40 protein-coding genes are annotated in these 46,103 nt (G+C 28.4%); 27 read left to right on the top strand and 13 right to left on the bottom strand.

All coding sequences use genetic code 11. The features are described from left to right. Window positions 1-299: 299 nt before the first annotated feature. From GPX08_RS12145 to GPX08_RS12125, 5 genes are all read right to left on the bottom strand, one after another. Window positions 300-491, bottom strand: a complete 192-nt coding sequence (locus GPX08_RS12145) for a carboxymuconolactone decarboxylase (protein WP_156627070.1) — start codon at window positions 489-491, stop codon at window positions 300-302. 112 nt (window positions 492-603) lie between these two features. Next, the gene (locus tag GPX08_RS12140; protein WP_156627069.1) at window positions 604-1,062 is read right to left on the bottom strand and encodes a hypothetical protein; all 459 of its coding nucleotides are present in this window, start codon (window positions 1,060-1,062) and stop codon (window positions 604-606) included. Further along, entirely contained in the window at window positions 1,049-1,501 is a 453-nt protein-coding gene (locus tag GPX08_RS12135) for a hypothetical protein (RefSeq protein WP_156627068.1), read from the bottom strand. Before GPX08_RS12135 ends, GPX08_RS12140 begins: the two co-directional genes overlap by 14 nt. Before the next feature lie 81 nt (window positions 1,502-1,582). Continuing rightward, the gene (locus GPX08_RS12130) at window positions 1,583-1,888 is read right to left on the bottom strand and encodes a hypothetical protein (RefSeq protein WP_156627067.1); all 306 of its coding nucleotides are present in this window, start codon (window positions 1,886-1,888) and stop codon (window positions 1,583-1,585) included. A 191-nt stretch (window positions 1,889-2,079) separates the two neighbouring features. Continuing rightward, a complete protein-coding gene (locus GPX08_RS12125; protein ID WP_156627066.1) occupies window positions 2,080-3,384 on the bottom strand; it encodes an alkaline phosphatase family protein in 1,305 nt (434 codons plus the stop codon). A 415-nt stretch (window positions 3,385-3,799) separates the two neighbouring features. Between GPX08_RS12125 and GPX08_RS12120 the strand changes: the two genes are divergently transcribed. The 4 genes from GPX08_RS12120 to GPX08_RS12105 all read left to right on the top strand — a co-directional run bounded on the left by GPX08_RS12120 (window position 3,800) and on the right by GPX08_RS12105 (window position 7,053). Continuing rightward, window positions 3,800-4,474, top strand: a complete 675-nt coding sequence (locus tag GPX08_RS12120; protein WP_156627065.1) for a response regulator — start codon at window positions 3,800-3,802, stop codon at window positions 4,472-4,474. Next, complete coding sequence (locus GPX08_RS12115) at window positions 4,461-5,852, top strand: HAMP domain-containing protein (protein WP_156627064.1); 1,392 nt, start codon at window positions 4,461-4,463, stop codon at window positions 5,850-5,852. The genes GPX08_RS12120 and GPX08_RS12115 overlap by 14 nt, the downstream gene beginning before the upstream one ends. A gap of 90 nt (window positions 5,853-5,942) precedes the next feature. Then, the gene (locus GPX08_RS12110) at window positions 5,943-6,233 is read left to right on the top strand and encodes a hypothetical protein (protein ID WP_156627063.1); all 291 of its coding nucleotides are present in this window, start codon (window positions 5,943-5,945) and stop codon (window positions 6,231-6,233) included. 355 nt (window positions 6,234-6,588) lie between these two features. After that, a complete protein-coding gene (locus GPX08_RS12105; protein ID WP_156627062.1) occupies window positions 6,589-7,053 on the top strand; it encodes a helix-turn-helix domain-containing protein in 465 nt (154 codons plus the stop codon). Window positions 7,054-7,348: 295 nt separating this feature from the next. On the opposite strand, the gene GPX08_RS12100 is transcribed toward GPX08_RS12105, so the two are convergent. After that, a complete protein-coding gene (locus GPX08_RS12100) occupies window positions 7,349-7,513 on the bottom strand; it encodes a hypothetical protein (protein ID WP_156627061.1) in 165 nt (54 codons plus the stop codon). Between the two features lie 519 nt (window positions 7,514-8,032). Then, a complete protein-coding gene (locus GPX08_RS12095; RefSeq protein ID WP_156627060.1) occupies window positions 8,033-8,248 on the bottom strand; it encodes a hypothetical protein in 216 nt (71 codons plus the stop codon). 167 nt (window positions 8,249-8,415) lie between these two features. On the opposite strand from GPX08_RS12095, the gene GPX08_RS12090 reads away from it, so the two are divergent. The 7 genes from GPX08_RS12090 (at window position 8,416) to GPX08_RS12060 (ending at window position 17,822) form a co-directional block, all read left to right on the top strand. After that, window positions 8,416-9,174 (top strand): Cof-type HAD-IIB family hydrolase, encoded by a 759-nt coding sequence (locus GPX08_RS12090; protein ID WP_156627059.1) that lies wholly within the window; start codon window positions 8,416-8,418, stop codon window positions 9,172-9,174. A gap of 336 nt (window positions 9,175-9,510) precedes the next feature. Further along, the gene (locus GPX08_RS12085; protein WP_156627058.1) at window positions 9,511-10,464 is read left to right on the top strand and encodes a mannose-6-phosphate isomerase; all 954 of its coding nucleotides are present in this window, start codon (window positions 9,511-9,513) and stop codon (window positions 10,462-10,464) included. A 229-nt stretch (window positions 10,465-10,693) separates the two neighbouring features. Beyond that, window positions 10,694-11,599, top strand: coding sequence for an ROK family protein (locus GPX08_RS12080; protein ID WP_156627057.1), 906 nt, complete (start codon window positions 10,694-10,696; stop codon window positions 11,597-11,599). An 866-nt stretch (window positions 11,600-12,465) separates the two neighbouring features. Continuing rightward, window positions 12,466-13,854 carry a family 1 glycosylhydrolase gene (locus tag GPX08_RS12075; RefSeq protein ID WP_156627056.1) on the top strand — a complete coding sequence of 463 codons (1,389 nt, stop codon included), beginning with the start codon at window positions 12,466-12,468 and terminating at the stop codon, window positions 13,852-13,854. A 120-nt stretch (window positions 13,855-13,974) separates the two neighbouring features. Next, a complete protein-coding gene (locus GPX08_RS12070; protein ID WP_156627055.1) occupies window positions 13,975-14,880 on the top strand; it encodes a gfo/Idh/MocA family oxidoreductase in 906 nt (301 codons plus the stop codon). A 226-nt stretch (window positions 14,881-15,106) separates the two neighbouring features. Further along, window positions 15,107-16,240 (top strand): betaine/proline/choline family ABC transporter ATP-binding protein, encoded by a 1,134-nt coding sequence (locus tag GPX08_RS12065; protein ID WP_156627054.1) that lies wholly within the window; start codon window positions 15,107-15,109, stop codon window positions 16,238-16,240. Further along, window positions 16,233-17,822 carry an ABC transporter permease subunit gene (locus GPX08_RS12060; RefSeq protein ID WP_156627053.1) on the top strand — a complete coding sequence of 530 codons (1,590 nt, stop codon included), beginning with the start codon at window positions 16,233-16,235 and terminating at the stop codon, window positions 17,820-17,822. Before GPX08_RS12065 ends, GPX08_RS12060 begins: the two co-directional genes overlap by 8 nt. Window positions 17,823-18,045: 223 nt before the next feature. Here GPX08_RS12060 and GPX08_RS12055 read toward each other — a convergent pair whose 3' ends face one another. After that, entirely contained in the window at window positions 18,046-20,109 is a 2,064-nt protein-coding gene (locus GPX08_RS12055) for a S8 family serine peptidase (RefSeq protein WP_156627052.1), read from the bottom strand. A gap of 625 nt (window positions 20,110-20,734) precedes the next feature. Between GPX08_RS12055 and GPX08_RS12050 the strand changes: the two genes are divergently transcribed. The 3 genes from GPX08_RS12050 (at window position 20,735) to GPX08_RS12040 (ending at window position 22,909) form a co-directional block, all read left to right on the top strand. Further along, window positions 20,735-21,298 (top strand): AAA family ATPase, encoded by a 564-nt coding sequence (locus GPX08_RS12050; RefSeq protein ID WP_156627051.1) that lies wholly within the window; start codon window positions 20,735-20,737, stop codon window positions 21,296-21,298. Between the two features lie 399 nt (window positions 21,299-21,697). Then, a complete protein-coding gene (locus tag GPX08_RS12045; protein ID WP_156627050.1) occupies window positions 21,698-22,114 on the top strand; it encodes a hypothetical protein in 417 nt (138 codons plus the stop codon). Between the two features lie 153 nt (window positions 22,115-22,267). Further along, window positions 22,268-22,909 (top strand): histidine phosphatase family protein, encoded by a 642-nt coding sequence (locus GPX08_RS12040; protein WP_156627049.1) that lies wholly within the window; start codon window positions 22,268-22,270, stop codon window positions 22,907-22,909. A gap of 87 nt (window positions 22,910-22,996) precedes the next feature. Here GPX08_RS12040 and GPX08_RS12035 read toward each other — a convergent pair whose 3' ends face one another. Continuing rightward, entirely contained in the window at window positions 22,997-24,004 is a 1,008-nt protein-coding gene (locus tag GPX08_RS12035; protein ID WP_156627048.1) for a helix-turn-helix domain-containing protein, read from the bottom strand. A gap of 270 nt (window positions 24,005-24,274) precedes the next feature. Between GPX08_RS12035 and GPX08_RS12030 the strand changes: the two genes are divergently transcribed. The 9 genes from GPX08_RS12030 to GPX08_RS11990 all read left to right on the top strand — a co-directional run bounded on the left by GPX08_RS12030 (window position 24,275) and on the right by GPX08_RS11990 (window position 38,548). Next, window positions 24,275-25,228, top strand: a complete 954-nt coding sequence (locus GPX08_RS12030; RefSeq protein WP_156627047.1) for an ABC transporter substrate-binding protein — start codon at window positions 24,275-24,277, stop codon at window positions 25,226-25,228. Next, window positions 25,212-26,213, top strand: a complete 1,002-nt coding sequence (locus GPX08_RS12025) for an iron chelate uptake ABC transporter family permease subunit (protein ID WP_156627046.1) — start codon at window positions 25,212-25,214, stop codon at window positions 26,211-26,213. The genes GPX08_RS12030 and GPX08_RS12025 overlap by 17 nt, the downstream gene beginning before the upstream one ends. Next, complete coding sequence (locus GPX08_RS12020; protein ID WP_156627045.1) at window positions 26,214-27,218, top strand: iron chelate uptake ABC transporter family permease subunit; 1,005 nt, start codon at window positions 26,214-26,216, stop codon at window positions 27,216-27,218. Window positions 27,219-27,472: 254 nt separating this feature from the next. After that, a complete protein-coding gene (locus tag GPX08_RS12015; protein WP_156627044.1) occupies window positions 27,473-28,297 on the top strand; it encodes an ATP-binding cassette domain-containing protein in 825 nt (274 codons plus the stop codon). 193 nt (window positions 28,298-28,490) lie between these two features. Further along, a complete protein-coding gene (locus GPX08_RS12010) occupies window positions 28,491-29,768 on the top strand; it encodes an MFS transporter (protein ID WP_156627043.1) in 1,278 nt (425 codons plus the stop codon). Window positions 29,769-30,174: 406 nt separating this feature from the next. After that, window positions 30,175-31,770 (top strand): peptide chain release factor 3, encoded by a 1,596-nt coding sequence (locus tag GPX08_RS12005; protein ID WP_156627042.1) that lies wholly within the window; start codon window positions 30,175-30,177, stop codon window positions 31,768-31,770. Between the two features lie 578 nt (window positions 31,771-32,348). Then, the gene (locus GPX08_RS12000) at window positions 32,349-35,348 is read left to right on the top strand and encodes a hypothetical protein (protein WP_156627041.1); all 3,000 of its coding nucleotides are present in this window, start codon (window positions 32,349-32,351) and stop codon (window positions 35,346-35,348) included. Window positions 35,349-35,559: 211 nt separating this feature from the next. After that, window positions 35,560-37,266 carry a hypothetical protein gene (locus tag GPX08_RS11995; protein WP_156627040.1) on the top strand — a complete coding sequence of 569 codons (1,707 nt, stop codon included), beginning with the start codon at window positions 35,560-35,562 and terminating at the stop codon, window positions 37,264-37,266. A gap of 100 nt (window positions 37,267-37,366) precedes the next feature. Then, entirely contained in the window at window positions 37,367-38,548 is a 1,182-nt protein-coding gene (locus GPX08_RS11990) for an aminotransferase class I/II-fold pyridoxal phosphate-dependent enzyme (RefSeq protein WP_156627039.1), read from the top strand. 23 nt (window positions 38,549-38,571) lie between these two features. Here GPX08_RS11990 and GPX08_RS11985 read toward each other — a convergent pair whose 3' ends face one another. After that, window positions 38,572-39,816 carry a hypothetical protein gene (locus tag GPX08_RS11985; RefSeq protein ID WP_156627038.1) on the bottom strand — a complete coding sequence of 415 codons (1,245 nt, stop codon included), beginning with the start codon at window positions 39,814-39,816 and terminating at the stop codon, window positions 38,572-38,574. A gap of 148 nt (window positions 39,817-39,964) precedes the next feature. On the opposite strand from GPX08_RS11985, the gene GPX08_RS11980 reads away from it, so the two are divergent. Further along, window positions 39,965-41,146, top strand: coding sequence for an aminotransferase class V-fold PLP-dependent enzyme (locus GPX08_RS11980; protein WP_156627037.1), 1,182 nt, complete (start codon window positions 39,965-39,967; stop codon window positions 41,144-41,146). A gap of 250 nt (window positions 41,147-41,396) precedes the next feature. Then, window positions 41,397-42,713, top strand: a complete 1,317-nt coding sequence (locus GPX08_RS11975; RefSeq protein ID WP_156627036.1) for a nucleotide sugar dehydrogenase — start codon at window positions 41,397-41,399, stop codon at window positions 42,711-42,713. Window positions 42,714-42,743: 30 nt separating this feature from the next. Here the strand turns inward: GPX08_RS11975 and GPX08_RS11970 are convergent, their stop codons facing one another. Continuing rightward, entirely contained in the window at window positions 42,744-43,256 is a 513-nt protein-coding gene (locus GPX08_RS11970; RefSeq protein WP_156627035.1) for a transferase, read from the bottom strand. Between the two features lie 212 nt (window positions 43,257-43,468). After that, window positions 43,469-44,314, bottom strand: coding sequence for a Cof-type HAD-IIB family hydrolase (locus tag GPX08_RS11965; protein ID WP_156627034.1), 846 nt, complete (start codon window positions 44,312-44,314; stop codon window positions 43,469-43,471). A gap of 263 nt (window positions 44,315-44,577) precedes the next feature. On the opposite strand from GPX08_RS11965, the gene GPX08_RS11960 reads away from it, so the two are divergent. After that, window positions 44,578-45,135, top strand: a complete 558-nt coding sequence (locus tag GPX08_RS11960) for a sigma-70 family RNA polymerase sigma factor (protein WP_156627071.1) — start codon at window positions 44,578-44,580, stop codon at window positions 45,133-45,135. Between the two features lie 188 nt (window positions 45,136-45,323). On the opposite strand, the gene GPX08_RS11955 is transcribed toward GPX08_RS11960, so the two are convergent. Beyond that, window positions 45,324-45,893: a sigma-70 family RNA polymerase sigma factor gene (locus tag GPX08_RS11955; protein ID WP_156627033.1), complete on the bottom strand. Its 570-nt coding sequence runs from the start codon at window positions 45,891-45,893 to the stop codon at window positions 45,324-45,326. Window positions 45,894-45,931: 38 nt separating this feature from the next. On the opposite strand from GPX08_RS11955, the gene GPX08_RS11950 reads away from it, so the two are divergent. Next, the coding region (locus GPX08_RS11950) for a hypothetical protein (protein ID WP_156626467.1) at window positions 45,932-46,103 on the top strand (172 nt) is incomplete at its 3' end.

Below are 46,103 nucleotides of genomic sequence, written 5' to 3'. Positions count from 1 at the left end.
ACCTTTATTTAACCTGCAAAAATCAATTTTATTGCAGGCTTGTTTGTCATGCAATAAAATATTCAAACTTATATAATTTTCAAAGAGCGAGCAATTCTATGAAAAATCAAGCTATTTTTTCATATCAGCTTAACAGATTCTTACGATTAACAATTAACAATTTGAAATTATCAATTAATGTGGAAATTCAGTAGAATGAATTTCTTGTTTTTAGAATTACTCTAATACATTTATTAACTTTATATTTAAATTAATAATTATAAAATTACGTATTTACTTTTAAGTAATAAGATATAATTTTAAATTGAATTATTATTTTTATTATCTAATTTATTTAAAATAGCATCTACTTTTTTATCTAGCTCATTATGCTTATTTATAAAATTTCTAATAATTCTTATGAACTTATAAATTAAGAATATAACAGCTATTAATAAAGCAATATTTAAAGTAGTAGCAATAATCGTAGCTATACTGATATCAAGTATCATTTGAATCACTCCTTATCTGATAACGTATTTTGAATTGATATTATAAATAAATTACAATATATTTATACAAATCAGTATTATTTAATTTTCCTAGAATATTTTTATTAGTTGTTTAATCAAAATTATTTTCAGGCTTATATTTTGAAATAAATTCATTAATATATTTTGCATACTCGCCATTAATTACTTTATAATTAGAATCTATATTATTTTTTTCACCTAAATTAAAAATCACCTTATCTTCAGCAAACCAAACATCTGCATCTAAATAGCCTACACCTTGCTTAGAGTCACTTATTAAAATACTAGCATCAGGTAATTTACTAATAATAGCGGGTTCTTCAATAGAATTAGCATTTATTAAAGCAAATAATATTGCTCTATAGTCTTCCTTATTGGAAATAGGATAACTTATTAGTCTATCACCATATTTATTAGTGTAAGTACCTATAGCTATTTTATAATCAGGTTTTCTACTCTCATTAAAAAGATAGCAACTTAAGCCTAGCAATAACAATATTACTACTGACATTATAATTATTATAAAACTTGAAGATTTAAGCTTTTTCATAAAACCTCCATTTTAGACTACCTGCGATAACATATGTAGTCATAGGTTCATTAAGTATAGATCTTTCATTTTCTTCATTTGGATTAAAGGATTCATTATCAGCCCAGATAATTAAGGTATCATCTCTACCTTTTACTAGATCATTACGGAAATCTAAATAACAATCAAAAATATCACAAAAATAATGATCTTGCCATCCTGCAATATGAAAATTTTTCACATGAGAGAAACTTAACTCCAGTACTTTATTAACACATTGACTTTGGAAAAACATATGAAGTTCTTTTTCTTCAGGTGTGCCACATCTCATAGAACCATTATTATCTACAGAGGCACCACTACTATAATTTAATGATACTAAGCAAGAATCATGAAAGCCACAATAGTCCTTCATTAAAATATCAATATCTCTTTTATCTATAATTCTATGCCATTCCATATATTAACCACCTAACTAATGATATATTTAACTTGCTTCATTTTAAAATTATGAAAAACTAGTGAAGTATAAAAATGATGCTTATTTATTAATGCGTATATATTTACACCAATTTTGAGATATAAGAAGAAGCGTTAATGCTACTATTAATCCAATAAATCCTCCTATAAATAAAGAAGTAGTTCTAGAATCTATTACATTAACTAACCATCTAGATATAATGTCAGCGAAAAATACAGAAATAACTGATATAGTAACTATAAATCTGTCTTTTTCTTTTTTAAATGTACTTTTGCAATTAGTACATTGTATTTTGCCATTTGCTCTATTCATAGATTTAATTATATTAGTAAAGGTAAATTTAGAATTACATTCTGAACACCTCATAAAATACCTCCCTATAAATGAACTTAATGCATGACATAAAATAAATACAACTATCAAATATTTTTAATATCAAAGTTTAAAAGAGTTTAGTTGCATAATTATTTATTTTATGTAGCTTTATATAGTTTATGGGTAGAGCGACTTGGAGCCAGTGACTGAGCTATAGCATAAACTATATAAAGTTTACATTACTATAATTCCAGAATTCTATCCTCAGGGGTTCCATCTACAGACCCAAGGTTAAGATCTAATAGTTTTGCAAGAGTAGGACCATGATTTATAAGCTTGCCACCATCAATCTCAATTCCTTTTTTTATTCCACAGCCATAGGCCATAAAGAAGGTAGTATAATTTTCCTTACTTGTATGATAGCCATGAGTAGCTTTAGTTCTATGAGACACATTGCCCACCTCATTTTCAGGAACTTTTTCAACAAAGTCTCCCAAGGCTTCATCTATAAAGTAATAGCCAAGAGAACCTTCTACCATAAAGCTACAATTAGAATCTGCTCCTTCTTTAGCAGCTTCATCACCATTTAAAACAAATTCTATAGGTGAATCTTTAGATTTTAGTACATTATCTAAGATTTCTTTAACCTTATTATAAGTTTCAGTATCATTTCTATCTTTTAAATAAACATAAGAAGAGCCATCACAAGTTTTTGCTACTGCTTTATAATTAGTGATTTTACCCTTTGAATTTACTGATAAAAGATTATTTTCTCTAAAGAGTGAGTTTAATCTAATCATATAATCGCCATCTAAAGCACTATGATCTCCTAGTGTAACTATAGTACTTTCTTCAAATATATTTGCTTCTTTTAAAGTGTTTATTATTTCTCCAAGTCTTTCATTATGCCTCAATAAAGCCTCATTAGCTTCTGTGCTGTCATAACCATGATAATGTCTGTTAGTATCAACATCAGTATAATGAATAAGTAATAAATTAGGCTTATACTTAGATATAGTATATTTAGATGATTCATGAACAAAGTTATCTAGTTCTGGTTGAGCTAAGCCTTTTCTTAAATGTCCAAATCTCTTATTTAAATCAAGTTGGTATGACACACTGCCAGATAAGGCAGACATAACTAATTGATTTTGCCAAGGTTTTGGAGCAAAGATTTCAGTTAAGTTATATTTTATATTACTTCTTCCAGATACAGGCCATAATAGTGCAGCTGTAGTTAGTCCCTTTTCAGAAGCTAAATCATAGATGGTTTTACCTTTAATATATTTTCTATACCAATACCAATTAGGATTTATATCAGAAAATTTATTTAGAGTATTATTAATTATTCCATGATTTTTAGGGTATAATCCAGTCATTATTGTTGCGTGAGCTGGATAAGTTAAGGTAGGATAAACACTTTCTACATTAGTAATTAAACTACCATTATCTATAAGATATTTAAAGTTACTTAATTTCTTTAATTTTGAAACATCCTCTGAAGACACAGCATCAAAGGAAATAATTATTAAATATTTAGTCTTCAATTTATTTCGCCATCCTTATAAAATTTGGTCCGTATGTTAATTATACCTAAATGTTAATTGAAATAGAATATCATTAATGTAATAATGATGTTAAATTAAGTTAATTTAATTTACTTTATAAGCACAAATACAACCATTAATAATACAAATAATAACTTTTCACTTGGAAATAATCATTATGTAAGTGAAGATCCAATAAATTTTAGCATGACGACTTTAGCATTGAGATTTCCATTTGAATAAGAGAAAATATTAAAAATAATTAATTTCAGTAATATTATGATATATTAGGTTTAAGAATATAGTATTAATTTTGATACCCCATTAAGATAGAATGGTAACTAATAATTTTATAAATAGTAATAATTTAAAAGAAGAATTTAATTATAAACTAATGAAAATCTATGGAGGAAATATGGGAAGATTACTAATAGTAGAAGATGAAAAGCAAATAAGCAAGGTAATGAAAATATATTTAGAAAAAGAAGGTCATAATGTAGAATTAGCAAGTGACGGTAAAATAGCAGAGGAACTAATAGAAAATAATACATATGATTTGGTACTTCTTGATATAATGATGCCTTATAAGGATGGATGGTATCTTTTAAAGAAGATTAAGTCCTTAAATAAAATGACTCAAGTTATAATTACTAGTGCTAGAGGAGAAGAAGAGGATAGAATTTTTGGCCTTGAGCTTGGGGCAGATGATTATATGGTAAAGCCTATTAGTATGAGGGAACTTGTACTAAGAGTTTCTTTGAGATTGAAAAGTACACTAAAAGAAATTGAAAGTGAAATTAATATAGGAAAGTTAAAAATTGATGAGGATAATAGAAGAGTATTTGAAAAAGGTGAAGAAGTAATATTAACCCCTAAGGAATATGAACTGATGATATTTCTTGTTAGGAATAAGAATAGAGTTTTCTCAAGAGATGAGTTGATTTTAAAGGTATGGGGATATGACTTCTATGGAGATACAAGAACTGTTGACACTCATATAAAGAAGCTTAGAGAAAAGATAGAGTTCTTTAGAGGTAATCTAAAAACTATATGGAGGGTAGGCTATAGCCTTACAGTTGAAGATGAATAAGATTAGTAAAAGAATTATAAAATACATGGCTCTTGTAAATTTATTTGTAATCTTAGTAGGATTTACTTTAACATCATTTATATTACCTAAAATATACATAAACAGTGAGTATTCAGACTTAGAAATTGCAAGTGAGTATGTTTTAGAGGCTGCTAAGAATGATACTATGATTGATTTAACTGATATATATGCAGTGTTAGTTAATGATGGGTCAGTTAAGAATATGTGTAGGACAATGAGCAGGGGACAAGGTTCAGGTGGAAATAATTCAGGTAATGGAATGGGACATATGAACCAAAAGGGGATGATGAATCATAGTAAAAATATAGATTTTACAAGCATTAAAAATAAGGACATTTTTAAAGATAGTGATGGTAATACCTACATTGGTATAAAAAAAGCTTCAGATTATGGAGACATAGTAGTGTACAAGGATTATGAAGAAATTAGATCATTAATTAAAAGTGTTAATTTAATAATTGTAGCTATATTTATTTTTTCACTAGTATTATCAATTATTATTGCCTTTTATTTAGGAGAAAAATTTACAAAGCCAATAATTGCTTTGCAAAAAAGAGCAGATAATATATCTAAGGGGATTTATGAAAATACAGTAGAGGTTACTACTAATGATGAAATTGAGGAATTAAATAATAGTATTAATAAAATGTCAGAAGAACTTAAAATAAAAGATACTATGCAAAGAGAGTTTATTAGTAATGTAAGCCATGATTTAAAAACTCCTTTAAGTGTTATTAGAGCAAATAGTGAAGTAATAAAAGATGGTTTAGTAGAAGGGGAAGAGGTAATAGATTACGCTACTAATATTATTGAAGAAGTAGATATTTTATCAAGTTTAGTAGGAGAAATATTAGCTTTAAGTAAAATTAGAGAAAATAAGAGTATTATTAATCTTGCTGATACAAACCTAATAGATTTTATTAATGAAAGCTATTATAAATTAAAAAATATAGTAAGTATAAATAAAAATTTAGTGCTTAAAAATGAATTAGATGATAGTAATTATTATTTTAAAATAGATAACAATTATTTATACAGAGTTTTGAGTAATTTTATTTCTAATGCTATGAAACATTCTAAAAGTACTAGAGATGAGATAACTTTAGGAGTTAAGAATATAGATAATGGAATAGAGATTTATGTTAGAGATTATGGCAGGGGTATAGATGAAGAATCCTTAAAAAATATATGGGATAGATATTACAAGGGAGATAAGAGTGGGGGAATGGGCCTTGGATTAGCAATTTCTAAAGAAATAATTATGGCACATGGATTTTTATACGGAGTTAGAAGTAAGTTAGGTGATGGTAGTGAATTTTATTTTATTGTTCCAAATGAATTAATTAAAAAAATATAACTTTTCACAAATCTATCACAAATTCATCATTAGATTATTAAAAGTAATAGTTAGTATATAGATATAAGTTATTTAGGAGGTATAGTAACTATGAAAAAATTGTTTTTATCAATTGCAATAATTTCTGCAATTACTGTTGGAGTTGGGGCGGTAGTTGCTTCGGCAGAAACAAATGAAGGAAATTTAAGTTATGGAAAATCTGCTGTTAATGAAATTGAAGATAATGCAGAAAATGATTCTTGGGGAAATCCTAATTGTGAATATTATAATGAAAAGTATGATGGGGAAAATGGAAGATACGGAAAAGGAAATAACTCAAGAATGGGTAGAGGCAGATGTGATGGCTCTGGATCTGGATATGGTATGATGAATAGAAAATAATTAGTTTAAGATGTAAATTAAAGACCTTATTTTGATATTTCTGATAAGGAAGTAGATATAAGGTGAAAATATAATTAAGAATGTAATAATTCTTTAAGATTGAATAAAATATATTTATGGTGCAAATGCACATTTAAGATTTAAAAAGATACTATTTCGAGGTTTTATAGCGAAATAGTATCTTTTTTATATGCAAGTAATTTATATTGGATAAGTTAAAGCGAATGCCGTATTATTTAGAAGTTGTAAGTTCCTTGTATGTAAAAAAAACGTGCAAATTTGATAACTATAATTGGTAGACCTTATCCTTCTTAACTAATATAATAAGGCTATAAATTGATAAGGAGGCAAATCAATGAATTTAGGGAATAGTTTATTTCATGCAAGAAAAAAGAGTGGACTTTCGCAAGAAGATGTGGCGGAGAAACTTGGGGTTAGCAGACAGACTGTCTCAAAATGGGAAACAGATGAAACGGTTCCAGATATTCGTCAGTCGAAAAAAATGGCAGTGTTATACAATATGTCGTTAGATGAATTGATTGATTTTGACATTGATATAAAAGAAATTCAGGAGACTATCGACAAAACAAGTGAAAAAACAGAAGAAAAAATTGACTGGACAAATGCGTGGGGGAAAAAGTATCCTATTCTGCTTAAATATCAAAATACAGTGAATATTCCTATCTACGCTCGTAAATTAAATGAAATGTTAGACGAAATAAAGAAGGAATATAAATTTAATGAACAAGATGCAATGTTGATTCTTAAAGATATTTTGTACAATGTTTGGAAAAATCGTAAGATCAAATCAAATCACTAAATTCCAGTTTATAGAGTAAATTTTAAATATTAAACTTGTAGAAATACCGTGTTATTCAAAAGAATATACGGTATTTTTAGTACGCAATTCAAAAATACTATATGTAAGATTACTCGAAGCTTTCCAGATTATAAAAAAATAAATACAGAAATTCAACTCGTTAAATTTCCTCCTTCAATCCCAATAGATTTTTAGATTTATATTTTACTAGTAGACTTTATATATTATGTGAATGACGACTTGGAGCTTGCGACGGAGTCAAAGCATAATATATAAAGTCTACAGTTATATTAAATTAATAAAGTTGATTAGTTTTGCTATCCTTTAATACTTTATCCTTTTTAGAGTAGCTATTAAATGATGTAGCTATATTACTTGAATTAAGAGATGAAGGAACATTTTTACCCTTCATTGGTATAGTACCATCAGTTCTTCTTTTCTTATCATTACTTTTAGCCATTAAAAAAACCTCCTTAAAGTCTAAATAGACTTAAATATTATTTTAGTGAAGAAATTTAACATATATAATTTCTTCCGTAAGTTCCAATAAATTTCAAGATTTATATTTTATTAGTAAACTTTATATATTATTAGTAGGTCGACTTGAATCTGGTAAGGTTGTCCAAGTCAAATAAAAGCAAAATAGTTTAAAATAAAAATTAAATATAGAAATTCAACTCTTTGAATTTTCTCTTTCAGTTTCAACAAAACTACAATTTATATTTTACAAGTAGGTATTATATATTATGTGAAGAACGACTTGGAGCTAGCGACATCAGCATAAGTCAATCAATAATTAGCAATAACAAATAACAACAAATACAGAAATTCAACTCGTTGAATTTCTTCCTTTAGTTCCAACATATCTCAATATTATTTAGAATACAGCACTTTGTATATATTTGTGCGTATGACGACTTGGAGCTTGCGACGGAGTCAGAGCACAATATATACAAAGTGCTAGTTCAAATAATTAATACTAAATATCATCGTCTACACTTAGAACACTTTCTTCTGTATAGTCAAATTCAGCATTTGAAATATTGTTAACAACTATATCATCTAATACAGTGCTTGGAAGTATAGATGATGGTTTCTCAGTTTTGCCATGACTAATTAAAGCATGTTTGGGTGGTGAATAATTAGTTCTTTCATTAGGTAAATAAACATTTTTACTTTTTGTATTCTTTGACATAATAATCACTCCTTATAGTTTAGTATTTATTTTTAATGATTTTTAATTCATGTTAGTTAAAGGAAAAAATTGAAGAAATCATAAATTTGAGAAAAAATATATCAAAATATGATAAAATAATGTAGTAAATATGTTTTGATTTAAAAAAATTATAGTGGGGGAAAGTTATGATTAAATTATTAGCTACTGATTTAGATGGAACTTTGTTAGAAGAAAATATAGTATCAAGAAGAAATAAAGAAGCTGTACATAAGTTACAAAAGCTTGAAAAGCTATTAGTAATTGCTACTGGAAGACCTTACAATGGAGTTAAGATGCTTAAGGATGAATATAATATACTAGCTAATTATTATATTCTTTTAAATGGAGCTCTAATTGTAGATTCATTAGGAAGTAGAATTATACAGAAAATAATTAAGAAAGACATAATAAAGAAAATATTATCTAAAATTCATAGTAACGATATAGCAATATCAGTAGAGTCAGGATATAATACTTATCTTTTAACTGATGGAGACAACCTACCTTATCCCAATAAAATAAGAGTAAAATCTATAGATGAAATAGATGAAAATCTTAGTTTAATTTCTATATATAGCCCAAGTAAAAGTATTGAAGAAATAGAAAATTTTAAAGATAAAATAAATGAAGAATTTAAAGATGAAATAATTGCATATAGAAATGATATTTATATAGATATTGTTCCAATTGGATGTTCTAAAGGTGAAGGATTAAAGTATTTAGCAGATCAAGAACAAGTTAACCTTAAGGATGTATATGCTATTGGTGACTCTTGGAATGATGTAAGTATGTTTAAAATTACTGAAAACTCATTTACCTTTGATTATGCTGAAGATGAGTTAAAGAAGCATGCAAATTATATTGTCACTTCTGTAAGTCATTGTATAGAAGACTATATTTTATAGAGATACTATAATAGAATTGTCTTAATAGTTATTAATACATAAAATAATTTTAAAAAGGTAGTTTGCATATAAAAATGATAATATTTGTAAATAATCAGTGAATTGTATATTTATAATAATTATCAATTATTTGAAGGAAATGTTGGAAAAATAAGTGTAATAGTTATAATATATAATATAAGATAAATTAATAGAGAAATAATAAGAGTAGTTTTTTGTGAATAAATGTAACCTACTAATACAAAAGAAAAATAGGTTAATAGACATACCTTAAATGAATATAGAATTATAAGATTTTACATAACAAAAGTAGAAATTAATTAAGGGAGGACAATAATGTATCCAATAAGATTTGAAAATTTATATTACGAAAAAATATGGGGAGGCAGGGACCTAGAATCTTTCAGAAAAAACATGCCAGCGGGAGAAATTGGAGAGTCTTGGGACATAGCTTGCCATCCAAATGGTACAGGTATAGTTGCAAATGGAGAATTTAAAGGTATAGCCTTTGATAAGCTAATTGAGAATTATGGAGCAGATCTATTAGGTAGCAAAGTTAATTTAGAGAAGTTTCCACTTTTAATAAAATTAATCAATTCCAAGGAAAAGTTATCAGTTCAAGTTCATCCAGGAGATGAATATGCAGCTAAGTATGAAGGCGACTATGGTAAGACTGAAGCTTGGTATGTTATTGATGCAAAGCCTGGTGCTTCATTAATAGTAGGGACTAAGGATTGTTCTAAAGAAGAATTTGAAGAAGCAATAAAGAATAATAAAGTGGAAGATTGCTTAAATAAAATAGAGGTTAAAAAAGGTGATTGTTTCTTAATAAACAGTGGACTTGTACATGCTATATGTGAAGGTGTAATTATAGCAGAAATACAACAAAATAGTGATGTTACTTACAGAGTTTATGACTATGGAAGACCTAGAGAAATACATGTAGAAAAAGCACTTGATGTTATTAATTTTGATCTTCAATGTGAAAACTTAAGTGAAAGAGAAGAAAAAGAGTTTGATGGATATAACTATAGTTTATTATGTGAAAATGAATACTTTGGTATTGAAAAGATATCTATAAAAACTGAATATAAAGATAAAAGTAATAAAAAGAGATTTGATATGTATACATGTGTAGAGGGTGAAGGTAACATTATTAGTATAGATAAGTCTGGTAAGAAAGTCTGTGAAGAAATAAAAATGGGAGACAGTTTCTTAATTCCAGCCACTTTAGGAGAATATAGTATTACAGGAACTTTAAAAGTACTAAAAAGTTACCCAGTAGTATAAGATAATAATAATAATAAAGTGTTAGCAAAACTCAGCAAATGAAATAATGAAAGACTGAGTTTTGCTTTTTTTAATTATTTTTATCTTAAGGACTAGCTTTCTGAGATTTATAATTATATTGTTTATGAGAATAAAAAATATTATAGGATTTTTGATGGGTTTTAATTTAAAAAGAATTATTTGATATAATTATCTAATAAAAGATTTATTAAAAGGAGTAGTGGGAATAATGAAGAATTATATTGTATTTGATATTGGAGGAAGCAGTATAAAGGTTGCTATTATAAAAGAAAGTAGTGAAATAATTAAGAAGGATTCCATTAGAGCAGAGGCTAATGATTTCGATAAATTCAAAGCCGTGCTTATAGGGGAAATTGAAAAAGCTAAAGAGGAATATAATATAGATGGAGTAGCGATAAGTGCGCCAGGTGCAGTAAATAGTGAAATGGGTTCTATAAGTGGATGCAGTGCACTACCATGTATTAATAATCATAATTTCAAGAAGATATTTGGAGAAGACCTTGGACTGAAATTAGAAATAGAAAATGATGCTAATTGTGCTGCTCTAGGAGAAGTTTGGCTTGGAGCAGCTAAGTATAATAGAGATGTATTATTTATTGTATGTGGTACAGGAATTGGTGGAGCTGTAATTAAGGATAAAAAGATACATAAAGGAAAGCATTTATATGGTGGAGAATTTGGCATTGCGATTTTAGAAAGTGAAGGGCAAGGAGATGACTTAACCTTTAAAAGTTGGAGCAATTTAGGTGCAACAAGTTCTATAGGAAGAAGAATTGCAGAAGCTAAAGGAATTGATGCAATCGAAATTGATGGGGAAAAGGCTTTTGAAATGGCTGAAGCAGGAGATAAAGATGCTATAAAATCAATAGAAGATTTCTATTTTTATAATGCTTTGGGGATTTTTAATTTACAATATATTTATGATCCTGAAAAGATAGTTATTGGAGGGGCCATAAGTAATAGAGAAGACTTTATAGAGAGAATCAATGAAAAGCTAGATTTAATTATGAGTAAGATAAAAATAGCTACTGTAAGACCTAATATAGCAAGATGTATGTTTAGAAATGATGCAAATTTATTAGGAGCTTTATTTAATTATCTACAAAGAAACTAAAAAATAGTTTTAAAATGCGAATAAAACATAATGATATGTATTAACTTTCCGATTTTTAAATAATTTCGAATACAATTCTAAATTTAAGCTATATAAGCTGGCTAAATTTTTATAACTCGCTTTGCTCAAACAATAAAAATTCTTAACGCCATCTTAGCTACCTTAAATAAGAATTGTAGTTTCTCATTATAATAAAATCTCCAATTTAATACATATCATTAATGTTAAAAACTTATTACGCAATTTAAACTTGGGGGTGCGGGTCTACTAAAGGAAGGAATTCAGATGAGCTGAATTTCAATAAAATTTAATGACAGATCCTGAAATATGTTAAAGGATGAATTATTAGCAGATGTAAATAGGATATGTGAAATAAGTATATGGAGAAAAATTAGGCATTGAATACTTAGTGAAGTTTAGTGAATTAATAACTGAACTTAGTATGAAACTCATCTATTGAAGATTGTCTGAAGTAGATGCTAATATTAGAAATAAAAAAACCTACTAGGCCCTAGAGTTGTTGGTTTGTCTTAGCGTATGCGAGTTCTACCAAACTCTTGGTTTAGTAGCTTTTACGAGTCTATAACTTCTTTTTGTAGCCATTTGTCTTATAGAACCTTTATTTATCTTTGGGGTTATATTCAGAATTTAAACTATGGTTAAAAAATTAGAAATTAAGATAATCAAAAATTATTTTCAAAATTTGAATAATTTTATTTTTTAATCAGGATAAAATAAAGTTAAAGAGGTGTTCTTGAGAAGTAATATTAAAATTAATATTCAAGAATGCAATTTATATCTTAATATAACGTTTTAAATATACATTATATAAATTTTAAATAGGTTATTAGGAGAGGATGAAGGTTATGGAAAAGAAAATGAATTTTAAAGAAGGGTTCTTATGGGGAGCTGCTACATCAGGCCCACAATGTGAAGGTAGATTTAATAAAAAACATAAAAATGTATTTGATTATTGGTATGAAGTTGAACCAGAAGCATTTTTTGATAAAGTTGGACCAGAAGTAACATCTAATTTTTACAATAGTTATAAAGAAGACTTAGCTATGCTTAAATCTATAGGATTAAATAGCTTTAGAACATCAATTCAATGGACTCGTTTAATAAAAGACTTTGAAACAGGTGAAGCAGATGAAGATGGAATTGAATTTTATAATAATGTAATAGATGAAATAATAAAAAATGGAATGACTCCAATAATAACTCTTCATCACTTTGATTTACCTGTTGAATTATACGATAAGTATGGTGGATGGGAATCTAAGCATGTAGTTGATTTATTTGTTAAGTTTGCAAATACTGCATTTAAGCTTTTCTCAGATAGAGTAAAACATTGGACTACATTTAATGAACCAATAGTAGTTGTAGAAGGACAATACTTATATCAATTCCATTATCCAAAAGTTGTAGATGGAAGAAAGGCTGTTCAAGCATTATATAATATAAACTTAGCTTCTGCAAAAGCAATAAAAGCATTTAAGGAAAATAATTATGGAAAAGATGGGGCTAAGATAGGAATAATACTAAACTTAACTCCTTCATATCCAAGAGATATAAATAATGAAGAGGATGTTAAAGCAGCTAAAATTGCAGATGCCTTCTTTAATGAATCTTTCTTAATGCCAGCAATTAAAGGAGAATTCCCAAAACTTCTTGTAGATTTACTAAAAGAAGATGGTGTATTATGGGAAAGCACTGAAGAAGAATTAAAAATAATTAAAGAAAACAATATAGATTTCCTTGGAGTAAATTACTACTTCCCAAGAAGAATTAAGGCAAAGGAAGGTAAGGTAGAGGAAAGTAACACTTGGATGCCTGACAAGTACTTTGATAATTATGAAATGCCAGGAAGAAGAATGAATCCTTATAGAGGATGGGAAATTTACCCTAAGGCTATTTATGATATTGCTATAAATATAAAGGATAATTATAATAATATTCCTTGGTATATATCTGAAAATGGTATGGGAGTAGAAGGTGAAGATAGATATAGAAATGCTGAAGGAATAATTGAAGATGACTATAGAATTGAATTTATAAAAGAACATTTAGAATATCTTCATAAAGGTATAGAAGAAGGATCAAACTGCTTTGGATATCATGCTTGGACAGGTATTGATTGCTGGTCTTGGTGTAATGCCTATAAAAATAGATATGGATTTATTGCACTAGATTTAAAAACTCAAAAGAAGACTATCAAAAAATCAGGAAAATGGATTAAAGAATTTATAGGATAATTTAATAATATAGAAAGGCACCTTAGTTTATTGAAAAGTTATAAATTAGGGTGTCTTTTATAGTTATATTTGGTAAAATTATATTTATATTAGAAGAATATAAATTATTGGAGGTTATAAATGAAAATCGCTATTATTGGGCTTGGTTCTATAGCTAAAAAGGCATATTTGCCAATATTATCTGTAATGGAAGATGTAGAATTATATATTTCTACTAGAAATAAAAAGGTATTAGATGAAGTTTCTAATAAATATAAGATAGATAGGTCTTATATAGATTATAAAAATTTAATTTCAGAAAATATAGATGGAGCTATAATTTCAACTCATGCAGATGGACACTATGAAATTGCTAAGAATCTAATTGAAAATGGAGTTAATGTCTATATAGACAAGCCTTTAACTTATAATCTTAAAAAAAGTGAAGAAATAGTAGAGTTAGCTAGAAAAAATAATGTAATAGCTATGGTAGGCTTTAATAGAAGGTTTTGTCCTAAAGTAAAAGAACTAAAGGAAAAAGGTAAGGCTGATATTATAGTAATGCAAAAAAATAGAGAATATCCGCCAGGCGATGTTAGAAGGTTCATAGTTGAAGACTTTATTCATGTTGTTGATACATTAAGATTTTTAATGGAGGAAGAAATTAAAGGATTAGACATTAACTTTTCAAAAAATAAAAATAATCTTAAAAGTGTAGTAGTTACTTTTAAAGGTGAAAATACTACAGCAGTTGGAGTTATGAATAGGTGTGCTGGAATAACTGAAGAGATTATTGAATATATGGTAAAGGGAAATAAGTTTGTAGTTGAAGATTTAGTAGATACAATTGAAGTTAATAACAATGGGAAGACTAAAACTTCCTTTGGAGGTTGGGAAAGTAGCCTTTATAAAAGAGGGTTTGAGGATATAATAACTCATTTCCTAACTACAATTAAAGAAAAGAAAAGTGCTAATCCAAGCCTAGAAGATTCTATAATAACTCATAGAATTTGCGAAGAGATTGTAGAGTATATAAATAGCAAATAAATTAATAAAAGAGTCAGCTAAACAAAGGCTGACTTTTTTATTTATAAGTGGAATTAAAAGTTTATTTACCAATTAAAGTAAAAATGATAGGGATCTGGAGTAAAATAGTGGTATTTAAAGAAAATTAAGTGATAATTAGATTTCACACAAGATAATTTTGCCAAACCTTTTTGACTATCTGACAACTTAGAGTTATAATAAAGTTGTTATAAAGAGGGGGAGTAATATGATAGAATTTAAAAATATTAAGAAAAGCTACAAATCAAATGTTATATTAGAAAATTTTAATTTGAAGATAGATAATGGAGATTTAGTAGTACTAATAGGATCAAGCGGTTGTGGTAAAACTACATTACTTAAAATGATAAATAGGTTAATAGAAGCAACTTCTGGAGAAATATTAGTTAATGGTAAAAATATAAAGGAAGAAGATCCAATTAAGCTAAGAAGGAGTATTGGATACGTAATTCAACAAACTGGATTGTTTCCTCATATGACTGTTAAAGAAAATATAGAAATAATTCCAAAGCTCATGGGTAAGACTGAGGGAGAAATAGATAAAAAGACTAATGAATTATTAAATATGGTTGGGTTAGAACCAGAGAAGTTTAGTGATAGATATCCAGTAGAGCTAAGTGGTGGACAGCAACAAAGAGTTGGAGTTGCAAGAGCCTTTGCAGCAGATGCTGAGATAATTCTTATGGACGAGCCTTTTAGTGCATTAGATCCAATAACAAGAACTGAATTACAAGAAGAGTTATTTAATATTCAAAGGGAATATAAGAAAACAATTGTTTTTGTAACTCATGATATGGATGAGGCTCTTAATTTAGCAGATAAAATATGTATATTAAAAGATGGAAAAATACTTCAATACGATACTCCAGAAAATATACTAAAGAACCCTGCAGGACCATATGTTGAAGACTTTGTAGGTAAGAATAAAATTTGGTCAAAGCCTGAAATGATTAGGGCAGAAGATGTTATGATTACAAATCCAGTAACAGTAAATCCAAAGAGAAATATTCTACAAGGTATTCAGATTATGAGAGAAAAGAAAGTAGATAGTTTATTAGTAACAGACAAAACTGGTATACTTCTAGGATTTATTACTCTTGAGAAGATTCAAAGGGTAGAAAATAAGAATATCTTAATTGAAGAAGTTATGAGTAAAGACCCTGCTTGTGTATGTGAAGACAAGAACTTACCTGAGCTTTTAGAAGTATTTAATAACTTAAAAAGAGGGTACTTACCTGTATGTAATGAAGAAGGTAAACTTAGAGGCTTAGTAACAAGAAGTAGTTTAATATCCGTATTAAGCAGTCAATATATAGAAATGGGGGATGATAATAATGAATAATTTTATAGAACAATTAATTGTAAAAAAATCAGAAATATTCTCCCTTCTATTAGAACACATACAACTTACAGTTATAGCTGTATTAATAGCAGTTGTAATTGGCGTACCACTTGGGATAATAATAACAAGAAATAAAAAACTAGCGTCAGGTGTAATTGGTGTTGCAAACCTTACACAAGCTATACCAAGTTTGGCTATTCTAGGATTCTTAATTCCTTTTATAGGAATAGGATCTGGACCAGCTATAACAATGGTAGTTTTATATTCAATGTTACCAATAATTAAAAATACTTATACTGGAATAATAAATATAAATCCAGATATGTTAGAAGCGGCTAAAGGTCTAGGCATGACCAATAGACAAACTTTAAGATTAATAAAGATTCCGCTAGCAATGCCAGTAATTATGGCAGGTATAAGAATGGCAGCTGTAACAGCAGTTGGACTTATGACTATTGCAGCCTTTGTTGGAGCTGGTGGACTTGGATATCTTGTATATTCAGGAATTCAAACTGTAGATTATTATTTAATCCTATTTGGTGCTATACCAGCAGCATTATTAGCTTTACTTATTGACTGGATAACAGGCAAGATAGAAGATGCAACTATGCCAAATGGTATAAAAAGAGCAGATGGAACTATGAAAGCAAGAAAAAAAGGTTCATCTAAAAAGAAAAGGAAATTTACTATTATTGCTACATCATTAGCAGTAATAATCTGTATTGGATTAATAGTAGTACCTAAATTTGTAAATACAAATGATAGAAAAATTACAGTTGCATCAAAGAACTATACTGAGCAACTTATACTTGGAAATGTTTTATCAGAACTTATTAAAAATAATACTGATATTGAAGTAGAGGAAAAGTTTAATTTAGGAGGTAGCCAAGTTACCTTTAATGCAATTACATCAGGAGAAGTAGATTTATATGCAGAGTATTTAGGTACAGGCTATGTAAATATATTAAATATTAATGATAATAATTCAAATAAGGAAGAAGTCTATAATACAGTTAAAGAAGGATTTAAAAATGAGTATAACTTAGAATTATTAAACCCACTAGGATTTAATAATACTTATGCTATGGCAGTTACTCAAGAAACAGCTGAAAAGTATAACTTAAAAACTGTATCAGATTTAGCTAAGGTTTCAAAAGAACTTATAATTGGACCAACTATAGAATTCCCAAATAGAGAAGATGGACTTATAGGCTTAGAAAAAGCTTATAATATGAGTTTCAAAGCAGTTAAGCCAGTTGATGGAGGCTTAAGATATTCAGCAGTTGCAAATAATGAAACTCAAGTAATAGATGCCTTTACTACGGATGGACTAATAGATAAGTTTAATCTAGTAGTACTAGAAGATGATAAAAGCTTCTTCCCACCATATGATGCAGTAACAGTAGTTAGGGAAGAGACATTAGAAAAGTTCCCAGAACTTAGAGATGTAATAGCTATGGTTGAAGGCAAGTTAACTGAAGAGAAAATGAGAAAAATGAATTATGAAGTTGATATAAATAAAAGGGATGTAAAAACTGTAGCTAAGGAATTCTTGCAAGAAGAAGGACTTATTGAGAATTAGCAGTTAAAACGGATAATGTATAATTAAGGAGGAAATTCCGCTTTAGGGCGGAATTTCTTTATTTACAAGTAGTTTTATAATCAGAGTATTTTTACTAACTATGTAAATAGAAAATAAACTCCACCCAATTTTCTTTCCATTGGGTGGAGTTTTAAATATTATACTATAAAAGCAAAGCTTATATAAATAGTATAAATTAACCAAAGTCTATATCCTGTGCTGATTACTTAAAAGTTCTATTTTTTATAAAAAGAATCACGTATATAAATAATCCCATTAATATAAATATGAAACTTTTATTGGTTAGATATTTCACTATATTCACATTTTCTTCAGTGCTATTTTCTTCAGTACTATTTTCTTCAGTACCATTTTCTTTAATATCATTTTCTTCAATATTTCCATTTGATGAAATATTCTTATCTATATTGTCAGTATATAAGTCAACTACTTCATTATTATTATCTTCTTCAGAACTATAATTTAAATTATTTTCGCTAACATCATTATTGACTATGCATTCTTTTTTTTCTGACTTATATGAAGCGTTTAAATCTGACACATCTTTACTTACTGATATGACATTTTCCTCTAACTCTTTTTCAGTTGTAATTTTACCTTCTTTAATGTTTTCTTTATCTAATTTTTTTTCAATTGCAGCATTATCTTCTTTAGCGGTTTCTTCCTTTAATTTTTTTTCATTTAAAATTTTATTTTCTTTAATTTTTTGTTTATTTATGTTTTCTTCTATATTTATTTTATCATTATTGGTATCTAAATATTGTTGATTTGATATATCTGATTTTAATTCTGTTTCTTCTTCTAGAGCTAAATCTAACTTACTATTAACTGTAACTTTACAAAAAGAAGTTTTATCTAAAAGAGTTGCTTTAATTAATACTTCACCTTCTTTAATAGCTAATACTTGTCCATTTTCGACAGTAGCTATTTCATTATTAGAGCTTTCCCATTGAACCTCTGAGTCATTTATAAAATCGTCAGGATAAAGTTTTATATTTAAATTAAAGTAATCACCAGGAAATAAAGTTATTTCAGAGTTATCAATCTCTATATTTTCTAGTTCAACTTTAGGTAAAGCTAAAGTCATATTTGGTACACCACTACCAAAATACCAATCTACTCCTTTTTCTCCTATATCAACTGAATACTTTTTTATAGTATTTTCAATTTCTAATGGTTTTAACTCTGGATTATTTAGTTTTATCATAGCAGCTATAGAAGAAATATAGGGGGCTGCCATAGAGGTTCCGCTGTTATATGCGTAATTGTCTCCTGGAATTGAGCTATATATATTTACTCCAGGTGCTGCTACATCTATATTAGGACCATAATTAGAAGTATATGATTTATTATTATTAATATCTATGGATGATACTATTATTGCTTCATCTATATGAGAAGGGCATAAATACATAGTATTTAAATTATCATTTCCTGCTGCATTTACCACTGTAATTCCAGAATTAACAGCTTCTAAAATTAAATCTTCAATAAGGTTAGAATGAGTTCCGTAAGTAAGACCTAAGCTTAAATTTATTATATCGACATTAGAATTAATTGCATATTTAATACTATTGCCTAGACTTGATATTGTACCAAATCCAAAAGAATCTAATGCTTTTATAGGCAAAATTTTAATATTGTTTAATTCTCTCGTAGAATCTGCTATTATACCAGCAACATGAGTTCCGTGACCTTTAAAACTATCATCATATGGATCATTATCATTATTTATAAAATCATAACCTGAATATAATAACTTGTCCTTAAAAATTGAATGATTATAATCTATTCCAGTATCAATTACAGCTATTGTAACTGTATTTACTTTATTTTCATCTTTGATATATTTAGCATATCTATCGATGCCTAAATTCTCAACTCCCCATGAAATATAGTTAGGTATATTATCTTTAGATTTAAGTGATTCATCTCTACTTAAATCTATATACATATCAGGCTCTATATATTCAATAGATGGGTTATCCTTTAGCAAGTCATAGCATTCAATAGTTTTATCTATAGAGTCAAAATCTAAAATTAATGTTTTATCATCAATATAATTTGTATCTATAACACCATAACTAGTAAAATCTATTGAATTCTTAATCTTTAATATTAAGGACTTACTTTTAAAATCCTCATATTTATAAATAGTATTATAAGATTCGTCTCTTTCTATAGCTTTAATATTTACTGGTTTATAAAGTACTAAAGCAAAAATAATTAATAACAACATAACATTTATTTTTCTTTTCTTCATCATAGATTCTCTCCTAGTATTAATTTTCGTTCTGTTAAGTTATATGAACATTGCTCCTCTCAAAACTAGTAAATATAATAAGTTTGACTACAACAAATTATCCCACTAGAAAAGGAGAGAAGAACAATGAAAACTATAATAAAATGTCCTCACCGCTACTATCATCAATTATATAAGTTTGGTTTAGATAAGCAAGCTAATGGAAAATATCAATTTAAGAAATGTAAAAACTAATTCATTCTTGATTATGTCAGTACGCAGAAATAATCAAAATATAATGTGGTAAAGTACATTTTCACATCATTCTTATAAGAACTATATCATAGAGTTCTTTAATAAAAGGTTTAAAGCTTGACATAAAGATATGTATTATAGCCTCTTTTGCAGTAGCTTTTTTATTTTAACATAAATATACTAATTCTTCATATTTTTATATAAAATTAATAAATTATTCTACTTAAAGGAATAATGAAAAAGCATAATAAATTTTTAGCTTAATAATTATTACTAATTACAAAACATGAATATTACCTCTAATATACATTGAAATTATCGGTAGTTATTGATATAATTAAAGTCTGTTTTGAAAAAATGATTAACTTTATATAGAATTTTTGGAGGGTTTAAAATGCCAAAGAGAATAGCCATATTAGGTGGTCCGAGATGTGGGAAAACTACTTTAATACAACAACTTTATGTTGATATGAAGATTAGAGACTTAAATGTTGGAGTAGCAACAGAATACAGTACTGATTATTTAAGAGATAAGGGAATGATAGAAAATATTGCAGAACAATATGGAATTTATTTAGGACAACTTCACTTAGAAAATAGCTTAAATGAATTTGATTATGCAATAACTGACTATGCAACTTTTGTTCCATATATATACGGAAGATTTATGCTTGGAGACAAAAAGAGAACAGCAAAGGAAATTGAAATCCTAAAAGACTTATACATACTTGCATTAAGAGATTTACCTAAATATGATCATATTTTCTTTGTTCCAAGAGAATTTGGTTATACAAAAGATGGAGTAAGATGGCAGGATGAAGAAGTAGCCCAAGCTGTAGATAATGCTATCTTAAGTTTCTTAGAAGCAGAAAATGTAAAGTATCAATTAATAACTGGATCTACAAAAGAGAGATCTGAAAAAATACTTGAGATTTTAGATCTAACTGAATCTAAGTAATAATTTTAGAAATTATTGATATAATTAAATAAGATATTTATTGGTCGCTACTCCCAAATGGCGGGATATAAAAAGGGAGTTGGTACTACTTATAGCCAACTAAAAATGAGTGTAGCAACCGAGCAACTGCTACTAAAAAGATATATGCTTATGCTAGAATTATCGTAAAGCTCGGGTGATTAATTTTAGGGGATATGCCCTAATTATAAGATTTAAGAAGCTACTATTTTGCAACTAAGGTTACGAAATAGTAGCTTTTTATATTCTATACTTCCACTTTAAGTTCTTAATTCTTAATTTTGGCTATTTGTGCGACAGCACCTTAAAGTATTTGGTATAATGTAACAAATGGATAATTATAATTTATTAGTCAGTATATACTTATAAGGGGATAATTATATGAAGAAGATTAAAAAAATTAGTATTATTGCTTTAATTTGTTGCTTACTATTTATTGTCATAAGTTTTATTTCGCCTAGAAATTTATATGGAAAATGGTATTTATATAAGGGAAGTGATATAAATGCTGATTCTTATATAGACAAGAAACTGAATCAGAAGGATTATATAGAGATTTCAGAAGGATCTATGAAGGAATTTAGAAGTGATGGCAAAGATGGAGTCGGTGATCTGAAAGTAAGAGGTAGCAAGATATATAGTGGTGATACAATATTTAAATATAAGGTAAATGAAATTGGAGAACATAAGGTTTTAGAGTTAGAAGTAATAGGATATGACAATGGTCATGAAAAATGGTCTGCTGAAAATGGTGAGAAATACACATATGTATTTGATAAAAATGTTAATTTTGAATAATAAAGACATAAATTATTACATTATTAATAATAATTTAAATTAGGTTGTCTTATTATTGAGATAGCCTAATTTAACTTAGTAAATCAATAGTTTAATCTAACAGAGATTAAACTTAAAATATATAAGTATTGCAATAAAAGTAGGAGGGGAAATATGACTAAAGTTTATTTAACTAGACATGGAGAAACAGAATGGAATGAAAAAGGTATAATGCAAGGTTGGGGAGATTCTCCTTTAACTGAATTAGGTAAGAAACAAGCAGAATGGCTTGGAGAAAGAATAAAAGATTTACATATTGATGTTATATATACAAGCCCTATTGGAAGAGCATTAAATACTGCTAAAATAGTTAGGGGAGATAGGGATATACCCCTAATTGAATATGATGGATTAAAAGAAATACAAATTGGTGGCTGGGAAGGCTTAAACCAAGAAGAAATGAAAAGTATAAGTGAAGAAAACTATTATAATTTTTGGAATGTACCATCAAAATATATTCCAACAGGAGATGGAGAAACTTTTAATGAAGTTAAAGATAGATCCTTTAAAGCAATAAGTGAAATAATAGAAAAGGAAAAGGGAAAAACCATATTAATAGTAACTCATACAATTACTTTGAAATCTTACTTAGCAGCATTAGAAAAAAGAGATATAGATACATTGTGGGACGAGCCATTTATAAAGCAAACAAGCCTTACAGAAATTAATTTTACTGATGAGGGATATGAAATTCCGTTACTAGCATGCATGAAGCATCATAAATATTCAAGGAAAGAATTCAATGAATTTGAGTAAAATATAATTGTTCTCTATTCTTTGTTCCGTCGCAAGCTCCAAGTCACACGAATAGAGAACAATTATATTTTCTGTTTTCTTTGCATTTTATTTCATTCCATGTTTTCTGAATGCTAAAGGTGTCTTCCCATGGACTTTTTTAAACATTTTTATAAAGTTTCCTGTGTAATTATATCCAAGGGTTTTTGATATTTCTTCTATGGTTAATTCTGTAGTAGAAAGTAAATTTTCTGCCATTGCCATCTTTATTGAGGTAGTGTATTCACTTATTGACATATGATACTTTGCAGAAAAGCCAGCTTTTAATTTTTGTTCATTTAAAAATACCATCTTACTTAAAGCACTTATAGTAGGTGGATTACAGGCTTCTTTAGTTAGTATTTCATAAGCTTTTTGGATTGCATTAGCATCTGAGGCAGTTAATTTAATATATCTATCTTTTCCTATTTTAATTTCTCCATGATTTAATTGATTAGTAAAAGTGTTTTTAGGAGAAGAAAAGACCTCTTTAGAGAGTAGGGCAATACACTCTAGAATTTTACTTTCCAAATATAAAGGGGTTAGCTCATTTGCCTGAGATAAATTTCTTATGTTTTGAATAATAGTAGCTATTTCTAATGGTAGATAGCTATATGTATAGTTGTAGATAAAGATATCAAAGTCTATTGATTTTGGGAAATTAGGCTTAATAACCTCATCAAAGTATTTTTTATATATAGTAATTTCAGCTCCATGAAAGTGTTGACCTTTCTTCCAAACTTGTCTACCTTTTAAAGCCTTCTCAATAACAAAAAAAGAGGAAGGAGTAAATGAGGATACAGGATTATTTTCAATTTCAAACTCTGTAACTCCAGAATAAACAGTTCCAAACCTCATTATTTCTTCTTTGTGATTAAAGGAAATAGAAAAATCCTTTGCTATTGTATAATCACCAATCCCAAAAGTATAGTAATTATCTCTAGAATATTCTATTAAAAATCCCAGTTCAGGATTATTTTCATTTCTATAAATAGTATAGTTACCTTCATTAAAATTTGAAAAAGTCATATTTTTTAAAACTAATTCTTTAAATTCCTTAGTAGATCTTGATTTCATTTTTCCTCCATTTTTCAATAAGAACTAATAATAAATATAAGTAAAAGGGGAGATAATAATCTTAATATATTATACCAAATAATTATCCTAATAGATGTTAAAATTATTAAAATAGTTGCAAAGGTTGAATTGAGAATGAATATCACATACAATTACAACAGAAGAAAAAGTACAGAAGTTAAGGCTTAGACCTTTTGGTTAATAGAAATTGAAATTCAGAATAATTGAATTTCTAAATTTAGTTTCAAAATAAATAGAAGAGGTGTAAATATGAAGAAAAATTTATTAAAGACATTAGTAGTATCTTGTTTAACTGCAGTAATGTTAGTGGGATGTGGCACTGGAAAGAAAGCTGAAGAAGGAACTTCATCAGGAAATACTATAACAGTTACAGATGTAAGAGGTGAAGTTGAAATTCCAGAAAATCCTCAAAGAATAGTAGATTTAAGTGGTAATAGTGATATTTTATCAGTTTTAGGATATAAGGTTATAGGAACAGCTAATAGTGATGCCTATGATTACACTAAATTCCCTTCATATTTAGAAGAGACTTTAAAGGGAGCAGAAATTTTAGGTTATAGCATGCAAGACACTATGGATGTAGAAGCAGTTATGAACTTAAACCCAGATTTAATAGTTATATCAACAGTTCAAGAAAAAATGTATGATCAATTAAGTGAAATTGCTCCAACAGTTATGATTCAATTAGAAGCTTTAGATTGGGAAGAAGATGTTAAAGCTTTAGCTAAGGTATTTAAGAAGGAAGCAGAAGCGGATAAATGGTTAGAAACTTATGAAGATAAGGCTGAAAAAGCTGGAGAAAAGATTAAGGCTGAATATGGCGAAGATACAACTTACCTTTCATTCTTAGCAAGTGGTGGACAATTCTTTGTATTCGATAGTGCAGGTTTTGGTGAAGTATTATATGAAGATATGGACCTTAAGAAGCCAGAAGGAATGCCAGTTCAAAGTGATATTAGTCTTCCAGTAGTAACATATGAAGGATTAGCATCAATAAAAGCTGATTATATATTCTTAATTGCAACTAAAGAAGACTTAGCACAATTACAAAGTAATGCAATATGGAATAGCTTACCTGCAGTTAAAGAAGGAAAAGTAGTGGTGTTAGATTCTTCTCCATACTTTAACCAAGGATATAGCGTTATAGGTAAAGATTTATTAGTAGATGAAATAGGTGTAATGTTAAATGAAACAAAGAAATAAGGGTAATATAAATACAATAGTTTTTACAATTTGTAGTACCTTACTTTTAATATGTGGACTGATTCTAGCTGTTAGGCTAGGGTCTGTCCATATTGGCTTTTCAGAGATTTGGGATAGTATCTTTAATTATAGTGAAACTTTAGAACTTATGCTTGTAAGAGATGTTCGTATTCCAAGAGCTCTATCTGTACTATTTACAGGGGGAATATTAGGAGTAACAGGTGCAATGATTCAAGGTGTTACTAGAAATCCTATAGCTGAGCCTTCAATACTAGGTGTTAGCCAAGGAGCAACTTTAGTAATAGCAATATTTTATGCATTAGGAATAACAATAAATACAAGAAATGTTATGATAGCTTCATTTATAGGAGCTTTATTTACAGGACTTATAGTTCTAGCTTTTATATCTAAGAAAGCAAATAATAATTCAATTGCTAAGATATTACTTGCAGGAACAGCAATGAGCACATTTTTTGTATCACTAACAACTATAGTTGGACTTTTATCTAACCAAAGTCAAATGATAGGTTTTTGGGTATCAGGTGGATTTAGAAATGCTAGTTGGTCAGATTTTAATTTAGTTTTTATAATTGGGACAATAGGATTTATAATTGCAATTTTATTATCTCCTAAGATAAATATCTTAAGCCTTGGAGATGATGTTGCTATTGGACTTGGACAAAACCCTCAAAAAATAAGATTTACAACTCTTATGGTAATGATACCTATGTGTGCAGCAGCAGTAGCAGTTGGGAAAAACATAGCCTTTCTTGGACTTATAGTTCCACAGATAGTTAGAAAAATCCTAGGAGAAGATTATAGAAGAAATATACCTTGTGCATTTTTATTAGGTGCAACACTTTTAACATATGCAGATATAGCTGCAAGGATGTTGTTTGATCCATATGAAACTCCAATTGGAGTATTTACAGCCCTTATAGGAATACCATTTTTCATAGCAGTAGCAAGAAAGGAAAGAGGATAGATGAAGAAAAAAAGATTTAAAATAGCATTAATAATTCTATTAGTATTACTTGTTATATCCTTTTTCGTAACACTTTGCTGGGGAACATATAAGGTAACTCCTTTAGAAGTTATAAATACCATTCTTGGAAATGGAACTAAGATGCAAAAGGCAGCTATAATTAATTTAAGGCTTCCAAGAATGTTAGTTGGAGTATCAGTTGCAGTAGCTCTTTCAACAGCAGGAGCAATACTTCAAACAATAACTAAAAATGACTTAGCTGACACAGGAATTATAGGGATTAATGCTGGAGCAGCAGTCGCAGCAGTGTTATTTATTACATATTCAACAGGAAATTATTATAGTGAACTTGGACAGCTTTCAATATTTGTACTACCTTTTATGGCTATTGTTGGAGCTGGAGTAACTTCATTTATATTATATATGCTATCAAGTAGAAAAAGAGTTAGACCAAGAAGGCTGTTACTAATAGGTATTGGATTAAATGCAGGACTTAATGCTTTAATTACCTTCTTTACTTTTAGAGGAGGAGTTGGAGATTACAATAGAGTATTAGTTTGGACATCAGGTAGTCTTTGGGGAGCTGGATGGAGCTATGCCAAAGTTATAATACCAATAGTACTTTTAATGTTTAGTATAGTATTACTAAATCATAAAAAATTAGATGTTTTAAACCTTTCAGATGAGCTTGCAACAGGACTTGGACTTAATTTACAAAAAGAGAGAAAGAAGTTTTTAACCTTTGCAGTAATCTTAGCTGGAAGTGCAACTGCCTTTGCAGGTAATATTGGATTTTTAGGACTTATATCTCCTCATATAGCTAGGAAATTAGTTGGTCCATATCATAAGAACTTCATATCAATATCAGCAATTATAAGTACTATAATAGTTCTTCTTGCAGACGCAGTATCTAGAAATTTATTTTCTCCAATAGAGATTCCAGTAGGAATAACAGTATCAATATTTGGAGTACCATACTTTATTTATTTGATGATGAAGGAATAGAAAGTAAAGTAGCTATTATATATGAATTATTAACAGAATTAATCCTTAGACAGTATATATTTTTACTAGCTTTTATTTGTGTGGAGTACTAATTGAAGATAGTAATGATACAGACAAAAAAATAGTATTTAAGGAAGCTATAAATGAATTACTAAGATAAGAAAGAAATACTATTAAAAAATCTAAAATATAATTGATTTACTAAGATGAAAATAATACAGATAAGTAGATGAGATATATAAAGGAGCACGGTTATGGAAGCTATTAGTGTAAAGAATCTAAAAGTTGCATATGAAAAGAATACTATAATTGAAAATATGAGTTTAGCTATTCCAAAAGGGAAGATTAGCATAATAATTGGAGCTAATGGATGTGGAAAATCAACTTTACTTAAGACTATTGCAAGAGTGAATAAGCCTAAAGCTGGAGATATATTTATAAATAATAAGAACGTAAAAAAGATAAAAGAAAAAGATATAGCTAAAGAAGTAGCATTCCTGCCTCAAGGTCCAGTATGTCCAAGTGGTTTAACTGTAAGGGAACTAGTAGCATTTGGAAGATTTCCTCATCAAAAAATGATAGGTGGACTTAATACCCATGATAAAGAAGTTATTGATTGGGCAATAGAAGAAACAGGACTTTCAGAATTTGCAGATAGAGAAGTAGAAAATTTATCTGGTGGACAAAGACAAAGAGCTTGGATAGCAATGGTTTTAGCACAAGAAACAGATATAATTATGCTGGATGAGCCAACAACTTACTTAGATATGTCTTATCAACTTGAAGTATTAGAAGTTTTACATAGATTAAATAAAGAAAAAAATATTACAGTAGTTATTGTATTGCATGAACTAAACAATGCATGTAGATTTGCAGATAATATTATTGGACTTAAAAAAGGTGAAATTATCTGTGAAGGAAGACCAATAGATGTAATTAATAAAGAATCTTTAAAAGAAATTTACGGTATAGATGCAAATCTTCAAGTAAGTGAAAATGGAGAATATCCAGTATGTATGGAATATGAATTGCTTAGGGAAGAAAGTGCTGTCACACAATGTAAAATTAAGAATGAATAATGAAGAATTAATGAAAAAACTCCATTAGGAGTTTTGAAAAGAACTTAATTTTAGTAATTCTGAAAGAATTACATCAATAATTCTTCATTCTTAATTTTTCATTCTTAATTGGAGCTGTTTGCCACAGCTATAAAAAGTGAGAAAAGAGTAATATCTTTAGTAGTATTAAATATAAGCTACTTAGGGAGGACAAATGAAAAATAAAAATTTTATAATAATAGTAATAGGGCAGATTATTTCCCTTTTTGGAAATGCAATTCAAAGATTTAGTATGTCCTTATACTTATTGGACTTTACAGGAAGCACAGCAACCTTTGCAAATATTTTAGCAATATCAACTATACCATATATTGTATTTGCACCTATTGCTGGAATGCTTTCTGATAAGATAAACAGAAAAAAGATAATGGTATATTTAGATCTTTTCTGCTCAGTTATTATTGGTATATATGCATTTATATTATTAAGAGGAAGAGATCATGAAATAATAGTAGCAACAGTAATGTTTATATTATCAATTTGCTACACATTATATGGACCAGCAGTTACAGCTTCTATTCCTCAAGTAGTTGAAGAAGATAAACTAACTTCAGCTAATGGAATAATAAATCAAGTAGGATCAGTAGTAAATTTTTTAGGACCAATATTTGCAGGGATTCTTTATGGACTAGTTGGAATAAAAGCAATAGTTATAATAAATGCTGTAAGTTTCTTATTATCAGCTATAATGGAAATGTTCTTAGATATACCTGATGTTGAGAAGAGGTTAGAAGATTCTGTGGGAGAAGATACTGAAGGCAGAGTTTGTCCAAGCAAAGAAACAAAAGTATTCTCCATGAGCTTTATAAAAAACTCATTTATAGAGATGAAAAACAGTTTTATCTATTTAAAGAAGGAAAAGAAAATAGTTTTAGGGATTATAGCTTCCTATGCTATGTGCAATATATTCTTAGTACCTATTTTATCAATAGTTGCACCTTATTTTATTAATGTATTCTTAGGATTACCTTCAGAAGTTTATGGAATAGTAGAGGGAATATGCGTTTTAGGAATGATATTAGGTGGACTATGGATAAGTGTAAAGCCAAAGATGTTTTCTATGAAAAAGGCACATTATACTTATTTTCCAATGCTTTTTGGAGTTGTATTAATGTCAAGCTTAGGAGTATTAAAAGTAGGTAATTATGCTTTAGCAGGAGTTTTTGCAGTAGGAGGGCTGGCTATAATGCTATCATTGTCTTTATCTAATGTATTGACTCTAACTTATATACAAAAGGAAGTGCCTCAAGATATGCTTGGAAGGGTATCAGCTTTTTCAACAGCAGTAGCAACTATAAGTGTAGCCCCGGGACAATTGCTTTATGGACAAGTAATAGATGCTGGCGTAACTATAGGAACAATATTATTTGTAACAGCAATAATTAATGTAGGATTAATTATGTTTATTAAGTGGAATGTAAGAAAATTATAAGAAATAAAGTCAAATATAATGGGAATATATATATAGTTACTGAAATTGATGAAGAATTTAGTAATGAATATGAAATAATAAATCCATGCATTAAGAGGTTAGTGCATGGATTTTAATTATAATAATTTGTAGTTTAGATTCATATGAATAGAGTTTTCTTTAAAGTCGACATTCACATGAATCTAAATATAATTTGTAAGAAAGGCCTTATTAATATTACTCGTAAGTTGAGTTGGAGCATAGCGAAGAAAACTTAGCATATTATTAACAAGCTCTTGAACTAATACTAAATCTATAGAATAAAAAAATACATTTTAAATTTACTAACTTTAGGGTATAATGAATAACTAGAGAAATAGAGATTTAACTAAAGTAACGTCAATTTTGATTTAAGGAGGAAAAGCCGTTGGCAGATTATATAAGTGAAATAGAAAAGAGAAGAACCTTTGCTATCATATCTCACCCGGATGCAGGTAAGACTACATTAACAGAAAAGTTCCTATTATATGGAGGAGCTATTAGACTTGCAGGATCAGTAAAGGCAAGAAAGGCTTCAGCTCATGCAGTATCTGACTGGATGGAAATAGAAAAACAAAGAGGTATTTCAGTTACTTCATCAGTAATGCAATTTAATTATAGAGGACATTGTATAAATATATTAGATACACCAGGTCACCAAGATTTCTCCGAAGATACATATAGAACACTTATGGCTGCAGATAGCGCAGTTATGGTAGTAGATGGAGCAAAAGGTATAGAAGATCAAACTAGAAAACTATTCCATGTTGCATCCCTTAGAGAAATGCCTATCTTTACATTTATAAATAAGTTAGATAGAGAAGCTAAGGATCCATTTGAATTATTAGAAGAAATTGAAAATGAACTTGGAATAAAGACATACCCTATGAACTGGCCAATTGGTTCAGGTAAGGAATTTAAAGGTGTTTATGAAAGAGATAATAATAGAATTATTGCTTTCTCAGCTGGAAACCATGGTCAAAGTGCAGTAGATGCAATTGAAGGAGCAGTAGATGATCCAAGATTTAGAGAAATTCTAGGGGAAGCTCTTCATGATAAGTTAATGGAAGATATTGAACTATTAGATATAGCTGGAGATGAGTTAGATATAGAAAAAGTTAAATCTGGAGAATTAACACCAGTATTCTTTGGATCAGCTTTAACTAACTTTGGTGTAGAGCCATTCTTAGAGCATTTCTTAGAAATGACTTCAGCACCACTTCCAAGAAACTCAAGTATTGGAGAAATAGATCCTTTTGATAATAATTTCTCAGCTTTTGTATTTAAGATTCAAGCTAATATGAATAAGGCTCATAGAGATAGAATTGCATTTATGAGAATTTGTTCAGGGAAATTTGAAAAAGGTGCAGATGTTTATCATATGCAAGGTGGTAAGAAGATTAAACTTTCTCAACCACAACAATTTATGGCTCAAGATAGAGAAATAGTTGAAGAAGCATATGCAGGAGATATAATTGGGGTATTTGACCCAGGTATATTCTCAATAGGAGATACTTTATGTGCTCCATCTAAGAAATTTAAATTTGAAGGAATTCCAACCTTCGCGCCAGAACACTTTGCAAGAGTTAGACCAGTAGACTCCATGAAGAGAAAACAATTCGTAAAAGGTGTTACTCAAATAGCTCAAGAAGGAGCAATCCAAGTATTTAAAGAATCATTTGTAGGAATGGAAGAAATAATAGTTGGAGTTGTTGGTGTACTTCAATTTGAAGTTCTAGAATACAGACTAAAGAATGAATACAACGTTGATATAAAGATGGATAGACTTCCATTTAGATATGTAAGATGGATAGAAAATAAAGATATAGATATGGAAAAGTTAAACTTAACTTCTGATGCGAAGAAGGTTAAGGACTTTAAGGATAGAAACATTATAATATTCCAAAATGACTGGGGTATAAGCTGGGCTCTAGATCACAATAAGGGCTTAGTACTATCTGGAGTAGGTAAGAGCGAAGATTAGTCATAAAATATGCAGTAGTATATAGCATATTATGCTCAGCCGACCTCGTAAACTCCAAGTCGGCTCACACACAATATGTTATATACTACTTGAATTGTTTTATTTTGTAAACTCAATGCTACTAAAGGAAAAAACTCCTGACGGAGTTTTAAATAGCGAAAAATTAGTAGTAAAATGCGAGGCGTTTTATTAATGGAAGAATGAAAAAATTAAAGAATGAAAGAATGCATATAAAAAATCTTTACAGATTTTTTTTAGGTAATCTTTAAAACAAAGGAGGTTTTGCATAGCAAAACCTCTTCCTTCATTTTTTCATTCTTTCATTATCTCCATTTTTTCATATTAAAATGCTTCGCATTTTAAAACTTTAAATAATATATGGAAGATTTATTGTGTTTTAAGAAAGATATAATACTAGATATAATATAATATAAATATTAAACTTAAAAAAATACAAAAAATACAGATAGATACATAAAAATACAGAAATTTCTGTTGAAAATTATATTTATTTACAATATGATTGTTGAAATTGTACTGGTATATTGTTAATCTATATAGTGAAAGGAGGGATAAGGTTGATATCAAAGAAGATAAAGAAGATAGTTGCACAATTACTTTTAGTAGCATTTATACTTCCGAACGTGACTGTAAATGCTGTTACAAATAATTTACCAAAGAGTAAAGTCGAATCAACAGCTATAACAGAGGAAAACGGACAATCTACAAAAGTGGAGGAAAACGGACAATCTACGAAGGTGGAAGAAACAGCAGACACTTCAAAAACCGATGAAAAGGTTAATAATCAATCTACGGAAGAAAAGAAGGAAAATACTGAGGAAACCAACACTGGAGAGGTGAAAAATGAAGAAGAAGTAGAAGAAAAGAAGGACGATACTTCATCAAAAACTAATCCAGAAGAGGCTAAAGTAGAAGAAAAGAATAATACTTCATCAGAAGAAAAGAGTAATAACAATACTACTAATGTAGACGAGAAGAAGGTTAGTGAGGAAGAAACATTAAAAGGGAAAACATACTCTAAAAGAAAAGCTTATAATCCAATGGCAAGGAGTGTTGTCCCTTATACAATTGAGGAAGATAGAGAAGAATTTAGATTAAAGCAAGAAGTTGTTGAAAATTTAGAGGTTCTTGTTCCTATGACAGATAAGGAGTATGAATTAACTATAGCTAACGCTGACGGAAGTTATGAATTCTTAAATGCTTATGATGATATGTCTCAAGCTGTTAATGAAGCAAAAAGTATTCCAGAAAGCAAACTAAAATCTACTCAGCAACCAGCAGTAATAAACTCATATGGACAAGTAGTATATACTACAAACCAAATGGCTAGAATTTTAAGATATGTTAATAATGTTAATTCTGCTGGAAATGTTAATATTTACTCTGATGCTTCATTAAAAAATTCTATAACATATATAAATCAAGGATTTATTGAAGATGCTCCAGTGTTAGATGTAAGTGGAAATGCTGCTAAGATAATGGTTAATGGACTTACTGGATGGATTAATAATAATAAAGCATCAGGAACTTACGATATGGTAATAGTACCATTGAAGCAAGTTAAAAACCCAAGTTATTATACAGTAAAGGGTGGAGAGTTAGTACACTTTATTAGTTATGATATGTTAGGATCATCAGGTTTTTCTAAAACTATTGGAAAGGCACCAAGCTATTTAAAAGAAGGTGTTAGATACTTAAGTTATGATGGACAATATTTCTATCAATATGACTATAAGAATCAAAGTAGTATTGAAAGCACATTAAACAAGCTTATTAATGATTATAAAGCAGGTGTAAGGAATAATGCTGTAAATAAAAACAATGCTTTTTATTTATATTATTTAAACCTTCCATTTAGAAGTCAAACAATTTACTCTGCAGCAGATTTAAATAAATTTATAGATACTTATCCAAGCTTTGGAAGTGGCTCTAAATTGAAAAATTTAGGACAAGCATTTAAAGATGCAGAAAGACTTTATGGAGTCAATGCTTTATTAGCTTTAGGAGTATCTATTAATGAAACAGGTTTTGGAAATTCTGAAATAGCTAAAAATAAAAATAACTTATTTGGATTAAATGCAGTAGATTCTTCACCAGGTCAATCTGCAGATAGCTTTGCGACTCCAAAAGATTCAGTTATAGATTTTGCGAAAAATTGGATTTCAAGAGGGTATTCTGATCCAGCAGATTGGAGATATTTTGGTGGTTTCCTAGGAAATAAAAATAGAGGTGCCAATGTAAAATATGCTTCAGATCCATTCTGGGGAGAAAAAGCAGCTGGATATGCTTATTTAATAGATAAGACATTATCAGGTGGAATATCTAACTTAAAGGATACTAACTCTAAGCAAATTGGTATGGCTAAATCAACTAATAAAGTTATTAAGAAAAATGGTACTCTATTATATAATGTAACTAATGATACTAATCAATATGGTGCATATATTAATACTCCATTTGTTATTTCTAATATGCAAAAAGTAACTATAAATGGTAAGAGTTATTATGAGATTTATCCTGAAAGGAATACTCCAGTAGCAGGTGGAGGCCCAGGAAATAAGTATCATGGTAATTATAACTGGGGTGATAAAGGATATATAGAAGCTAAGGATATATCATTAGTAAATGTATATACTCCTCCAGTAGAAGTTAAATCTGGTATTAATAGATATGCTACAGCTGTTGAATTAAGTAAGAGTAGCTTTAACTCAGCTGAGACAATAGTAATTGCTAATGGTTATGCAATTCCAGATGGATTAACAGCAACACCTATGGCAAGCTATTTAAAAGCACCATTGCTTCTTGTTGAGAAGGACTCAATTCCGTCAGTTACTCAAAATGAGATAAAAAGATTAGGAGCAAAAAAAATAATAATAGTTGGTGGAACAACTGTAGTAAATCAATCTATAGAAAAGCAATTATATAATTTAGGTGTTAGCAAAATAACTAGATTAGGTGGAAGAGATAGATATGAAACTTCTCTTCAAGTTGCAAAATATATTGATTCTAATTTTTATGATGTGAATAATGTAGTAATTGCAAATGGATATGGAGAAGCAGATGCGTTATCTATTGCACCAGTTTCAGGAAGAGACAATATGCCTATTATATTAGTTGAATATAACAGCATACCAGGCAATGTAAATAGTTGGTTAAAGTCAGAGGGTTTAAATAATGCTTACTTAATTGGAGGTACAACTGTATTAAGTAATAATATTTTAAATAAAATAAACTCTATGACTAAGCAAAATATAGCTAATAATAGAATAGGTGGAGCTAATAGATATGATACCAATGCTAAAGTAATTGAAAAGTTCTATGGAACTACTACTAATAAAGTATATATTACTGAAGGGTTAGAATTAGCAGATGCATTAACTGCAGGACCGGTAGCAGCGTCAAATGGATCACCTATAGTTCTTGCTGAACATCAACTTACTTATACTCAAAAAGTTGTATTAGATAGAATGACAACTAATACAATAGTACAAGTTGGTGGTGTAGTACCTAAGAATGCTGTAAATAATTTAAGAGAGCTTTTAAGTAGAACTCAATAGCATAAAGAATATTTAATATATAAATTTAAATATTAATGAAATTTTATAGAAAAAAGAAGGTTGTAAGCAAATTTGTTTACAACCTTCTTTTTTCTATAATGCAGATAATAAATCTATTCTATTAGAAATAATTGGAATAATAATAAGTATATAACAATTATGTTAAATAATATATAATATACTTATATATTATGGAAGGTGGTATTAGGGTATGAGGGTTATTAACAAGAGAGTTATTGTTATTATTATGTTAGTTATGATTAGTATAATAATATTTAATGGATGTTTAAGCTATACAAAAGCTTCATTTTCAGAGGAAGAAGAAAGTATAAGTTATCTAAATGGTGTAAAAGCAGTAGATTATTCCATTGCTGGATTAGAAGAAATTAAAAATGACGTAATGATTGGTAAAAGAACAGAAACTGAATATTATATTAATTCTCTCAAGTTTATTTCAATATTTATGGCTACTAAAGATGAAAAATATTTAAAATATGCTAAGGAAGGAGCTGAATATGTATCGGAAAATACATCAGATATAGGTGTAGTTAACTTTTATAAAAGTGATAATATAAGTACAGCGGTAGATCAAGCTAGCGTGTTATATATGATTTCATATATAGCAATGGTGGATGATGAGTATATTGATTTAATGGAAAGACTGGCTGATGGAATCATTAATAATTTTATTAATGAAGATAATAATTTAGTGTGGGCTAAAGTAAATTCTATAACTGGAGAACCAATAAATGATAAGGATTATGGATATGAAAGTCAATTTAGTAACTATACTTTAAAGTCTGCACAGGCTTTGCTAATTGCATATAAATTTCTACCAGAAAAAATTCAATATAAAGAGAAAGCCTTAGATATATTAAATTCAATTTGGGAAAGAAGAGATAGTGAAACAAATTTAATCCCTGAATCTTGGGATGTATTATATGATCAGGCAGGTAGTAGATTGTACCCATATAATGATTTTAGATATGATGATATGGGAGGCGTTTATATAAGAACCTTAATGCTTGCTTATAACCTAACAGAGGATGATAAAATCATGGATATATTAAAAGTATATACACCAGCATTAGTTGATGGAATTTGGGATGAATCAATAAATGGGGGAGCCTTTAGATATCTTAATACTACTAAAGGTGAAACTTCAAGTACTCCTATGATTGAAACCATGCATGGATTATTTACAGCAACATTAATAGAAGCAAGTAAGTTAATAGATAATAAGGAAATACTAGATAAATGTATAGAAAATGCAGATAACATTCTAATAAATAGATTTGGAATTAAAAATAGTATGGTGCCACATGCTTTAGATAATGCAGGCAATTATTTAAATGTAAATAGTGACTCTCAATTAGGATACGCAGTAATACAATTTCCATTAGGATATAATATGCTTAGTAATGTTACAGGAAATGATGAGTATAGAAATATATCAGATGAATTAATAGAAACTTTTCTTGAAAGGCATAAATCTAATGGAGAAGAAATTCCTATAGGGTATATTGATAAGATTGAAACTATAGAGCCTTATGGATTAGAAGAAAACTATTCAAAGTCACATTGGATGAGTCAAATAACTTATCTGCCCTCTTACTTATTATACAATAGTATACAAATAGAAGGTGACGTTAAAATAAATTGGGAGTTTAATCAAGAGCCAAATGTTTTAGGATTAGTTGATGATATACCTATTTGGGATACTGATTTAGTAAGTATGGATTTAAAAAATAAAACTCTTAAATTAAAAGAAGTAACAGGAGAAGGAATAATTAATTTAGATTCAATAGGATTTGGGAAAATATCAAAGGTATTTATAGATGGAAAAAAATATCGTAAGTTTGCTGATAATGAGATAGAGATAAAGGAAGGAACACATTCTTATGAAGTAAGATGGTAAATTATATATCATAAAAATATATAAACTTGAATTTTGCTATTTAGAAATATATAATTGGAATAAAGAACAGGAATATAATAGTCTGAAAGGGTTGAAAATAATGGATAACGTAAAAAAGATACCTTTTTCTCCTCCAGATATAACTGAAGCAGAAATAAATGCGGTAGTAGAAGTTTTAAGATCAGGATGGATAACATCTGGACCTACATTAGCTAAATTCGAGGAAGAATTAGCTGATTATTGTGATGCTAATAAAGCAGTAGCTTTAAATAGTGCAACAGCAGCTATGGAACTAATATTAAAAGTCTTAGATATAAAAGAGGGGGATGAAATAATAACAACTCCTTACACATATACAGCTACTGCAAGTGTTGCGGTACACAGAGGAATAAAACCTATTTTTTGTGATGTTGCAAAGGATAGTTTCTTCATAGATTATGATAAAATTGGAGAGTTAATTACTGATAGAACTAAAGTGATTATGCCTGTAGACTTTGCAGGAGTTCCTTGTGATTATGATAGAATAAAAGCTGTTTTGAAAGAAAAAAATAGAGAAGATATAATAATTTTAGTAGACTCAGCTCATGCCTTTGGTGCAAAATATAAAGGGAAAAGGGTAGGAGCTCAATGTGATTTCCATAGTTTTTCATTCCATGCAGTAAAGAATTTTACTACTGCTGAAGGTGGAGCATTAACATTTAATAACAATAACTTCAATGGAAGAGAAAACTTATATCAAGATCTTAAGTTTACTTCACTTCATGGTCAATCAAAAGATGCTTTATCTAAGATGAAGGCAGGAGCTTGGGAATATGACATAATTACAGATGGCTTCAAATGTAATATGACTGATATAAATGCTGCTATTGGTAGAGTTCAATTAACAAGATATGAAGATATGTTAAAGTATAGAAAAGAGATATTTAATACTTATACAAGAATATTAGAAAAAGAAGATTTTTCTATAATACCAGTTACGGAATATGGTGAAGGAACTGAAAGCTCATATCACATATATCCTTTAAGAATAAAAGGCTTTAATGAAGAAAAAAGAAATATACTTATTCAAAAGTTAGCTGAAAAAGGAATTTCAACTAATGTTCACTTTAAGCCACTACCAATGTTTACATTATATAAGAATTTAGGATATAAGATTGAAGATTATCCAAATGCATATGCACAATATGCTAATGAAATATCATTGCCTGTATATAGCACTTTAAAATTAGAAGATGTGAAATACATTGCTGAAGAATTGATTAAATTAGTTAAAGAAATATAAAAGATAGGTATTAAGCTAATAGCTTAATACCTATCTTTTTCTATATTCATAATTGATATAAAATGACCAGCGTAAAACCAATATATTAATGATATAAAGCTTATAATATACACTAAAGAACTTTCCATTAAATTTATAACAGGAATTGCAACTAATATACTTAATAGTATAGTATAAGTAATTTTTTCTCTGCTTTTCATTTTAGAAATTATATGTGTACCATATATAATAACAGAAGTAATAAAAAGTATTAGCATGAATGTTGCAATAAATCCATTTGTTGTTGTAACTTCCATGTATATGTTGTGGATTCCACCTTTTGTTACACCAATTAAATCTGCAGGTTGATTTTGAATTAATGTAGGTATTGTATTTGATGTTCCTATTCCACTAAAGAAAGAAAATTTGATGATTCTTATTGCAGCAATCCATATATATTCTCTTCCAGTAAAAATATAGTGAAGTGTACTTGAGTCTAAAGTAAATATAAATACTAAAGATAAAATAGGTAAGATAATTAATAATGCTCTTACAATATTATTCTTAATATATATGAATGCAAAAATGAATGCTAGAGAAAGTAATGCTAGGTATCCACTTCGGCCTCCAGAAAATATTAATGCAATAAATTGAATTATTGAGTTAATAATTAATAAAGTTTTTAACTTGCTATTTCTAGCTTTTGATATCATATATAGACTAATTAATATTGAAATTGCAGCAGATATACCAAATGCATTTTCATTATTAAATATACCCTTAAAAGTAATTAATTCTTCAACTCCATCAGCATTTATTATTAGTTTCTCTATATTTAATTTCAATGATAAAAGAATTATTGATATAGTTGAAGAAATAAAAGTAAAAGCAAGATATAAATATGAGTATATATCTATTTCTTTAATTAACTCTTTTTTAGTTTTATAATTATCAATTGAAAAAATTACAGTTAAAATAAGTAAATTAATTATCCAAGTTTTAAAGTTTAGAGTAGTTGGATATTTATAAATTGTAAAAAATAGCGTTACTGCTAAAAAAATATACAAGAAAATATTATATATATAAATCTTTCGCTTTTTCATAATAATTTGAATAAAGTTTATTAAGAATAGTAATGCTCCCCATACTAAACATATTTTATTTAGAAATTTAAAAATTGGCATTTGAAAAATAAGGGTAATATAAGATAAGCTTACTAATAAATATAATATTTTAAAATAAAAACTATTAGAGATTATTTTGTAAAGATTCTCTAAGTACTTATTCAAGTTAATTCAACTCCTTAATTATAATATTTATTACATTTTAGCATTTATTGTTAAGATAGTCTAAGAAATTTAATTAAATTATTGTATATGATAATAATTGTGGTAAAATAGTATTGTTAGTTTTTTAAACATAAAGGAGCGTATAAAAATGAATATACCTTTAATAGATTTAAAAGCTCAATATGAATCATTAGCAGAGGAATTAAAAGAGGCAACTCTTGGTATTCTAACTTCAGCTAATTACATAATGGGCAAAACTGTAATAGATTTTGAAAAAGAATTTGCTGAATATGTAGGCGTAAAGCATGCTATATCAGTAGGTAATGGAACAGATGGATTAGTAATAGCATTAAAGGCTATGGGAATAGGAGAAGGAGATGAAGTAATAACAACTCCATTTACATTCTTTGCTACAGCTGAAGCAATATCAGCAGTAGGAGGAACTCCAGTATTTGTAGATGTAAATAAAGATACTTTTAATATAGATGTAACTAAGATAGAAGAGAAAATAACTTCTAAGACTAAGGCTATAATGCCAATTCATATTTTTGGTCAAAGTGCAGATATGGATGAAATAAATGAAATTGCAAAGAAGCATAACTTATTAGTTATAGAAGATGCTTGCCAAGCAATTGGAGGAAAGTATAAAGGAAGAAACGTTGGATCTTTAGCGGATGTAGCAGTATTTTCATTCTTCCCAACTAAGAACTTAGGCTGTGCTGGAGATGGTGGTATGATCGTTACAGATAATGATGATATTGCAATAATAGCAAAAGCACTTAAGACTCATGGTAGTGGAGAAAATGGTCAAAAGGCATATAACTTACTTAATAATATAGAAGAAGAAGTTCAAAAAGCAGAAGATGCTAACGATACAGTTTATAATCCATTAAAGTATTACAACTATTTAATAGGATATAATTCAAGGTTAGATGCAATTCAAGCAGCTATCTTAAATGTTAAAATAAAGGAAATAGATAATTGGAATGCTAAGAGAAGAGAAATAGCTGGAATTTATAATGAGGCATTACAAAATACTAATTTAGTAACTCCAGTAACTAGAGATTATGTAGAACCTGTTTATCACATGTATGTACTGCAATCAGAAAATAGAGAAGAAGTACTAGAAAAGTTAAAAGAAGCTGGAATTGCAACAGGAGTATATTATCCTGTACCATTACATCTTCAAAAATGTTATAAAAACTTAGGATATAAAGAAGGAGATATGCCAGTTTCAGAGTATTTATCTCATAGAACTTTTGCTATTCCAGTATATCCAGAGTTAACTAAAGAGCAAGTAGATTATATAATTAAAGAATTAAAAAATTAAGATAAAATGCGAGCATTTTATTAATGAAAAAATTAAATAATTAGAGAATTAAAGAATTAAAGAATGAAAGAATTAAGGATATGATTTCTTTGAAAGCATTTTTATTAGATGTTTTAATTAAAAATTAAAGAATGAACAGATTATAGAATTTAAAAATTTATAAAGTAATAAGTTTTGCATTGCAAAACCCCCTACATTTTTTCATTCTTTCATTACTTCATTTTTTCATTTTAATTTAGGAGGAAAAACAATGTCAGTTTTAAAGGATCAATTATTAGAAAAAATTAATAATAAAACTGCAAAAGTTGGTGTAGTTGGGTTAGGTTACGTTGGATTACCTTTAGCAGTTGAAAAAGCAAAAGCTGGATACGAAACTATAGGTTTTGATGTTCAAGATCAAAAGGTAGAAATGGTTAATAAAGGCCAAAATTACATTGGTGATGTAGTAGATACAGAACTAAGCGAATTAACTCAAAAGGGAATATTAAGAGCAACTACTGATTTCAGTTTTATAAATGATGTAGATACTGTATGTATTTGTGTTCCAACTCCGCTTGATTTATATAAGCAACCAGATCTTTCTTATGTTGTAAAATCAACAGAAAATGTTGCAAAATACCTTCATAAGGGAATGATAGTAATTCTTGAAAGTACTACTTATCCAGGAACTACTGAAGAAGTATTAAAACCAATACTTGAAAAGAGTGGATTAAAATGTGGAGAAGATTTCTTCTTAGCATTCTCACCTGAAAGAGTAGATCCAGGTAACAAGCACTTTAATACAAAAAACACTCCAAAGGTAGTAGGTGGATGTACTGAAGAATGTACTGAAGTTGCAGCTGCTTTATATGAAAATGTATTAGAAGGAGAAATTCATAGAGTTTCTTCACCAGCAGTAGCTGAAATGGAAAAGATATTAGAAAATACTTTTAGAAATATAAATATAGGATTAGCTAATGAAATGGCTATTCTTTGTAACAGAATGGGAATAGATGTATGGGAAGTTATAGATGCTGCTAAAACTAAACCATATGGATTTATGCCATTCTATCCAGGTCCAGGACTTGGTGGACACTGTATCCCTCTAGATCCTTTCTACTTAGAATGGAAGGCTAAGGAATATGATTACCATACTCAACTTATTGAAACTTCAGGAATGATAAATGATAAGATGCCAGACTTTGTTTTAGAAAATATCATGAAGATATTAAATAAGCATAAGAAAGCATTAAATGGCGCAAAAGTTTTAGTTATGGGATTAGCTTATAAGAATGATATAGATGATTATAGAGAATCTCCATCATTTAAAGTAATAGAATTATTAGAAAAGAATGGTGCAGAAGTTATAGTTAATGATCCTTTCTGTGCAACAGCTAAGTACAAGGGTAAAACTTATCATTCAGTAGACTGGAAAGAAGTAATAGATGAATCAGATATAGTAGTTATTACTACTGGACACACAGTTTATGAATATGAAGAAATAGTTGATAGAGCTAAGGTAGTATATGATACAAGAAATGCTACTAAGAATGTTGTAAACAATAGAGAAAAAATATATAAATTATAATAAATAATAAAAGGTGCCTAGAGGCACCTTTTATTTATGTCTGTATTTAATCACTTTTGCTGGATTACCTCCAACTATTGCATAAGGTTCTACATCCTTAGTTACTATAGAACCAGCACCAATTACGGCTCCATTGCCAATATGTACTCCAGGTAAGATTATAGATCTTGCGCCAATCCAAACATCATCCCCAATTTTTACTTCTTCAATTTCTGTTTCACCTTGATGATACATAGGAATATCAACCCTATCATATCTATGATTTCTAGTGTAAATTTGAACATCAGGGCCCATTAAAACATATTTCCCTATTGAAGTAGGACCTTGAATAAAGGCATTAACTCCTATTCCTGAATTATCTCCAACACTTATATTAGAATCAAAGGTAGCCTTAGTTTCTATATTAACATTACTACCAATGCTAGTAATAAAATTTTTCACTAAGAAATATCTAATACTCTTAGCTCCGAAAGATATTTTGGAAAACGATTCAGGAAGTCTTCTGCCAATAAATAGATACAAAATTTTATATACGCTTTTCATTAGTTAAATCACCCTTGAATATTATATTATGTAAAGCGATATTTGAGAAGAAAAATTTTCTATAAAAAGATAATAAGAAGGATGCTGTCGCACAATGAAAAATTAAGAAAAAAATTAAGAATTAATAAAAAACTCCCTTGGGGGAGTTTTTTTATTGGAACTTAAATTTAATTAATTTGGAACAAATCACATCAACAATTATAAATTATAATTTATGCATTAATAACAAACTCCTCGATAGCTTTTCCAACTCCAGAGTTATTATTTGTGTCTGTAATATAATCTGCAACTTCTTTTACAATATCTAAGGCGTTCCCCATGGCAACACCAATTCCAGCGTATTTAATCATTGAGATATCATTTTCTGAATCTCCTATGCACATAACTTCATCAGGTTTAATTCCTAAAGTCTTTGCAAGATGAGCTACAGCATTACCCTTAGAAGAATTACCCATCATAACTTCGAAGTTATTGTCTCCTGAGCTAACTACATGAAGCTTATCACCGAAGAAGTCTTTTAGTTCTTGTTTAGCAGCCCAAAGATCATCTTTATTTTCTCTATCTTCTATGACTATCCCCTTAAGGATATTTCCTTCAAACTCTTCTAAAGTAGCAATAATATCTTCACATACTAAAAACTTTACTTTTTTTTCTTCTGGTAAGTTTTTATTCATAATGTAATAAGCATGAGTTTCAGGAATAAAGTACTCCCTTATTAAAGTATCCCAACTATTGAAGTTAACAGTTAATCCATGCTTTTTAACAATATTATAAATTTCTATAGCAACATCCTTTGGCATAGGATTTTCTAAAATTGCAATATCATCATATTTGTTTTTAATATAAGATCCATTAGAAGCAATAACTGGAGTATTTATTCCAATTAAGTCAGAATAATATCTTGCAGAGCAAAATAATCTTCCAGTAGTAATAGCTACGTTAACTCCAAGCTCCCTAGCCTTCTTTAAGGTTTCTTTATTTCTTTCACTCACTTCATGATCACTATTTAATAAAGTCCCATCCATGTCTATACAAACTAATTTAATATTTTTTTTCAATGCCTCTACCTCCTTAAGGGAAAAGACTTAAAATTTCCCTATAAATAGTATAAGCCAAAAATCGAAAAAATAAAAATTATATTGAAATTAATTATCAGTAAAATATGTAAAAAAATTCAAAATAGGGGTAGCGAATAGAACGTGTGTTTGCTATAATATAAATAAGGAAAAATTATATAAAAAATAAAAGGTAAATAAAATATAAATTTATGAAAGGGAGGATAGTAGGGTATAGGCCTTACTGAAGGATGATTATGATAGATATTAAAGAATTAGTGATCAAAGCTAAAGAGGGTGACAATAATGCTTTGGAAGAAATAATAAAGAGACATGAACCATTAGTTTATAATACAATGATTAGCTTTTATATAAAAGGATATGATAAGGAGGATATAAAGCAAATTGCAATACTTTCCATAATAAAAGCAGTGAAGGGATGTAATATTGAATTAATTAATGGATTTTCAAGCTATGCTAAAGAAATAATACGAAATGATATATATAAGGAAATTACAAAGGCTGAAAAACAATATTATAGACATAAAGAATCTAATGAAATTGCAATGATAATAGATATAAAAGAAATTACAGATGAAAAAACTAATATAATTGAAGATTATATAAAAGCTGAAGATATAGAAATTCTTAAAAAAGAAATAAGCCTTTTAGAAGAAGAGGAAAGAGCTTTACTTAAGGCAATATATGTAGATAATATTACGTTAATGAAATACTCAAAAGATAATAATATAGAATATCATAAAGTAAGATACAAGAAAGACAAGATCCTAGAAAAGCTAAAAAAGAATCTTAAGAATATGTGATAAATAGATAAAAACGCACAATATTATTATGTTCAATCCTCCGTCGCCAGCTCCAAGTCGGTATTCACATAATAATATTGAGCGTTTTAGTATTTAATAACGATATTTATTATTAGTTTTGAAGTATAGTTTAATGTAATCCATCCGCATTAGTATGATTCATTTTTTTGATATTTAAGCACAAGATTTTATTCTAATATTAAGGACTTTAGTTTTGAAAGGGTTCGCTTTTTTAGACAGCTGCAGTAATAGTAGTCTTTTTCATTGGCTCTAGCGTATTTACTTAAATTAGGGGAGGAATTTTCTATATATAGAAATCTAATAATACCTAGTTCTTCATTATCTAAAGTCTTTAAAGCCTCTTTTAGTTTAGATGTTAGGATATTATTTATTGCAACATCCTCTAAAGAAAAACCTGTATCAATTAAAGCATCAGCAAAGCTTCTATCAGAATCATCATTAACAATATCTATACTAAGTTCATCATTAAATCTAGCTTCTTTTCTAATTAGGGCTCTATAGCAGTTTTTAATACTATAAGCTACATATGCAGTAAAACTTTTAGGAACCCTAGATAAATCAAATAGTTTAATAGCATGAAGTAAATTTGTAATTCCTATCTGAATAAGATCTTCATATGACCTATTTTTAATAAAAACTTTTTTTGATTCATTTATAATCAACGGAGAAAAGGAATTTATAATTTCATTTTTAGCATCTATATCTCCACTTTTAGCTCTTATTATTAATTCTTCCATAATATCACCTCATATTTTTTTCCGATCTGTTAAGTTATATGAACATTGCTCTTCTCAACCAAAGGAAATACAATAGGTTTGCGAAACTAAATAATACCCCCTTAGAAAAGGAGAGAAGAACAATGAACAAGACTAATATAAAATGCCCACGCTGTCATTCTGATAAACTATATAAGTTTGGTTTTAATAAGCAGGCTAAACAAAAGTATC

Origin of the sequence: Clostridium tertium (genome assembly GCF_902652255.1) — a bacterium.
Taxonomy (GTDB): Bacteria; Bacillota; Clostridia; order Clostridiales; family Clostridiaceae; genus Clostridium; species Clostridium tertium_A.
The sequence above is the reverse complement of the archived record's forward strand: the minus strand, read 5'-3'. Positions and strand labels throughout refer to the sequence as shown.

Bases quoted from the DNA above. Each gene is read 5' to 3' on its own strand.
- GPX08_RS12070 (WP_156627055.1), top strand. From the start codon at position 13,975: ATGAAAATCGCTATTATTGGGCTTGGTTCTATAGCTAAAAAGGCATAT.
- GPX08_RS11970 (WP_156627035.1), bottom strand. From the start codon at position 43,256: ATGAAAAGCGTATATAAAATTTTGTATCTATTTATTGGCAGAAGACTT.
- GPX08_RS12145 (WP_156627070.1), bottom strand. From the start codon at position 491: ATGATACTTGATATCAGTATAGCTACGATTATTGCTACTACTTTAAAT.
- GPX08_RS12130 (WP_156627067.1), bottom strand. From the start codon at position 1,888: ATGAGGTGTTCAGAATGTAATTCTAAATTTACCTTTACTAATATAATT.
- GPX08_RS12105 (WP_156627062.1), top strand. From the start codon at position 6,589: ATGAATTTAGGGAATAGTTTATTTCATGCAAGAAAAAAGAGTGGACTT.
- GPX08_RS12120 (WP_156627065.1), top strand. From the start codon at position 3,800: ATGGGAAGATTACTAATAGTAGAAGATGAAAAGCAAATAAGCAAGGTA.
- GPX08_RS12080 (WP_156627057.1), top strand. From the start codon at position 10,694: ATGAAGAATTATATTGTATTTGATATTGGAGGAAGCAGTATAAAGGTT.
- GPX08_RS12015 (WP_156627044.1), top strand. From the start codon at position 27,473: ATGGAAGCTATTAGTGTAAAGAATCTAAAAGTTGCATATGAAAAGAAT.
- GPX08_RS12135 (WP_156627068.1), bottom strand. From the start codon at position 1,501: ATGGAATGGCATAGAATTATAGATAAAAGAGATATTGATATTTTAATG.
- GPX08_RS12090 (WP_156627059.1), top strand. From the start codon at position 8,416: ATGATTAAATTATTAGCTACTGATTTAGATGGAACTTTGTTAGAAGAA.
- GPX08_RS12065 (WP_156627054.1), top strand. From the start codon at position 15,107: ATGATAGAATTTAAAAATATTAAGAAAAGCTACAAATCAAATGTTATA.
- GPX08_RS12100 (WP_156627061.1), bottom strand. From the start codon at position 7,513: ATGGCTAAAAGTAATGATAAGAAAAGAAGAACTGATGGTACTATACCA.
- GPX08_RS12140 (WP_156627069.1), bottom strand. From the start codon at position 1,062: ATGAAAAAGCTTAAATCTTCAAGTTTTATAATAATTATAATGTCAGTA.
- GPX08_RS12110 (WP_156627063.1), top strand. From the start codon at position 5,943: ATGAAAAAATTGTTTTTATCAATTGCAATAATTTCTGCAATTACTGTT.
- GPX08_RS11990 (WP_156627039.1), top strand. From the start codon at position 37,367: ATGGATAACGTAAAAAAGATACCTTTTTCTCCTCCAGATATAACTGAA.
- GPX08_RS12055 (WP_156627052.1), bottom strand. From the start codon at position 20,109: ATGATGAAGAAAAGAAAAATAAATGTTATGTTGTTATTAATTATTTTT.
- GPX08_RS12045 (WP_156627050.1), top strand. From the start codon at position 21,698: ATGAAGAAGATTAAAAAAATTAGTATTATTGCTTTAATTTGTTGCTTA.
- GPX08_RS12095 (WP_156627060.1), bottom strand. From the start codon at position 8,248: ATGTCAAAGAATACAAAAAGTAAAAATGTTTATTTACCTAATGAAAGA.
- GPX08_RS12050 (WP_156627051.1), top strand. From the start codon at position 20,735: ATGCCAAAGAGAATAGCCATATTAGGTGGTCCGAGATGTGGGAAAACT.
- GPX08_RS12040 (WP_156627049.1), top strand. From the start codon at position 22,268: ATGACTAAAGTTTATTTAACTAGACATGGAGAAACAGAATGGAATGAA.
- GPX08_RS11975 (WP_156627036.1), top strand. From the start codon at position 41,397: ATGTCAGTTTTAAAGGATCAATTATTAGAAAAAATTAATAATAAAACT.
- GPX08_RS12010 (WP_156627043.1), top strand. From the start codon at position 28,491: ATGAAAAATAAAAATTTTATAATAATAGTAATAGGGCAGATTATTTCC.
- GPX08_RS12035 (WP_156627048.1), bottom strand. From the start codon at position 24,004: ATGAAATCAAGATCTACTAAGGAATTTAAAGAATTAGTTTTAAAAAAT.
- GPX08_RS12020 (WP_156627045.1), top strand. From the start codon at position 26,214: ATGAAGAAAAAAAGATTTAAAATAGCATTAATAATTCTATTAGTATTA.
- GPX08_RS11980 (WP_156627037.1), top strand. From the start codon at position 39,965: ATGAATATACCTTTAATAGATTTAAAAGCTCAATATGAATCATTAGCA.
- GPX08_RS11995 (WP_156627040.1), top strand. From the start codon at position 35,560: ATGAGGGTTATTAACAAGAGAGTTATTGTTATTATTATGTTAGTTATG.
- GPX08_RS12085 (WP_156627058.1), top strand. From the start codon at position 9,511: ATGTATCCAATAAGATTTGAAAATTTATATTACGAAAAAATATGGGGA.
- GPX08_RS12075 (WP_156627056.1), top strand. From the start codon at position 12,466: ATGGAAAAGAAAATGAATTTTAAAGAAGGGTTCTTATGGGGAGCTGCT.
- GPX08_RS11955 (WP_156627033.1), bottom strand. From the start codon at position 45,893: ATGGAAGAATTAATAATAAGAGCTAAAAGTGGAGATATAGATGCTAAA.
- GPX08_RS12060 (WP_156627053.1), top strand. From the start codon at position 16,233: ATGAATAATTTTATAGAACAATTAATTGTAAAAAAATCAGAAATATTC.
- GPX08_RS12025 (WP_156627046.1), top strand. From the start codon at position 25,212: ATGAAACAAAGAAATAAGGGTAATATAAATACAATAGTTTTTACAATT.
- GPX08_RS12030 (WP_156627047.1), top strand. From the start codon at position 24,275: ATGAAGAAAAATTTATTAAAGACATTAGTAGTATCTTGTTTAACTGCA.